At 42.5% G+C, this 57,671-nt stretch carries 52 protein-coding genes and 1 tRNA gene (2 of these 53 running past the window's edge); 16 read left to right on the top strand and 37 right to left on the bottom strand.

Annotated elements, in window-relative coordinates:
* Positions 1–2 carry a 2-nt sliver of a nuclear transport factor 2 family protein gene (locus tag AC07NA_RS02245; protein WP_494895998.1) on the top strand. The gene continues 253 nt to the left of window position 1, outside the view, so a 2-nt sliver of its 255-nt coding sequence is all that appears in the window; its start codon lies off the left edge, out of view; only part of the stop codon is in view: it crosses the left edge, with 2 bases visible at positions 1–2.
* Between the two features lie 124 nt (positions 3–126).
* Here AC07NA_RS02245 and AC07NA_RS02250 read toward each other — a convergent pair whose 3' ends face one another.
* The 4 genes from AC07NA_RS02250 to AC07NA_RS02265 all read right to left on the bottom strand — a co-directional run bounded on the left by AC07NA_RS02250 (position 127) and on the right by AC07NA_RS02265 (position 3,414).
* Positions 127–888 carry a LytR/AlgR family response regulator transcription factor gene (locus tag AC07NA_RS02250; protein WP_494895314.1) on the bottom strand — a complete coding sequence of 254 codons (762 nt, stop codon included), beginning with the start codon at positions 886–888 and terminating at the stop codon, positions 127–129.
* On the bottom strand, positions 869–1,888 hold the full coding sequence (locus AC07NA_RS02255; protein WP_494895316.1) for a sensor histidine kinase: 1,020 nt from the start codon (positions 1,886–1,888) through the stop codon (positions 869–871). The genes AC07NA_RS02250 and AC07NA_RS02255 overlap by 20 nt, the downstream gene beginning before the upstream one ends.
* 79 nt (positions 1,889–1,967) lie before the next feature.
* Entirely contained in the window at positions 1,968–2,429 is a 462-nt protein-coding gene (locus tag AC07NA_RS02260) for a hypothetical protein (RefSeq protein WP_494895317.1), read from the bottom strand.
* 22 nt (positions 2,430–2,451) lie between these two features.
* Entirely contained in the window at positions 2,452–3,414 is a 963-nt protein-coding gene (locus AC07NA_RS02265) for a heme-binding domain-containing protein (protein WP_494895319.1), read from the bottom strand.
* Positions 3,415–3,568: 154 nt separating this feature from the next.
* Here AC07NA_RS02265 and AC07NA_RS02270 point away from each other — a divergent pair, with 154 nt between their 5' ends.
* Positions 3,569–5,191 (top strand): ABC-F family ATP-binding cassette domain-containing protein, encoded by a 1,623-nt coding sequence (locus tag AC07NA_RS02270; protein ID WP_494895320.1) that lies wholly within the window; start codon positions 3,569–3,571, stop codon positions 5,189–5,191.
* 3 nt (positions 5,192–5,194) lie between these two features.
* Positions 5,195–5,782, top strand: a complete 588-nt coding sequence (locus tag AC07NA_RS02275; RefSeq protein ID WP_494895321.1) for a TetR/AcrR family transcriptional regulator — start codon at positions 5,195–5,197, stop codon at positions 5,780–5,782.
* 54 nt (positions 5,783–5,836) lie between these two features.
* On the opposite strand, the gene AC07NA_RS02280 is transcribed toward AC07NA_RS02275, so the two are convergent.
* From AC07NA_RS02280 to AC07NA_RS02300, 5 genes are all read right to left on the bottom strand, one after another.
* On the bottom strand, positions 5,837–6,295 hold the full coding sequence (locus AC07NA_RS02280; RefSeq protein ID WP_494895323.1) for an organic hydroperoxide resistance protein: 459 nt from the start codon (positions 6,293–6,295) through the stop codon (positions 5,837–5,839).
* Positions 6,296–6,334: 39 nt separating this feature from the next.
* Entirely contained in the window at positions 6,335–7,393 is a 1,059-nt protein-coding gene (locus AC07NA_RS02285; protein ID WP_494895325.1) for an alpha/beta fold hydrolase, read from the bottom strand.
* Between the two features lie 31 nt (positions 7,394–7,424).
* The gene (locus AC07NA_RS02290; protein WP_494895327.1) at positions 7,425–7,811 is read right to left on the bottom strand and encodes a DoxX family protein; all 387 of its coding nucleotides are present in this window, start codon (positions 7,809–7,811) and stop codon (positions 7,425–7,427) included.
* A gap of 180 nt (positions 7,812–7,991) precedes the next feature.
* The gene (locus tag AC07NA_RS02295; protein WP_494895329.1) at positions 7,992–8,171 is read right to left on the bottom strand and encodes a winged helix-turn-helix transcriptional regulator; all 180 of its coding nucleotides are present in this window, start codon (positions 8,169–8,171) and stop codon (positions 7,992–7,994) included.
* Between the two features lie 725 nt (positions 8,172–8,896).
* Positions 8,897–8,981: transfer RNA gene (locus AC07NA_RS02300), tRNA-Ser, on the bottom strand.
* Positions 8,982–9,312: 331 nt separating this feature from the next.
* Between AC07NA_RS02300 and AC07NA_RS02305 the strand changes: the two genes are divergently transcribed.
* Complete coding sequence (locus AC07NA_RS02305; protein ID WP_494895331.1) at positions 9,313–9,540, top strand: hypothetical protein; 228 nt, start codon at positions 9,313–9,315, stop codon at positions 9,538–9,540.
* Between the two features lie 45 nt (positions 9,541–9,585).
* The gene (locus tag AC07NA_RS02310; protein ID WP_494895333.1) at positions 9,586–9,951 is read left to right on the top strand and encodes an RNA recognition motif domain-containing protein; all 366 of its coding nucleotides are present in this window, start codon (positions 9,586–9,588) and stop codon (positions 9,949–9,951) included.
* A gap of 40 nt (positions 9,952–9,991) precedes the next feature.
* Here the strand turns inward: AC07NA_RS02310 and AC07NA_RS02315 are convergent, their stop codons facing one another.
* From AC07NA_RS02315 to AC07NA_RS02330, 4 genes are all read right to left on the bottom strand, one after another.
* Complete coding sequence (locus tag AC07NA_RS02315) at positions 9,992–12,262, bottom strand: response regulator (RefSeq protein WP_494895335.1); 2,271 nt, start codon at positions 12,260–12,262, stop codon at positions 9,992–9,994.
* A 6-nt stretch (positions 12,263–12,268) separates the two neighbouring features.
* Positions 12,269–12,883 (bottom strand): DUF6436 domain-containing protein, encoded by a 615-nt coding sequence (locus tag AC07NA_RS02320; protein WP_494895337.1) that lies wholly within the window; start codon positions 12,881–12,883, stop codon positions 12,269–12,271.
* A gap of 203 nt (positions 12,884–13,086) precedes the next feature.
* Entirely contained in the window at positions 13,087–13,875 is a 789-nt protein-coding gene (gene tam / locus AC07NA_RS02325) for a trans-aconitate 2-methyltransferase (RefSeq protein ID WP_494895339.1), read from the bottom strand.
* Positions 13,876–13,886: 11 nt separating this feature from the next.
* Complete coding sequence (locus AC07NA_RS02330) at positions 13,887–15,245, bottom strand: BamA/TamA family outer membrane protein (protein WP_494895341.1); 1,359 nt, start codon at positions 15,243–15,245, stop codon at positions 13,887–13,889.
* 171 nt (positions 15,246–15,416) lie between these two features.
* Between AC07NA_RS02330 and AC07NA_RS02335 the strand changes: the two genes are divergently transcribed.
* Together AC07NA_RS02335 and AC07NA_RS02340 are read left to right on the top strand one after the other, a co-directional pair.
* Positions 15,417–17,033 carry a Na+/H+ antiporter gene (locus AC07NA_RS02335; protein ID WP_494895343.1) on the top strand — a complete coding sequence of 539 codons (1,617 nt, stop codon included), beginning with the start codon at positions 15,417–15,419 and terminating at the stop codon, positions 17,031–17,033.
* Positions 17,034–17,307: 274 nt separating this feature from the next.
* On the top strand, positions 17,308–18,198 hold the full coding sequence (locus tag AC07NA_RS02340; protein ID WP_494895345.1) for a DMT family transporter: 891 nt from the start codon (positions 17,308–17,310) through the stop codon (positions 18,196–18,198).
* 63 nt (positions 18,199–18,261) lie between these two features.
* Here AC07NA_RS02340 and AC07NA_RS02345 read toward each other — a convergent pair whose 3' ends face one another.
* The 5 genes from AC07NA_RS02345 to AC07NA_RS02365 all read right to left on the bottom strand — a co-directional run bounded on the left by AC07NA_RS02345 (position 18,262) and on the right by AC07NA_RS02365 (position 22,856).
* Positions 18,262–18,630, bottom strand: coding sequence for a hypothetical protein (locus AC07NA_RS02345; protein WP_494895347.1), 369 nt, complete (start codon positions 18,628–18,630; stop codon positions 18,262–18,264).
* 286 nt (positions 18,631–18,916) lie between these two features.
* Positions 18,917–19,609, bottom strand: coding sequence for a hypothetical protein (locus AC07NA_RS02350; protein ID WP_494895349.1), 693 nt, complete (start codon positions 19,607–19,609; stop codon positions 18,917–18,919).
* 196 nt (positions 19,610–19,805) lie between these two features.
* Positions 19,806–20,453, bottom strand: a complete 648-nt coding sequence (locus tag AC07NA_RS02355) for a response regulator (RefSeq protein WP_494895351.1) — start codon at positions 20,451–20,453, stop codon at positions 19,806–19,808.
* A gap of 53 nt (positions 20,454–20,506) precedes the next feature.
* A complete protein-coding gene (locus AC07NA_RS02360) occupies positions 20,507–22,270 on the bottom strand; it encodes a tetratricopeptide repeat-containing sensor histidine kinase (protein ID WP_494895353.1) in 1,764 nt (587 codons plus the stop codon).
* Between the two features lie 55 nt (positions 22,271–22,325).
* Positions 22,326–22,856, bottom strand: a complete 531-nt coding sequence (locus AC07NA_RS02365) for a lipocalin family protein (protein ID WP_494895355.1) — start codon at positions 22,854–22,856, stop codon at positions 22,326–22,328.
* A gap of 427 nt (positions 22,857–23,283) precedes the next feature.
* Between AC07NA_RS02365 and AC07NA_RS02370 the strand changes: the two genes are divergently transcribed.
* Positions 23,284–23,643 (top strand): DUF4180 domain-containing protein, encoded by a 360-nt coding sequence (locus AC07NA_RS02370; protein WP_494895357.1) that lies wholly within the window; start codon positions 23,284–23,286, stop codon positions 23,641–23,643.
* A gap of 19 nt (positions 23,644–23,662) precedes the next feature.
* Here AC07NA_RS02370 and AC07NA_RS02375 read toward each other — a convergent pair whose 3' ends face one another.
* From AC07NA_RS02375 to AC07NA_RS02385, 3 genes are read right to left on the bottom strand one after another with little or no spacing between them, the layout of a single operon-like run.
* Complete coding sequence (locus AC07NA_RS02375; protein WP_494895359.1) at positions 23,663–24,166, bottom strand: GNAT family N-acetyltransferase; 504 nt, start codon at positions 24,164–24,166, stop codon at positions 23,663–23,665.
* A 24-nt stretch (positions 24,167–24,190) separates the two neighbouring features.
* A complete protein-coding gene (locus AC07NA_RS02380) occupies positions 24,191–24,553 on the bottom strand; it encodes a VOC family protein (RefSeq protein WP_494895361.1) in 363 nt (120 codons plus the stop codon).
* A 7-nt stretch (positions 24,554–24,560) separates the two neighbouring features.
* Entirely contained in the window at positions 24,561–25,061 is a 501-nt protein-coding gene (locus AC07NA_RS02385) for a 2'-5' RNA ligase family protein (RefSeq protein ID WP_494895363.1), read from the bottom strand.
* Positions 25,062–25,202: 141 nt separating this feature from the next.
* Between AC07NA_RS02385 and AC07NA_RS02390 the strand changes: the two genes are divergently transcribed.
* Positions 25,203–26,615 (top strand): DUF6055 domain-containing protein, encoded by a 1,413-nt coding sequence (locus tag AC07NA_RS02390; RefSeq protein ID WP_494895365.1) that lies wholly within the window; start codon positions 25,203–25,205, stop codon positions 26,613–26,615.
* Between the two features lie 31 nt (positions 26,616–26,646).
* On the opposite strand, the gene AC07NA_RS02395 is transcribed toward AC07NA_RS02390, so the two are convergent.
* Entirely contained in the window at positions 26,647–27,201 is a 555-nt protein-coding gene (locus AC07NA_RS02395; protein ID WP_494895367.1) for an RNA 2'-phosphotransferase, read from the bottom strand.
* Between the two features lie 78 nt (positions 27,202–27,279).
* Here AC07NA_RS02395 and AC07NA_RS02400 point away from each other — a divergent pair, with 78 nt between their 5' ends.
* Complete coding sequence (locus tag AC07NA_RS02400) at positions 27,280–28,839, top strand: M20/M25/M40 family metallo-hydrolase (protein WP_494895369.1); 1,560 nt, start codon at positions 27,280–27,282, stop codon at positions 28,837–28,839.
* A 12-nt stretch (positions 28,840–28,851) separates the two neighbouring features.
* Here AC07NA_RS02400 and AC07NA_RS02405 read toward each other — a convergent pair whose 3' ends face one another.
* From AC07NA_RS02405 to AC07NA_RS02415, 3 genes are all read right to left on the bottom strand, one after another.
* Positions 28,852–31,290, bottom strand: coding sequence for an outer membrane beta-barrel protein (locus AC07NA_RS02405; RefSeq protein ID WP_494895371.1), 2,439 nt, complete (start codon positions 31,288–31,290; stop codon positions 28,852–28,854).
* 113 nt (positions 31,291–31,403) lie between these two features.
* Positions 31,404–33,161: a M56 family metallopeptidase gene (locus AC07NA_RS02410; protein WP_494895373.1), complete on the bottom strand. Its 1,758-nt coding sequence runs from the start codon at positions 33,159–33,161 to the stop codon at positions 31,404–31,406.
* A 22-nt stretch (positions 33,162–33,183) separates the two neighbouring features.
* Positions 33,184–33,567: a BlaI/MecI/CopY family transcriptional regulator gene (locus tag AC07NA_RS02415; protein ID WP_494895375.1), complete on the bottom strand. Its 384-nt coding sequence runs from the start codon at positions 33,565–33,567 to the stop codon at positions 33,184–33,186.
* Positions 33,568–33,836: 269 nt separating this feature from the next.
* Between AC07NA_RS02415 and AC07NA_RS02420 the strand changes: the two genes are divergently transcribed.
* The 5 genes from AC07NA_RS02420 to AC07NA_RS02440 all read left to right on the top strand — a co-directional run bounded on the left by AC07NA_RS02420 (position 33,837) and on the right by AC07NA_RS02440 (position 38,448).
* The gene (locus AC07NA_RS02420; RefSeq protein WP_494895376.1) at positions 33,837–34,487 is read left to right on the top strand and encodes a FadR/GntR family transcriptional regulator; all 651 of its coding nucleotides are present in this window, start codon (positions 33,837–33,839) and stop codon (positions 34,485–34,487) included.
* A 4-nt stretch (positions 34,488–34,491) separates the two neighbouring features.
* Positions 34,492–35,325, top strand: coding sequence for a sulfite exporter TauE/SafE family protein (locus AC07NA_RS02425; RefSeq protein WP_494895378.1), 834 nt, complete (start codon positions 34,492–34,494; stop codon positions 35,323–35,325).
* A 4-nt stretch (positions 35,326–35,329) separates the two neighbouring features.
* Positions 35,330–35,734 (top strand): DUF1634 domain-containing protein, encoded by a 405-nt coding sequence (locus tag AC07NA_RS02430; RefSeq protein ID WP_494895379.1) that lies wholly within the window; start codon positions 35,330–35,332, stop codon positions 35,732–35,734.
* A gap of 11 nt (positions 35,735–35,745) precedes the next feature.
* Entirely contained in the window at positions 35,746–36,546 is an 801-nt protein-coding gene (locus AC07NA_RS02435) for an alpha/beta hydrolase (protein ID WP_494895380.1), read from the top strand.
* Positions 36,547–36,837: 291 nt separating this feature from the next.
* A complete protein-coding gene (locus tag AC07NA_RS02440; protein ID WP_494895382.1) occupies positions 36,838–38,448 on the top strand; it encodes a Na+/H+ antiporter in 1,611 nt (536 codons plus the stop codon).
* A 67-nt stretch (positions 38,449–38,515) separates the two neighbouring features.
* Here the strand turns inward: AC07NA_RS02440 and AC07NA_RS02445 are convergent, their stop codons facing one another.
* From AC07NA_RS02445 to AC07NA_RS02500, 12 genes are all read right to left on the bottom strand, one after another.
* Positions 38,516–40,459 carry a sigma 54-interacting transcriptional regulator gene (locus AC07NA_RS02445; RefSeq protein WP_494895383.1) on the bottom strand — a complete coding sequence of 648 codons (1,944 nt, stop codon included), beginning with the start codon at positions 40,457–40,459 and terminating at the stop codon, positions 38,516–38,518.
* Between the two features lie 21 nt (positions 40,460–40,480).
* The gene (locus tag AC07NA_RS02450; protein WP_494895384.1) at positions 40,481–42,730 is read right to left on the bottom strand and encodes a tetratricopeptide repeat-containing sensor histidine kinase; all 2,250 of its coding nucleotides are present in this window, start codon (positions 42,728–42,730) and stop codon (positions 40,481–40,483) included.
* 236 nt (positions 42,731–42,966) lie between these two features.
* Entirely contained in the window at positions 42,967–43,641 is a 675-nt protein-coding gene (locus AC07NA_RS02455) for a YoaK family protein (RefSeq protein WP_494895386.1), read from the bottom strand.
* A 5-nt stretch (positions 43,642–43,646) separates the two neighbouring features.
* On the bottom strand, positions 43,647–44,120 hold the full coding sequence (locus AC07NA_RS02460) for a Dps family protein (RefSeq protein WP_494895388.1): 474 nt from the start codon (positions 44,118–44,120) through the stop codon (positions 43,647–43,649).
* Positions 44,121–44,132: 12 nt separating this feature from the next.
* Positions 44,133–44,570, bottom strand: a complete 438-nt coding sequence (locus AC07NA_RS02465) for a DoxX family protein (RefSeq protein WP_494895390.1) — start codon at positions 44,568–44,570, stop codon at positions 44,133–44,135.
* Positions 44,571–44,582: 12 nt separating this feature from the next.
* Complete coding sequence (locus AC07NA_RS02470) at positions 44,583–46,499, bottom strand: amidohydrolase (protein WP_494895392.1); 1,917 nt, start codon at positions 46,497–46,499, stop codon at positions 44,583–44,585.
* A 22-nt stretch (positions 46,500–46,521) separates the two neighbouring features.
* A complete protein-coding gene (locus tag AC07NA_RS02475) occupies positions 46,522–47,253 on the bottom strand; it encodes a M17 family peptidase N-terminal domain-containing protein (protein ID WP_494895393.1) in 732 nt (243 codons plus the stop codon).
* 17 nt (positions 47,254–47,270) lie between these two features.
* On the bottom strand, positions 47,271–48,647 hold the full coding sequence (locus AC07NA_RS02480) for an alginate export family protein (RefSeq protein ID WP_494895394.1): 1,377 nt from the start codon (positions 48,645–48,647) through the stop codon (positions 47,271–47,273).
* A 19-nt stretch (positions 48,648–48,666) separates the two neighbouring features.
* The gene (locus tag AC07NA_RS02485) at positions 48,667–49,299 is read right to left on the bottom strand and encodes a hydrolase (protein WP_494895396.1); all 633 of its coding nucleotides are present in this window, start codon (positions 49,297–49,299) and stop codon (positions 48,667–48,669) included.
* Positions 49,300–49,522: 223 nt separating this feature from the next.
* Positions 49,523–51,457 carry a sigma 54-interacting transcriptional regulator gene (locus tag AC07NA_RS02490; protein WP_494895398.1) on the bottom strand — a complete coding sequence of 645 codons (1,935 nt, stop codon included), beginning with the start codon at positions 51,455–51,457 and terminating at the stop codon, positions 49,523–49,525.
* A gap of 2 nt (positions 51,458–51,459) precedes the next feature.
* The gene (locus tag AC07NA_RS02495) at positions 51,460–53,763 is read right to left on the bottom strand and encodes a tetratricopeptide repeat-containing sensor histidine kinase (protein WP_494895400.1); all 2,304 of its coding nucleotides are present in this window, start codon (positions 53,761–53,763) and stop codon (positions 51,460–51,462) included.
* A 5-nt stretch (positions 53,764–53,768) separates the two neighbouring features.
* Positions 53,769–55,928 carry a sigma-54 interaction domain-containing protein gene (locus AC07NA_RS02500; protein WP_494895401.1) on the bottom strand — a complete coding sequence of 720 codons (2,160 nt, stop codon included), beginning with the start codon at positions 55,926–55,928 and terminating at the stop codon, positions 53,769–53,771.
* A gap of 441 nt (positions 55,929–56,369) precedes the next feature.
* Here AC07NA_RS02500 and AC07NA_RS02505 point away from each other — a divergent pair, with 441 nt between their 5' ends.
* Positions 56,370–57,671: the 5' portion of a sigma-54-dependent Fis family transcriptional regulator gene (locus AC07NA_RS02505; RefSeq protein ID WP_494895402.1), read on the top strand. The gene runs 840 nt beyond the window's last position; only the first 1,302 of its 2,142 coding nucleotides appear in the window; the start codon lies at positions 56,370–56,372; its stop codon lies off the right edge, out of view.

Raw genomic sequence — 57,671 nt, forward strand, 5'->3', positions numbered from 1 at the left:
GAGTAAGCTCTAACCATTTATCGCCTATCATTTTGATAAAATGATAGGCGATAATAAAGTGTAACACCCGTAATTAAAAAAAGCTACATTAAGTATTGTATCATCAAATTTGCACTTTTAAAGTCATCAACGCTCTTCCATCCAATTCAGAAAGCTATGCGATTTTTCTTTGTTGATGAGCAGCTTTTCGGGGCTTTCTATCACCAGCTTTACATATAGTTTGCGCAAAAAGTAATGCTCTACTTCTTTAATGGCCTTAAAATTTACCAGATACTGCCTGTTAACCCTGAAGAACTGCTTAGCGGACACGGATGCTGCGACATTATCGAGCGATTGGCTAAGCGCGTACTCCTGCCTATCGAAACACATGAGTGAGGTAGCATCATTACGGATGTAGAAGAACGCGATATTGTCGGTTTGTACGGTAGTATATTTCTGATTCTTAAATACCAGAAAACTTGTTTTGCCACTGGGCGGGTTAAGCCGCGATAGCAAACTTTCCAGGTCGGGCGAGGTTTTCTGCTGAAAAAAGTTCTTTAGCTCGTCCACCTTTCGCAGGGCTTCTTTAATATCCTCTTTCGAGAAGGGTTTCAGCACATAATCAACCCCATTGCTCTTGAATGCCTCCAGCGAATATTCGTCAAAAGCGGTACAAAAAACCACCGGGCAAGTAATCTTTACCGATTTGAAGATCTCGAAAGATAAACCATCTGCCAGCTGAATATCCATAAAGATGAGGTCGGCCTGTACACCTCCCGAAAGCGCTTCAACCGAATCTTCCACACTCTGATACTGCCCGATGATTATCGCCCCGGGTTTAAGCTCTTTTATTATATTTTCGAGAGATTTGGCTGTTCTTAGTTCGTCTTCAATGATGATTATGTTCATAAATAAGCGGAAGTTTTACTGTAAAGGTTTTTTCGTTGCTAATGATCGTGATGTCTTTTTCTAGTAGATGCCCGTAGCGTAAGCCAATATTTTTGAGACCAACCCCTGTTGAACTAACTTCGCCTTTTTTTATTTGCAGTATATTCTCAACAACAATATGTTCATCTTCTTCATAAACACTGATGTGTAGCGGGCGTTGCAGCGAAACCACGTTGTGTTTAATACAATTTTCAATAAGCAACTGTAATGTAAACGGCGGCACCAACGTTTTTAGCGAAGCATCGCTAAGCTTACTTGTAAACGTAAAACCGCCGTCAAAACGTGCCTTTTGCAAAAATAGGTAAGCGTTTACAATTTCCATCTCTTCGTGTACATGTATCAGGTCGAGTTTGCGGCTTTCAAGTGTAAAGCGGTAAAAGTTTGAGAGTTTGAGGATGAAATCTACCGCTTCATTATCCTCGGTTTCAACCATGGCCTTTAATGTGTTAAGGCTATTGAATAAAAAATGCGGGTTCACCTGTTGTTTCAGCAATTCAAACTGCGCGGCCAGGTTATCGCTCTTGATGCGTTCCAGCTCCATACTTACATGCTGGTTCTCGTAATTTTGCTGCAGCAGGTTTAAAAACATGTAAAACACCAGGTTAATGAGTATACCCCGTACCTCTACCATCAGCATGGTGGGTCCAAAATTAATGTGCGAAAGAATCAACTGCTGTATCCAGGCCAAACCAAACATTACCACGAGGCCAAACAGTAACGAACTGAACAGTTTGGAGTAGGAGATACTTTGTTTGCGTTTTTTTTCGGGATTACGCTTTAGCATGTAGATGTTGAAATACCACATGAGTACGGCAAAAGAGGCGGTAAGCCCCGCGTTAACCGCGGCTTCGGCAGGGTTAAACTGGTGTGAAGCCAACTGCGGTACCGACGATATTAAACCCAGTATACCGGAGCTGATCCATATAGTGGTATGTGATATTTTGAACTGGGAGTTTTTCATTTTATGTAAGGGAACCATGCCTTAGCGGCTATAGGTTAGTGTACAAATTTATTTAATTAGCGCTACTAAACGTAAAGTGTTATGGAAATACCAGGGCCCGGCGCGATAATATACTGCCGATACGTTCATTCGTATCAAAAGCTTTCCCGGCACTATCAACCGGGGCATTACCACGTTCTAAAGTATAATCAATAGCCGCATTGCCGCCTTTGGATGCCGTACTGATGCTGATAGTTTCTACACATTTAACAGCCCCGTTGATATAACTGCCATACCAATAAGTATTGTTGGCCTGCTTAAAGGTAACCAGCTTGAATATTTCTCCTGCAACATGCTTATCTGAACCGGTAGCCGCGCTTTTAAAAGCCGGCGCGTTACCATACAGTACAGATATGGTTTGTTGCTTACGGTTGGCAAACGAGGTGATCACTTTAAGGCCCCGGGCATCAAACACTTCGCGGGAGTGCGCCTTATCGGGCATTGTATGGGTACAACTGCTGATAACAGTGCTTATGAGTAGGGTAAATGCTAAAATCTTCATGTTATAAATTTTGAGGTACTGATTATTTTAAATCTTTATTTTCGAGCGGAATACTGAATACATAGCCTGTTGCGTCGGCAATTTTATGGCAGTTGAAACAGGTAGTATTAAATAACGGGCTGTCGCCGTACGGTTTTAGTTCGGTACCGTTAAACTTGGCAAAGCCCCAGCCTTTGGTATCCGGAAAACGTTTATCGTCCTTGGTCATGATCTGTATATTATTGAACGAACTGGGATTAACATCGCCGTTATTTTCCTCAATAATGTTCCAAACTACCTTAACAATTGCGCTGCCGTTAGGGAATGGTTTGATCTGTCCGCTTTTAATGGCCTTTACAACAATATCATTCCCATAAATTACCCTCATGGTATGGTTATCAAACCGGTTGGTGGTGCTTATAACCTGCCAGTTTTTATATTCGGGTATAAATTTTACACCGTTGGGCGCAACGGGTACGTTTGCGGCAAATTTAGTTTTAGCTTTAAATGCATCGTACTCCTGCCGGGCTTTATTAATTTGAGCAGTATCATGATACTTTGCCGGGCTTACACTTACCACATACTTTTTAAGTACATCAACATCATGTGCCGAAAGTTGCGCTTCGGGGTGCAGGGTAGCATAACTGCTCAGCGGCATTTTGTTTGTGAGTACCATGTTCACTATTTCCCAAAGGCGCACCTGCTGGTCGGCAACACTCAGCGTATCCCAGGTAGAAAAATTAAATCGCGACCGGGCTACCTGCACATCCTTGTTTACCAGCCATGATACCGGCGCTACTTTATCGTACCATTTGAGCCGGGTTTCGTTCGAGTGGCAATCGTAACACGCTTTTCTGAATATTCTTGTTACTTCTTCAGGTGCTTTGATGGGGTGGGTGACAGCTGCATTTTGCACCGGCTGCTGTACAAACTGGATGGATATGGCAACAACTATTAAAGTTGCTGCTATTGGCCATGCTCTTTTTATTCTTTGGTTAGTGATCATCGTGGTTTTTTTAAGCCAAAGTAGCCTTCCGGATGCCTTCCGAACAGCTGTATTACCGTGAACCGGACATATCGTTTCCTGAGTTAGACAATAAACATTGCGAAAAACGCCAATTCAAATTATTTTATTTAAACAATTTTGTTGAACAAAAAAGATGAATATTTATCTTTGTATCGAAATGAGCGTTACCATTACTGCATTATCCTATCATCATCCCGATAAAGAACAGCTGTTTGACCAGCTTAATTTCACCGTAAATAAGGGCGACAAAGCAGCGCTGGTTGGAAATAATGGCGCAGGAAAGTCTACCTTGCTACAACTTGTTGCCGGAGTATTGCAGCCTTCGGCGGGTGAGATTGCCACTTCGTCGAAGCCGTGGTATGTGCCGCAACATTTGGGCAATTACAATCATCTTACCATTGCCGAAGCATTAGGTGTTGATAAAAAGTTAAAAGCCATACAGGCTATAACCAATGGCCATACCGATGTGCAATACTTTACCGACCTTGAAGATGATTGGGAAATTGAAGGCAAAGTTTATGCAGCCCTAAGTAAATGGCATTTGAGGCACCTTTTACCAACGCAACAATTGGCAGGCCTCAGCGGCGGCGAAAAAACAAAAGTATTTTTGGCGGGCATAGATATCTATTCTCCCGAAATAATTCTGTTAGACGAGCCATCCAACCATCTTGACACCACGGGCCGCCATCAGCTATACAACCTGATTGTTAATAGCAGGGCAACCATGCTTATTGTAAGCCATGACCGTGCCCTGCTCAACCTGCTTCCCCAAACTTACGAGTTAAGCCCGGCGGGTATTGAAGTTTACGGTGGCAATTTTGATTTTTATCTGCAACAAAAGGAGGGCAAGGTAAACGCCCTGCAAAACCAGCTCCACGAGCATTCTAAAACGCTGAAACAAACGCAGCAAAAAGCCCGCGATATCACCGAAAAACGACAAAGGATAGAAGCCCGTGGAAAAACCCGGGGGCAATCGGGCTCTTTACCACGCATTATTGCCGGCGGACTAAAAAGCAAGGCCGAAGGCAGCACCGCCAAAGTGCTGGATGCCCAGGATGAAAAACTGAGCGGGATAAGCGATAATATTAAAAATATACGCGGGCAGATACAACAATACCAGGTATTAAAGATCGATATTGGTTCATCGGCTTTGCACCAGGGTAAGGTTTTGGTTGATGCTGCCGGTATTACCTACGCTTTTACAGATCAGCTACTTTGGGAACCCCTTAGCTTTCAAATACGATCGGGCGAAAGGCTACACATTAAAGGTGACAACGGAGCCGGTAAATCCACACTGCTGAAATTAATAACCGGCGTTTTACCTCCGGGCAGCGGTTATATTAACCGCGCCGATTTTACTTACTTGTATCTCGATCAGGATTATACGATCATCAACCCAAATCGGAGCATTTTTGAGCAGGTACAGCATTACAATAGCCGTAACTTGCAGGAGCATGAACTTAAATCATTGCTCATATACTCGCAATTTGAGCGCCACCTATGGAACAAAAAATGCGGGGTATTAAGCGGAGGCGAAAAAATGAAGCTTTCGTTATGTTGCCTGGCAATAAGCAACCATACACCCGATATGCTGATACTTGATGAGCCCACCAACAACCTCGATGTGAAAAGTTTAGACGTACTTACTGCCGCTGTTAAGGATTTTAACGGAACCCTGCTGGTAATATCGCACGACGAATATTTTACCGGCAGCGTAGGAATTGATCAAACTATAGAAGTAAAAAGAAAACGATAATATATGCCAGCTAAAGATACCGGTACCGAACAGTTGATCAAATCAACCGCCAAACGAATTTTCTTCACCGAAGGAAAACTGCATGCCACCACACAGGACATTGCCAATGCCGCAGGTGTTAACCGAGCAGCGCTGCATTACTATTTCCGCACAAGGGACCAGCTTATTGCAGTGGTATTTAATGAATCGATGCAGGACTTGAGCGTGCGTTTAGGCGCGGTGATGGGTTCAAAAAAGCCGCTTAAAGAAAAGGTACAGGAGTTGATAGAAGTTTTTATGAGCGAAATGGCGGCATACCCTTACCAGGAAACTTTTTTGGTTACCGAGATCAATACAGCCGGACAAGAGTTGGTTAAGGGTATTGAGGATGGGCCGGTGACTGAGTTTTTAAAGGAAATTGGGGCAGAGATGCAAGCAGGAACCATTGAAGAGATGAACCCTAAACATTTTTTAATGAACCTCTTTTCCTTACTATCATATCCGCTTATTATGGCACCATTATACCGGCAGTTCTTCAGGATGGATAAACACGATTTTGATAAGCTGATTGCAGAACGAAAGCAATTGATTTACCGTATGCTATTTAAATAATAAAGCGGAAGCCGGCATTATCCGTACTTCCGCCCACATCAAACACAACTGCAATTAAACAGCAACATTGATGGTAACATTAATATTGCCGCTTGTAGCTTTTGAGTAAGGGCAGGTTTGATGAGCTGCCTCTACCACGGTTTTAGCCTGTTGAGGCGTTAAGCCGGGCAAGCTAACATTAAGGCGGGCTTGTAAATAAAAGCCTCCTTCGCCAGTACCTAAATCAACTTCGGTATCAACAGCCAAACCGGCAGGTAATGGTATTTGCAAGCTTGTCGCGTTGTGCTTCATGGCACCAATAAAACAAGCCGACCATCCGGCAGCGAACAATTGCTCGGGGTTAGTACCCGCGCCAGGTCCGCCGGGTGTTGAAAGGCTGATATTTAAGCAGCCATCGCTGCTGCTGGCATTGCCCTCGCGGCCGCCGGTAACGTGTACACTTCCGGTATATAATATTTTACTGATCTCTACTTTTGCAGCGTTTACGCTGTTAATTACATTTTGACTTTCCATTGCCTTAAATATTTATTGTTATTGATTTTTGTTTGTTGATCATTTAGCAAAACCCGCTGCCTCCAAAATGGCATCTGCAAAGGCCTGCGGCGCTTCCTGCGGTAAATTATGCCCAATACCGCCGGTAAGCGTATGGTGTGCATATTTACCCTTAAACCTGGCGGCATACATTGCGGCATCAGAGTGGGGTGCGCCGTTGGCATCGCCCTCAAGCGTTACCGCGGGTACGGTTATAGCCGGTGACGCGGCCAGTCTCTGTTCCAGTTCATCATACTGCGGTTCCCCTTTGGCAATACCAAGGCGCCAGCGGTAATTGTGTATCACTATGGCCACATGGTCGGGGTTGTTAAAGGCCACTGCCGATTGGTTAAATGTTTCATCACTAAATTTCCATTCGGGCGATGCGGTTTGCCATATCAGTTTGGCAAAATCGGTACGGTTGGCCTCATAGCCTGCCTGACCACGATCTGTTGCGAAATAAAACTGGTACCACCATGCCTGCTCGGCTTTAGGTGCAAGCGGCGCTATATTGCCTTGCTGGCTGCCGATGAGATAACCGCTTACCGACACCAATGCCTTAACTCGTTCGGGCCATAACGCGGCAACAATATCAGCCGTACGCGCTCCCCAATCAAAGCCACCAATAACGGCTTTATCAATTTTAAGCGCGTCCATCAGGGCTATCACATCTACCGCCAGCGCCGCTTGCTCGCCGTTGCGCACGGTTTGTGCCGATAGGAAACGGGTACTGCCATATCCCCGCAGGTAAGGTACAATAACCCGGTAACCCTTAGCGGCAAGTAGCGGTGCAACCTCCGCGTAGCTGTAAATATCATATGGCCAGCCATGCAGCAGTATTACTGGTTTGCCGTTCGCGGGGCCAACATCGGCATAGCCAATATCAAGCACACCGGCCTTTATCTGTTTAATTTGCCCTAATGCGGCAGCAGGTGCAGTTATTCCTTTATTATTTTGCAGGTTTGCAGCAGGTTGTGCTTCGAGCAGGTTTAAACTACTGACCAGCATTATAATGGCTATAATTAAGGCGGCCACTGTTAATAAAAAGCGACGACGGCCATGGTATGTGATCTGTTTCATGATGCAGTGTTTTTAGTGATGATGATTGGTATTATGCTTGAGTATAGGTAGCCTGATACAGCTTTCTGAACATGGTGTATGTAATAGAAATTGCCGTGAAAGCGATGATGGCATCGATAGTTGGGGCGAAACCTAATACCACCAGTTTTGAGAAGAAAGCGAATATGATATCGAAAAAGATACCTGCAAATACCCATTCTTTTAACCTGAGCAAACGGTTAGGTGTTAGTAACACTGCCACACCCAAAAGTTTGGCCACGCCCAGTATATAAATAAAGTGTGCAGGGTAACCCAGTTTTACGGTAATATCCCAAACTATCGGTTTTTTGGTAAGTTCGAAAAAGCCGCTTGCGCCAAACCATAAAGAAATAAATACGGCTCCGGCCCAGTAAATTGTTTTTGATGTTTTTAAATTCATGACGTTGTTTGTTTTGATTGTTGACACAAATTTGCGCCAAAACAAGCCCCGCCTTGAGTACATCTTAGCCGAAGTGGACACATAACACCTTCAGTCGGACATCTGCCTGCCCCGAATTAAAATTCACAAAAAAAGCCCCCCGTTTCCGGAAGGCTTCGGCCATGCTATTTCATCAGTTGGCTATTTTTCTTTCAGCTTTTGCCGATCGTCTTTATCCCATTTGATCATCTGTAATATGATATCGCCAAATAAGCGGCAGTAGTCGGTTGGCGAATACTCAACACCCACCGGGCTGGTTGGGGTTACGGTTCGCTTTAACAATTTATTAGCTTCCATTTTCTTTAGCTCGCGCAAGAGCATCCGTGTTGTTATGCCCGGTATGCTCCGTTCTATCTCGCGGAAACGCCTGTTACCATCACATCACATATCGAATTAATAATGGGCAGTTTTCATTTGCCGCCTATCACGTATATAGTGTCTTGCAGGGCCTGTATTTCTTCCTTCTCGTTACGGGGTTCTGATAGTACCTCTTTTAACAGCTGCTCATCCATGCGGGTGTACTCTGTTATACTGGTAAAATTATACCAAATATAACATGTGGAGTTTTTAAAAACCAGATCAGAAGAAAACATTGAAACAGAAATGGCCCTAAGTCGAAAGATGGTTATGGACAAAAAGAGAGAACTTGAAAAGAACAAGAAAAACTTACTTCCGCAGAAGAAAAATTTATGAGTGATCAGATTACCCGTGCAACCTACGATCGGTGGCATACGGTCTACAGCGCTAATATACTGGCTTTACGTAGTGCTATAGAACGGTTAAGCAGAAATTGTGGCAAGACTTTTACTATCCTGAAAAGACATATCGAGTTGCTTACAGGTATGAAATATGTTTATAATCAGGCAAATAAGTTACAGAAACGACAATTTATTGCTTTGGGGTTCGACTCGAACCTTTACTATGAAAATGGTATCTATCGAACCCCTTCCATGATGGAATTGTTCGTACATAACTCACTTAAAATGAAAGAAAAATGGTTGCTATATATGAAAAGAGTGGATGATTTTTCAATCATCCACTCAAAGCGGAGAGTTAGGGATTCGAACCCCAGGACCTGTTACAGTCAACAGTTTTCAAGACTGCCGCAATCGACCACTCTGCCAACTCTCCGGGGACAAAAGTACAAATCCGGGCGGAATTGGCAAATTTGATTTTTACTTCTTTGCTCAGGAAACGGCTTTTTACAATCACTTCGGCATTTAATTACAACAATATTAATGTGTTATAAAATATATTAATATTGAAAAATAATATAAAAACCTGCAAAAAGCCGTTTAAATAGGCATTTTCAGTACTGTATAATTAGATCTTGAAGGGGTAATTATTGAAAAAATATGCCTGTGATAGTCAATGTATAAGCGATTATCTACAAAAGTTATTTAAAAATATGTAATTATTGCATACCATAAACGTTAGAGAGAACACTATCTTTACCGCCGATATGGGACTGCCGCTTAGGATCACTTATAATAATAACGATATTAAATTTACCTTGTTAACCGAAAAACCATCTACAGGCGTAGGCGATCTCGAAATACTGATCGATGGCAATACGCACAGATTGCGCAGGCTTGGTAATGATTGGGCTGAGGCGGGGGAGACTACGCTATTAGATTCGGGGTTGGTAAAGGCGATTGGTAAAGCGATAGCTTTAAGATACCGACTATGATTTTCATCATATTTAATGTAAATTAGCAAGTATATAATTAAAAAAATGGCCAAGGTTTTTATAGGCGGCTTTCCGCTTGATGCTAACGAACTCCAAATTGTTCAACTGGTTAGCTTACATGGACAGGTTGATACCATTAAAATAGTACGCGATAAAAAGACGCGTATCTGCAAAGGCTATGCTTTCCTTGAAATGAAGGATAAGGCTGCCGCCGACGCGGTTATTGACGCGCTTGATGGTACCATGATGGGAGACAGGGTATTAAGCGTAGCTATTGCACCTGATGTTCCCCCTGCAAAACCTTCACGCCCGTCAAATAACGGCTCATTCCGGAAGCCCTTTAATAAATCTGCTACTCCGTACGGTAATAGTTCTTCAAGTGGTGACCGTCCGAGGCGCCCGCGTAAATAAGTATTATTTTTTATACTATTAATATCAGTTTGTTATACCCTTAAATATTAACCGGCGGTTTTAAAGCATACCAGTTTTCCAGCTTGTTTATCAATTCATCTATTCGTACCGGTTTACTTATATAATCGTTCATCCCGGCTTCAATACACTCTTCGCGATGGCCGGTTAATGTGTTTGCCGTTAAAGCGATAATTATAGGTTGTTTAATATGATCATACAACCTGATATGCTGTGTGGCTTCTAAACCATCCATTACCGGCATTTGCATATCCATCAACACGAGGTCGTAATCGTTTTCAATTACTTCTTTTATGGCCTGTGCACCGTCTTCTACCACAGCTGCTTCATATCCCATCTTCATCAGCATGTGCATAATCACCTTTTGATTGATCTTGTTATCTTCAGCAATCAAAATCTTCATCGGGCATTTAATACCCAAATCGGCAGGTATTTTAGGCTGGGTGGTACGTGTAGTATTAGACGTCTGTGGCTCAACTTGTAAGCTGCTTAATATATACTTGCTTAAAGCGTGCTGCTTGATAGGCTTGGTGAGTATATGGCTGAATAATTTAGAGTTTTCGCCCCGGCGTTCGTCGCCAATTGAACTGAGCAAAATGATAGGAATATGCGGCAACTTATTTTTGATGAGGCGTGCAAGTTCCATACCATCCATATTAGGCATTTGCGCATCGGTAATAATAAGGTCGAACCGCGCATCCGCATCCAGTAAATATAAAGCTTCCTGGCCCGATGATACGGTTATCGGCTCCAGTTTCCAGTTGCGTAACTGAATGTTTAGTATATTACGGTTGGTAAGATTATCATCCACTACTAATACCCGCTTACCTTCGTGCTCGCTCATATCATACTGCACGTAGGGCTGCAATTCTTTTGTGCCTGCACTTGTAATAATGGTGAAAGAAAATACCGAACCTGCGCCTGCCGTACTGCTCACACTTATCTGCCCATCCATTAGGTTAACCAGTTTTTCTGATATAACCAATCCTAAACCCGTACCGCCGTATTTACGGGTGGTTGATGAGTCAACCTGGCTGAATGCCTTAAATAAGCGTTCACGCTTCTCTTCAGGAATACCAATACCTGTATCACGTACTTCAAACTGAATCTTGAGTGCATCGTTATCAGTGGCATCCAACGTTTTTACCTGCACAATAACTTCACCCTGAAAAGTGAATTTTATCGCATTGCCCACCAGGTTGGTAAGCACCTGTTGCAGGCGTACTTTATCACCGATGATCTGCTGTGGCACATCCTCGTCAATAACATAGGCTATCTCAATGCCGCTGTTTGCCACCTTAGTGCTGAATATATCCAATACCTCTTCAATGCAACTGCGCAGGTGCAAATCTTCCTGCTCCAACTCCATACTACCGGCTTCAATCTTCGAAAAATCAAGGATGTTATTGATCACGGTAAGCAGGCTTTCACCACAATTGGTAATGGTTTCGGTATACATACGCTGCTGATCAGTAAGCGCTGTTTCGGCCAGAAGGGTAGACATGCCGATAACCCCGTTCATCGGCGTACGGATCTCATGGCTCATAGTAGCTAAAAACACGCTTTTGGCTTGATTGGCCTCTTCAGCTTCCCTGCGCGAATGATCGAGCTGCTGGTTAGATAGCATTAACTCGCGATTGAGTTTTTCCAGTTTCTCCTGGTTTTCTTTTCTTTCTTCGGCAAGAGCTACTTCTTGTTGCAGCTCCGTCATTTGGATAGTTTGTATTATCTGCCGTTCGCTTGCACGATTAAACTGGTAAGCCCATAAGCCGCAAACAAAAAATATAACCGTAGTTAATAATATGTGTATTATAAAGGTTTGAAAATCGAAATAATTGAGCTGGGTAAAGTAGATATCCTTAACACCTGAATTTTGCAGGTAGCTGAATAAAGCATGATGCAGGCCTACCACCAAAAGTATAGGCAATTGAAGTTTCCAGTTTTGATAAGTAATAAGGATGGCGCTACCTATAAATGCAAAAAAGTGCATTTCAAACATGCCATGCATCTGGTAAATAAATTGGGCCATAAAAACACCCATAACAGCACTCAATACATACTGATACAGAGTTGATTTCGGCAGCAAAAACTTTACGCCATAATAAGCTATTAAACACAATGTACTTATGCTGATGGCAATTGTCCAGGTATCGTAAAAGCCGGCAATTACAAGGCCTAATATAAAATAGCCCGCCAAAAAGTAATCCATCAGTGTGTCTGATCGTTTTTTTACTTCGGCTTTTAATAAATTACCGTACACACTATGCTCGGCAGTAGGGGTATGCTCTAACATATTTTTTTATTGACGACAATTTGGCAAACTACAGCCGTAAGCCGTAACCGCCAAAGGGTTGAATTTTACAGGTTGGGCATTATTTAATAAAGCGCTTAATGCCATACGCGCGTATTCTGTTTTGGTATCACTACAATAACGGCTGCTGTTGTAATTTCCCCGGTAATAAAGGTTATGCTTATTATCTAATATTGCTGCCTGGGGGGTTGAGTATACACCGCAAGCTACGGCTAATGCGGGATCTACAAAAACGGGAACATCCAGATCGAACTTCTTTTTTACTTCGGCAGGGGTGTAGTATTTATCAGTCATTAAAATCACGGCAAAGTTGGTTTGGTTACCATATTGCTTTACCAGTGTTTTAAAATGTTTGATATTGAATTTTGAGCAGGGGCAGTCGGGATTGAAAAAGTGCAGGAATAGCGGCTTATTATTATCAAAGCTAAGCGCGTTATTTACATTGATATGCTTACCAGTATTTACGTGAAGATAATTTGCAGGGATAGGAGTGGGCAAATTATACACATAATCGTTATACCAAAATATACCCGCTATGGCCCCCGATATTACTAAAAGTAATGAAACGGCTAATATTTTCCTTACACGGGTACTAATTGTCAACACTTAAATTATGAATAGGGGGTAATATGGGTGTATTACGTACAATCATATATATAAGTTTACAAACAAAGTATTATTTTGACTTATTACAACCTTTCTGTTTAAGATTATCTTGTCACTAAAATCATTTACAAATCAAGCTATGTATGTATAACTAATGGTTAATCACAACAATACAAAGAATTTGAAAACTTGACTTATATTTATTTGGTTGCAACAATGAATAAGCGTGGAAATGGCAATAATACGGCTCCGCTTTTTAACTGCGGATAGGCTTTGGCGATAGCGGTTTCGTAATCTGCTAAAAATACCTCTTGCTCTGCTTTATCGAAAGCATCAAGATAAGGCCTTAAGCCTGTCCCTTTAAACCACTCAACTATGGAGTGCGCTCCGCCTTCAAGCAAATGAAAGTAGGTGGTTCGCCATATATCAATATTTGATACCTGGTTATGTAATAGTTCATAATACCATTGGGGCGATTGCCTTGCTATACGGTTAGTGGCGTCAGTCAACTTCTCAACCCACGGACCAGCTGCAGCAACTTCGCGCATCAGGCGATGTGCGGGTTCATCAAAATTATCGGGCATTTGCACCGCCAGGCTACCGCTGGGTGCAAGTTTATTTAACAAGGATGGGAAAAGCAAATCATGATCGGGTACCCATTGCAAAGAAGCGTTCGCTAAAATAACATCAAAATGCTCGTTTGTTTCCCAATGGTTTATATCTGCTATTTCGAAATTTACGTCAGGCAAACGTTTACGGGCAGCGGCTATCATATCCGCCGAACTATCCATACCGATAACATTGGCATCCGGGTATTTCGATTTTAAGAGTGCAGTAGAATTTCCGGGGCCGCAACCAATATCCGCTGCTGTTTTAACTGTTGTATTTGGGATACGATTAAGCAGGTCGTAAATGGGGCGATTGCGTTCGGCCTCGAATTTGGTGTATTGCGTGGCCGACCATGTATCGGTAGCTGATCCGGTTTTCATTTTGGAAAATCTTAAAACGCCTCGTTCAACCCAAGGAATAACCCTTTTGAGCCATACTTACCAAAGGCGTAATCGATACAAAGGTTGGTACGTGTGGCTTTGTTAAACAATACACGCAAACCCGCGCCGCCGCCCGGCTGCCATTGGTTAAATATCTTTGTGCCCAAATCATCGTTAGCAGTTTGGATGTTAAAGAAAGTAACCCCGCTAATAAACTTATTTTTCATGATCGGGAAACGGTATTCCATCTCCGAATAAAAATATTGGGTGCCCTTAAAATAAGTTACCGTATAACCGCGACCGCTCCTGAAAGCCGGATCGCGACCGGTTCCCGGTAATTCCAGATAGGGTAGTGCGCCGCTTAACAAGTACGATCCCCAGTTCCAAAAGGCGATAACGTGTTCGGGGTTACGTTCCGATAAACTCCAGTATTTTCTAAAGTCGGTAGTTAGTTGTACCGCGTTCTTTGAGCTACCTATCCACGTTTGGTTAACGCGGATACCGGCATCGGCATAAATACCCTTGTAAGCACGGTTTTGGTTATCGCGTGTAGTGTATTGTGCGTTAAACAAGAAACCGTTCGACATATAATTATCCCTATCGAATCCGTTACGGTCGCTGTAAATATTGTATGGCGTTAATTGCCCCGCGGGTGTTTTACGATCTTCAATTTTCTGCCTTATATCAAATGATACACCGGCTCCCAGGAACACACTTTTATGCACCTGCTTATAAACCTTTTCGCGCAGGTTATAATACATGGAGTGTAATACATAGGGCTTTCTCGATGGATTACTTAACACCTGGTCTTCCTCGCTTCCGGTAGAGCCACGGCCAATACCGATACCAAAATCGGGTGTAAGCGTTTTAGCGGCTACCAAACTTCCCTGAAAGTTCCAGCGGTTACCCGGCGTATATACGTTATGGCTCAGGTAAAAATAGATAATACCTTTAGTGGTAATAGAAGCCGAGGTTGCCGCTACCGACATCAGCGTATTAGGCTCATTACCCAGTACGCGACCCGCTACTGCTTTAATACCTATCTGAAAACCGATACTTGGATTGGATGCCACATTTGGCATCACCGTAATACCTGATTTCTTTTTGAGCGTATCCGCCTCTTTACCCGGATGAAAAATATCACGGATAGCATCGGCAATATCATATTGCTTATTGATGTTGTCTGCCGGTTTTGCTATTTTTTTAGCATTGGCATCCAGCGAGTCGGCCTTTACTGAATCAACGGGTGATATCTGCGCGTAAGCGCTGCTGTATATCACCGTAAAAACAGTGATGATTGTGATCTTTAGCAGCAAGGCAAAACTTTTGCCGCCTTTAAAATAACCGGTATGTAAACGATAATGGCTCAAACCTGAAATATTTAATGTGTAAAGTAGCAACCTTAGCTACAAGTGTTTAAACTTCAAAAGCTCTGAAATGTTTTTGAACTATACGTGTTGCTCTTGCTGACATGAGTTTTGATGAACTATAATCGTTATTTGTTATGGTTTGATGTATTGCAAAATATTGTATTTTAGGGCATGCACCACATCCTCATCCAATACACCTGCCTGCTTATAATTATCCTGTTTTTGGTAATGCTGGCGCAAAAAATGAAGATCGCTTATCCTATTGTACTGGTGCTCGCGGGCTTGCCTTTAGGTTTTGTACCTTTTTTAAAAGGAATTGATATTAAACCGGAACTCATCTTTGTAATATTTCTGCCGCCGCTGCTGTACGAATCGGCATGGAATACCTCGTGGAAAGAGTTTTGGAAATGGCGGCGGGTAATATCCAGCTTCGCATTCCCGGTGGTTATTATTACCTCATGCGTGGTAGCTTTTGTATCCTGGGCGGTTATACCGGGCTTTACTTTGGCTACAGGTTTTCTTCTAGGTGGCATCGTGTCTCCGCCGGATGCGGTATCGGCCAGTGCTATACTCAAAAATGTGAAAGTGCCTAAACGCTTTGTAGCTATAGTAGAAGGGGAGAGCCTGTTAAATGATGCTTCGAGCTTGGTAGTATTTCGCTTTGCCTTGGCGGCTATTTTAACCGGTCATTTTGTTTTTGGCGAGGCTGCCTTGAGTTTTGTATTGGTGATAGTGATGGGCATTGCCTGCGGACTGGCAGTGGCCTTGATATTTTATGCCATACAACGCTGGCTGCCAACGTCGGCAAATATGGATGTAATATTGGGTTTAATTACACCTTATGCCATGTACATGGTGGCAGAAGAATTTCATTTTTCGGGCGTATTAGCGGTAGTTTCGGGTGGATTATTCCTATCTGCAAGGCGGCAAACGTATTTAAGTCACCGAAGCCGATTGCAGGGTATTAACGTGTGGGAAGCTGTGGCTTTTGTACTCAATGGATTTGTGTTTATACTGATAGGGTTGGAGTTTCCGGTGCTGATTAAAAACCTTGGTCCCGATGGTTTGCCTATCGCCATAAAATACAGTTTAATTATTACCGGTGTACTCATCTTTACACGCTTTGCCAGTACCTATGGCGCTATTGTGGTTACCATAATTATGGCGAATTTTATTACCGTTGCCGATCGCAATCCGGGCTGGCGCGCGCCTATTTTATTGGGGTGGACAGGTATGCGTGGCGTGGTTTCGTTAGCTGCCGCGTTGAGTATCCCGGTGGTTATTAAAACCGGCGAAGCCTTCCCTAACCGGGATATGATATTGTTTATCACCTTTGCCGTGATACTCATTACACTGGTTTTACAGGGCTTAACACTGCCGGCTTTGGTGAAATGGGTAAACATGCCCGATCCTGATTATACCGTTTCCTTTGGGCAGCAGCAACAAATGGTACGCAAAAAGTTATCGCATGTGGCACTGCAATTATTACAAAATGAATATGCCGATCAATTGGAACATAACGACTTGTTAGTCTCCCTGAAGATAAGACTGGAGGCCGACCGCGAGATACTCAAAGACTGGGAAAACGACAGCAACCAGGAACGGGTTGACAGCTTTTATAAAGATTATCGTTTAGTAATGGCAAGGGTAATGAGCGAACAACGCAAGCTTTTACTCACCCTCAACAAAAAAGAAAACATTAACGACGAAATAATCCATCAGCAGCTCGATCTGCTCGATTTGGAAGAGGAGAAACTTCGCCAGCATTTCAGTCATTTTGAAGATTAATTGTTTATTGCTCTATATCTGCTATATTTGAACCATAGCATATTTACATGAAGCTGTACCCAAACAAAAACATCGTTAATACCACCGCGCTACCTCCGCCAGTAGTAGTTTATAGCTCAATTTAGGGTTATAAATAAACTGGCATATACGGCTGCATTGGCTCCAAACCAGTGTGGTGATTGTTTATTTATATCCCTCTCCATTCAACAATTATTTATTTACATCCATTTGTGCACCTGCATAAGCATGTTGTGCAATTTCTAATTGCTATAAAATGAAAAAGGCATATATTAAACTTCATATCGCGTTATTGCTCGCCGGGTTTACCGGTATATTCGGAAGATTGATCACTTTAAACGAAGGACTATTAAGCTGGTACCGCCTGCTTATTTCGGCCATCGGCATGTTTTTGTTTCTAATTGTTACAGGGCGAATGTCTGCAGTCAACAATAAAGGTAAACTGCATATTGCCGTAGCCGGGGCACTGCTGGGCTTCCATTGGTTATTCTTTTATGGCAGTATTAAATATGCCAATATATCAGTTGGGGTAGTGTGTTTTGCGCTTACCAGCTTCTTTAACGCGGTAATGGCGCCGCTCATTAATAAAAAGAAGTTTTCGGTGGCCGAACTTTTATTAAGCAGCCTCACTCTTTTAGGTATCAGCCTCATTTTTGGGTTAGATGCAGGTTATCGCACCGGTATTATTCTCGGAATCATATCTTCAACATTTGGCGCCTTATATACCATATATAATGAGCGGCTTGTACAAAAGTTCACCAGTGAAATGATCATTCTGTACCAAATGTTTGGCGGACTGGCGGCACTTACACTGGTAATGCCCTTGTTTTTAACGATCTCACCTGCAAAATCGTTGTTACCCTCAATTACCGATTTTGGCTGGTTGCTGGTGCTCTCCCTGCTATGCACACTGTTATTGTATTTTCTAATTACAGGAGCTTTAAGGCATATATCATCCTTTACGGTGAGTTTAACTTTTAATCTCGAACCCTTGTATACCATATTGCTGGCCATACTGATCTATAAAGAGAACAAAGTTTTATCAATAGGTTTTTATGCAGGGCTAATGCTGATCGTAATTTCGGTGATATTGCAAATGTACCGAGTAGCATTCCGGCCCAAAGCGGTACCGACCACGGCTAATTAAACCGAATAAACCCAAAAGAGCCGGACAAACTGCCCGGCTCTTTTGGATTTTAATATTATGATATTAAAGCCTTGAATGGGTTAAACCCTTTACTTTATAAGCCGTTAGTAGCAATAATGATAGTGAAATAAAAGCTGAAATATATTGCCTTTCAAACAGATATGAAAAAAGCAATACTGCAAAAAACAATAACAGGCTGATCTGAAAAATAGAGCCTAAGTAATTCTTTTCACATTTTTTAAGGGCGGCTTCGGGTTGATTGTAACGCATGCTGATGATGGTGCCTTTGAGCATAACCAGCGCGGCAAGCAGTGTATATGAGAATATCTTTGGGAAGAAATGCCAGATGAGTAAATTATACAGAATTATATATATACCAATAAAAATATAGATCATTAACGCCACTGCCAGTATACTTTTCACTTTTTCCATGTCACTTTTATTGTTTGACAACTATTAGGGGATTTACCCCCACAACATAGTCATTCTTTTATCTTTTGCATAATAAAAACGTTGATATATATTACACCGCAACAGTGATGCCGTAAAAATATATCACCACGAAAATAGTTGCTTTGAACAACAAAAAGTGATACTTTAAATATGTGTATTTAAAAATTCCGCGGAAAGCTATCGGGGATAAAATATAAAAACTCCCTTTGCTACACCCTTTTAAGGTTTCGCAAAGTGGAGTTTTTCTATTAACTACCCCAGTTATTTATCGGCTTAGGCTTGATTTAAAATGTTTAATACTTAGTGTTTTTTGCTGATTACCAAAAGCAAATGCAGCCAGCTCATCATCTTCTTTGAATATGCGTGTGCCGCTCACGTTAATAAGTATATTAGTAGGGTCGGCATCCTTTTCGGTAATACGCAGGCAATCAGTCCAATTGGTTATGCCATCGGCGGTTTTGGTACCCGATATAATAGTTAACGATTTATAGTTTATTCCCCTTGCTATACCTTTGGTTACAAAAAACGCGCTGAACTTGTTGCCGCTGCCCGATATAAAAGAACCTACACCATTAGCCACATCTGTTCTTCCATCTATCTCATAATCAATATCAATGGTAAGATCCTCATTTTTTTGGTTATAGAATTTGTAAGTATAATTACCACGCCATTTGCCTATTTTAACAAAATTTGAGTTATCGAAAAAACAGTTACTATCATTTGTATAATATGAACCTTCAAGATTTGGCGGGGTTGTACCTTCGTTAATTACCATACCAAAGCTGCGCAAACTATCAATGGTATGCTTTGGTATAATGTTCAGAATTTCTTTTGTAAACTCTTCTGCCGGTTCATCGGGTTTAGGATCGGTTTTTTTGTCTTTTTTACATCCTGCCAACAGCATCGGGATAAGGCAAACAGCTATGGCTGTTTTAGTAAGTAAGTTTAAAATTCTCATGATGTTTTATTTAATAGCGTAATTGTTTATAGCTCAAATTTGAGCTTTTAAACAGCGCAGGTAAATAACCCATTGGGTGATTTTGTTGCCTTATTGTTAGGTGATTTAGCGTTTTCAGTTGTATAATACCTTACAACAAAGCATTCCACAATTAAATGCTAAAATTGAGTGACAAGTAAATAAGATAGTAGTTGTGTTAGATCAATCCCTGCTGGCGGGCTTTCAGTATAGCCTCGGAACGGCATACTACGTGTAGTTTTTTGTAGATGTGCTTAACATGTGTGCGCACGGTTTCGTAACTGATAAAGGCCTTATCGGCAATACCGCGATAGTTATAGCCTTCAATCATAAAGGAGAGGATCTCTTTTTCACGGTCGCTCAGGTCATAGTCGGCGGTTGTGGGTTCTACCAATATTACGTTTTGCCTTACAAAAAACTGAAATACCTTTTGCGCTATAGCTGCCGACATAGGGCCGCCGCCACTGTAAACCTCCTGTAAGGAACGTATAATTTTTTCAGGCGAATCGGTTTTTAGTATATAGCCTGATGCCCCGGCGCATAGCGCGTTGAATATCTTCTCGTTATCGTTAAAAACTGTTTGGATCAGTACCTTAATATGCGGAAAGCGTTCTTTGATGATTTTGGTAGCTTCGATACCCGTTCGGCCGGGCATTTCAATGTCCATCAGTACCACGTCGGGCCGGTTAAACTCAATATCGGCTTCAACCTGGTTCACGTTACTAAATGTGCCGGTGCAAATTAAATCGGTAGTAGCGTTTATAATAGTTTGTAAAGCCTCTCGAATAAGCTTGTTGTCTTCAAATATGGCAACCTTTATTTTCATTGTATGTGACACCTCCAAATATTATTTATTTGCCTACCGAACACAATACCCCATCAGGTGATTTTGCATTGCAGCCTTACCTTGGTACCATTACCAATTTCACTGTTTATCTTCAGATCCGCCTTTATTTCGTTTGCCCTGGCAGTCATATTATTTAAGCCATTTCCCTTGTTTACTAAAGCAGGTGCAAAGCCTTTACCATTGTCTTCAATAAATACACTTAAATTCCTGTTTACAACTGATATATCAATTCTAAGTAAAGTACATTCACTGTATTTAACAGCGTTGTTTATGGCTTCTTTGCAAATAAGATAAATGTTCTTGCGCTTTTCCATCGGCAACTTCAGCGTAGCTAAGGGGTTATTAGCTGTAAAGTCAAGCTTTATGCCTTTTACAGAAGTAAGCTGTGCTGCAAACTCTCTCAACCGTTCGGCTATGGTGTAGGCATTATCCTGCACCGGGTTTACGGCCCAAACAATATCGTTCAGTTTGGCCACCATTTCACCGGCATTATCTTTAATAATATCCAGCGAGTTATTAACCGATTCATGTTCCTGATTTTTGATCTGCTCCTTGGTAATATAACTATACATGGATATACCACTCAGGGTAGCGCCCACTTCATCGTGCAGATCCTGGCTTATTTTGCTGCGCATGTTGGCCAGTTTAAGGCGCTGTTTGGTATAATACCGATACGCTATGAAAGCGATAGCCAGCAGCAGGAACATCAGCAATAAAATGTATAACCGGGTATTGGCAAGGTTCTTTTTATTATCAGCTTCGGCAAGTTCCAGGTTGAAGATGGTTTTCTCATTCCGCAAACTTGTGAGCAATATGGTTTGTATCTGCGTGTTATTGCGGTCGTATACTGCCGTTTGTATGGCCGTTTTAAGTTCGAGGGTTTTTAATAGTAAAGCCTGCTCATTGTATCTGCGGTATATCTTGATAGCTATCTCCAAAAACATGGACGAATAAAAATCATTCAATTGCGGATATTCCTTCATCAGCGCGAAACCCGTGGCAAGATGTTTTAACGCGGCTGCTTTGTTTCCTGTACGTTCTGCACATTCGGCTAAACCACTGTAGCTGTTCAGTTCTACATCAAAATCATCGCTTTTAATGGATAACAGGCGGGTAAGCTCAAAATATTTAAGCGCGCTATCGGTTTTTTGCTTCAGCAGATAAGCACTGGCCAAATTAAGGTTTGATGTAGCAGTTCCTCTTTCCGATTTTATTTCTTCAGCTTTTCTTAAGGATAGTCGCGCATAGAAAATGGCACTATCAGGCATTTTTAGCTTTTCATAAGCTTCGGCCAGGTTGCCAAAAATATGGTGCGGTTTGGATAGCTCGATATAAGGCCGACTGTATGGCGGCTGACTGGTATAACGTAATCCCTTTTTGTAATATTTAACCGCTTCGGGCAAACGATTATTATTCATATAGAACAACCCGATGAAATTACAGGCATCTGATATCAGCAGACTATCCTTTAATACACCGGCTATATTTTCGGCTTTAAATGCTTCCTGTAAACCTAACTCGTGCAGGTTGTTATAATAATAGACTTCTGCTTGTCGCGAGGTGAGAAAATAAGAGAACAGTGAGGGCTTGCGGTAGCTTACCTTGGCATATATTTTATTTAACCATAGCTGTGCCGAATCGTAATGATCGGTGTTCATATATTCATCGGCACGGTTAAAAGCATTTAAAATGAAGATACTGTCCGCATTACCGGTCCTTTTAGCCGGGGTGCCCGTTTGCCAGCCCGATGCAATAAGCGGGATTAATAAAACAATAAAAAGCAGCCGTTGCATCATATACGCTAAAGATATATAATACAATTGATGATGTTAAATTTTGAACATCACAGCATTACATCCATTCCAATAAAGTTGTATTAAATCCTAAAGCGGCAGCTTTTTCCAGAAAACGTTCTTTAATCTCATCAGGAATAGTAGTTTCCCTGGATAGTATCCACAAATGATCCATACTGTTACCCGCTACCAATGCGTATTGATAACCGGCATCTACATCGATTATGTTATAATTGAGATAAATGGGTAAATGATAAGCTACTTTAAGGCGCCCTTTATTGTGAGCCCCGGCTAACTTCATTTTGCCTGTGGCTTCAACAGGTTTATTCTTTTCAAAGTTGTAGGCACGGGTAACTACATTTATGGTACCGTCGGTGTTTAATGTATAGTTTTCGGTAACGTCTTTTAAGTTTCTTTCAATACGATTGGGCAGGCGGGCTATTTCGTGCCATAAGCCAAGGTATTTGTTTTTATCAAAGGGTTGTACTATGGCTTTACCGGGGATTTTATTTTTCGGCCAAAGTGCATAAATAAGTCCTGCGGTGCTTGCCCCGGCTGCAAGCGCTATGAGCCATTTATCTTTCTTCATAAATTTAATAAGGTGCCGTGGTTTTGTTTGTTATAAAGATAACAGAATTAGCCTTTTGAGTTATACGCTACGTGCTTGAAATTATTGCAGACGAGAGAAATATTAGCAGAAGATTTAAAAATAGAAAGCCCCTTGCACTCGCTGCCGGGGCCTTCCAACCTAAACCTTATCACATAAGCAGGCAGGATGCCTGCGTTGATACAAATGTAATAACAGAAAGCATATACCGTATATATTTTAATAAATTCTAATGCTATTTTAATACGATAATGACAGGCCGAAAACAAAAGCCTCAAAATGTGATTTATGCGAGGGTTTATCTAAACATTTGAAGCTATATTCAGCCAATTGTATTACGGCATAAACAAATCAATTACCGATTTCAAGAGTTAATGATTAGCTGGCATCTATTAAAAACAAATATTAAATGGAAATTATAACCCACGAAATAAACAATACCAAAATAGCCGAAGTAACCTCAGTCGATATGCTCATTAAAACAACCGACGATGGTTTAGACTTACTCGGCAACTTATACTACCAGGGCTTCGATAAGATCATTGTTCATGAAAGAAATATCACTCCCGATTTTTTCGACCTGAAAACAGGCATTGCAGGCGAGATACTACAAAAGTTTTCGAACTACCGCGTTCGTTTATCCATAGTAGGCGATTTTGCCAAATACCCGGGCAAAAGCATAAGGGACTTTATTTTTGAGAGCAACAAAGGCACCCATATCAACTTTGTGCCTTCGGTTGCTGAAGCATTAAGTAAATTTTCAAAATAGAATGCTGCGTTAATATTGATCAAGGTAACACAACCCGGTATAAACGAAGATGATCTCCTTCAGTTGTCGTGATGTTTTCCTGGTATATAAAGCCGCATTTTTCCAATAGAGTCTGTGAACGGATGTTAGCATCGGTAGTAGTAGCGAAAATACTATCGAGCCCAAATTCTTTCCGCAACGTGCCAAGCACGGCTGTACAACTTTCATAAGCCAAACCCTTGCCTGCAAACTCGGGCAAAAAAGCAAAACCTATATCGGGCAGCTCAAGGTAATCGCGTTTGAAAAGACCGCACATGCCAATGGGTTTGTTCTCCTCTTTTAGCATTACCAGCCATGGCCCGTAACCATATTTTTCGTAATAATTGGCAAGTACGTTATTAATGTAATTTACAGCATCCTGCAAGGCATTAATGTTACGCTCGCCGATGAACTGTTTCCAGGTAGGGGTATTTAGCAATTCAAAAATAAAAGCGGCATCATCAACCGTGAAGCGGCGCAGTATCAGGTTGGGCGTTTCAAGCATTAGGCTAAACTAATAAACGGGGCATCAAAAAAACTCGCCGAAATGCCACAATATCCCCGATGGATCGTGTAAGAAACATTCCTTTCCCCACTGCTCGGTACGGATAGGGGATAACTTTACACCGGTGTATTTATCGGTTAGTTTTAATGCGGAAAGTTCAGCGAAATAACTGTCAACGCTATCTACCTCTAAAAATATCATGGTATTATCCACCCAATCCTGCACGTAAGCGTTTTGCAGGTAAAAAGCGATTTGCTCAGTTTTGAAAACAGATAATTGCGGCGACAAAACGACTTCCTGAAACCCGAGGTCGCGGTAAAAGCTCCGGGATAATTCAAAATCCTTTGCACCGATAAATGGTCTGATCGATTTAGTTTTATGTTCCATGGTGTTACTAATATAGGGCAAATTGTTCAAGTAGAGTCCATTTACCGCCATCCTTTTGTTCTATCAGGCTAATGGTATCAAAGTTAAGCTGCACAGGCAATTTATATTGAATTATCTGTGCAAAAATTTCATCAGTACAGCTCGAATTTCGGGGATGCATCAGCGTAATATGCGGGTGTTGCTGATAGGGATCGGCATCTATACCTTTTAAAACAGCTTTTCTTAAGCTATAAAATTCATCATTACGTTCTGTCGCGGGTATCAATACACCTTTACCATCGGCAAATCGTACAGGCGACTCAAACTTAATAATCAATGGCTTATGAATATTAACAGACCTGATATTCTGAATCACTTTGTCAAGCAAGCCTATCTCGTTTTCCCTGCACAGCGTAACATGAGCGGCAATAAGGTCATACTGTGCCGGGTTAAACTTTACCCTGACCGCCTCAATCGTTTCTTTTCCTTCGGTGATAAATAATGTCAGCTGCCTTCTTGTTTCGCTCATTATAGAAATGCTTTTCTGAAAGGTTAATATACAGGCCTATTTAGCTAATTTCCGGAAAATTAACCCATCTGCCAATAAGTAAATTTGAACATCATGGTTCGGCCAATAATGCTAAAGCAAGAGGCCAATTAAATTAATTTTATGAAAAAACAGAAAGTTGTATTATTTGCAGGTATTTCATTCGCAATATCCTTATTGGCATTTAAATATGACATGCTCGGCACTGCTAAAGATAAGCACTTTACACAGCTGATATCTACGGCCGATAGTGTTGCTGTAAAGCCCATCTATTATCCTGCAAAAGTATGGATGGTTGCCGACAACAACGATTATAACAATAACAACAGCGATTACAGTAATTTGCGAAAAGCCGAAGGCAATAACATCGCTATTTTTTGGAGTAAGAATTATGGTGATAATCCTGCCGTAAATCCGGACTCGATCAGGTTTGATCCAAAAGCCGCAATGCTTGAGCTGGACAGGTTTTATACCTGCTATCGTGATACCTTGAAGTTTGTGCAAAAAGGAAAATCCTTAACGGATAAGTATAAAATGCTTACCTACGTTATCCCGAATAGTCATGGCGGTACGGCATTCGGTGGTGGGGTAGAAGATAAGATAGGTATTCTGTGGACACCCTCTACCCGCATAGCATCCGCGCCTTATGGCGCTTTGGCTCATGAACTTGGTCACTCGTTTCAGTACATGGTACATGCGGATGGTCATTGGGGTTTTACATCGGCACCCAAGGGCAGCAGGGGACAAAGCATCTTTGAAATGACCTCGCAGTATATGCTGTTCCAGGTTTATCCAAGCTGGATGACGTTTGAGAACTATCACTTAAAAAGCTTTATGCGCCAAACTCACCTGGCTTTTCTGCATGAAGATAACCAATACCATTCGCCTTATGTGTTAGAGTACTGGTCGGGTAAACATGGGCGCGATTTTATAGGAAAACTATGGCGTGAAGCAATTAAAGGAGAAGACGCGGTAACTACTTATAAGAGGTTGACCGGTTTAAACCAGTCGAAATTTAATGATGAAATTTTTGATGCCGCCCGCAGGTTCATCACCTGGGATATGCCGCGTATTGAGCAAGCAGCTAAAATCTATGCGAATCAGCATATTGCTGCATTAAATGATATTGGCGATGGCTGGTATCGCATAGCGGAGAGTAACTGTCCGCAAAACTATGGTTACAATGGTATCAAGCTGGATGTACCCGCAGCCGGAACCAAAGTTAAACTTGATTTTAAGGGCATAGTCGGTGCGGAAGGCTTCAGGGCGATTAACACCGATAAAGTCGGTTGGCGGTATGGCTTTTTGGCAGTAAAACAAGATGGTTCGCGTGTTTATGGCAAAACATATTCTAAAACCAACGCTACTGAAAGCTTTACTATACCTAAAAACACCGCCTATTTATGGCTGGTGGTAAGCGGCGCGCCAACGGAGCATTGGGAACATTTAACAGATGGTAAAGCGCAGAACGACGAACAATGGCCTTATCAAATTAAGCTGACAGGTACCGTAATTGATAAAGCTTTTATAAAATAATAGAAACAGATTCCCGCTTCCAATACAGCTATCAATCCTCTTTCAGTCTCAGAAAATGAGCCGGCACGTTATCTGTTAACCAAACCTTATTTGCCGATAAATAAAACACATACCCCTGGTTGTGCATCTCGTCGGCAAGTACTTCAAACACCTTAGGTTTACCGTGCCTGCTTCCTACCTGAACGGCCGTTGTAATATCCATGCTCAAATGCACATGTTGCCTCTCACGCTTGATCAGCCCATCTTTTAAAATGGACTGAACCGATTGCATGCCCGTACCGTGAAACAAAATATCAGGAGGTATTTGACGCTCATAACCCAGTTCAACTTCAATTGAATGTCCCTGGCTGGCCCGTATCTTTTGACCGCTTTCGTCAAAAGCGAAACGTTTCTTGGCGTTGGTTTCTACAACGTGTTTTAGTATTTCAACGGTCAATTTATTTCCGTGAGCATTGGCTTTTGTTAATAGATCATCTACACTTACCCAGCCTTGTTCATCAAGTTCAATCCCTATCAGTTGCGGCTGGTGGCGCAATACCAGGCTTAAAAATTTGCTTATACCGGTAATCTCTTTATCGCTTATCATATTCAAATTAAAGCATTTGTTTAGCGCTTATGCTCAATAAGCTGATATTGTTTATATTTAGCTACCAAACATTCAAACATGGTCACACTGAAAACCACCACATTATGCGCGTTATGCTTATTGCTTGCTAAAATAAGCTTTTCGCAAGAACAACCGGATACCGCCGTTTTCGCTAAAATAAAAGCAGCCGAGCTAAGCAGCTCGCAAATTCCGCAAATAGCACATTACCTTACCGATGTTTCGGGACCAAGGCTGACCAACTCTGCGGGTTATCGCCGTGCGGCCGATTGGGCCATAGCTACATTTAAAAAATGGGGCTTAACAAATTCAAAGCTTGAACCATGGGGCGAGTTTGGCAAACAGTGGGATTTAGAAGATTTCAGCCTGGTGATGCGTTTACCCTACGCCACGCCGTTGAGGGCGTATGCTTGTCCGTGGAGTACTAATACCGATGGTGTATTAAAGGGTGGTGTGGTATTGATAGCGCCGCAACAGGCTATGGATACTACGTATTTAATAAGCCATGCAGCCGAATTTAAGGGCAAATTTATACTGATAACCGGCAGGCCACTGCAAACCCAGGATAACTTTACACCAAGCGCTACCCGCCTGGCCGATACCTCCCTGGCCAATTTGAAGGACAATTACGTGGTGAAGCGTTCGGAAATTGAGCAGGAGCTGGGACAATTGAAATTGATACAGCAGTTTGATTTGATCTTAAAACGATCAGGTGCTTTGGCGGTGCTCTCCGCAGGCAGGCGAAGCGCTAACGGATCTGTATTTGTACAGGCTGCATATGGTTATAAACTTACCGATGCACAAACCTTGCCGCAGGTAAATATGGCTTTGGAAGACGCGCAACGCATCAAACGATTGATACAATCGGGGCAAGCGGTTGAATTGTCGCTTAATATTCAAGGCAAGTTTTCTACCGCGGATACCAAAGGCTACAATGTTGTTGCCGAAATTCCGGGCAGCGACCCCAAGTTGAAATCGCAGGTGGTAATGCTTGGCGGGCACCTCGATTCGTGGCAGGCTGCTACCGGTGCTGCCGATAACGCGGCAGGTTGTATTGTAATGATGGAAGCCGTGCGCCTGCTCGATTCGCTTGGCCTAAAACCTAAACGAACCATTCGCATAGCGCTGTGGGGAGGTGAGGAGCAAGGGCTTTACGGCTCGTACGGCTATGTTAAAAATCATTTTATCGACGCCGTAAAAATGTCTCTTAAGCCTGACCAAGCCAAAATATCAGCCTATTTTAACCTTGATAATGGTTCGGGCAAGATCCGGGGGATTTATACCCAGGGAAATACCGCTTTGCAGCCCATTTTTACCGAATGGTTAAAACCATTTCATGATCTGGGCGCTTCCACGGTGACAACCAGTAGTACAGGATCTACCGATCATGTCTCTTTCGACTGGGCAGGTATCCCTGCTTTTCAATTTGTGCAAGACCCGCTTGATTATGAAACCCGTGTACACCATAGTAACCTGGACGATTATGACCACTTAATAATGGACGACCTGAAACAGGCCGCCATTATTGTAGCATCTTTCGTATACCAAACAAGTATCCGCCCCGAACTGCTTCCGCGAAAGTCATTCAAAAAAGAAGTTTTCGTTTTCGACGGCTTGTAGCAGAACGCCGGGTTAGTTTTTCACCCTGCTTTGTTCGCTTTCGGCACCGTTGGCATCATGCTGGCGCTGGCCCGAAATTGCTTTACCAAACCGATAACTAAGTGAAAGTACAAAGTTGCGTGTATCGCTCAGGTTTTGCCAATTGGCCGATGTGCGGTTAAGGTTATTGATAACGCCTGTATTTTTAAACGTGTAAAAGATATCGTTCACCGTAAATTTAACCGTAGTAGCTGTTGATAGCTTTTTAGACACACCGGTATTAACCCGCCCTCTGCTGCCAATAACAAATTGCCCGCTGGTGATTTTGCTTTGGTATCCGCCTTCGGCTTGCAGCTGCCAATCTTTCTTCAGCTTAAATGTAAGCGCGGTACGGGCGAAAAAATAAGTACCGCGGGTATCTAATAATCCGGTATAAAAATCGCTCACCGAATGGATGTTGGATACACGGCTATAGAAAAAGATATTCAGCCATTTGGCGGGATCAAAAGTAGCATCAAAAGAAAGCGTGATAACCGTGTATTTACCAATGTTACCCGGGCGACTGTAATAGATACCGTCAACAATTTCAATGGTTTCGTTCACATCATCGCGTGTTTTACTATAGCTTAAAGTAGTGTTAAATTTTTCTTTGTAAGAGTGTGTCAGCTCAATATTATCAGTAAAGGATGGCTTTAAAAAAGGGTTGCCGGTGTAGTAGGTAAACCTATCTAAAGGAGAAAGAAATGGGTTCAGATCCTGGTAATAGGGACGATTGATACGCCTGCCATAATTTAACCGCAACTGGTTAACATTACCTGTATCCAGTTTATACTGAATATATAAAGTGGGAAATAGATTGGTGTAATTGCGTTTAAAGGTGGAGTCCGGCTTTTGCACGTTGCCAAGCTGGTGTCCATCGGAGATCGTGTTTTCTAACCTTAAACCGACCTGGAACGACAAGCGCTTATAATCTTTTGTGGCATTTAAATAAGCCGCGTTGATATTTTCCCGGTAAATAAAATGATTGGTTTTGCCATAGTCGGGTTGCGTAATCTCGTTCTTCGTCAAAAAATAATCGGCTACATTATCGGTATGTGTATAGGCTGTTTTTAAACCGGCAGATAATTTAATACCATTTCTCAACGGATGATCATAATCTGCCTTGGCGGTGTAAATATTGATATGCGCAGGCAGCATCCCGGTTAACTGATCGATATTGGTAGCCATGCCACCCGGCAAATAAGTACTGTTGGCAAACAACTGATCTGTTTTAGTATAATAGTTCAGGTAATCGATATCGGCAGTGAACTCGCGCCCGGTTTGACCGTATTTATGACGATAGTTAAGGTTGATGCCGCCATTTTTAAATACATCGCGTTCGGTATTTTGGGCGATAATGGTAGAATCGGGCCTGTTCTGTACATCAGAGAAGTTACTTGTAACTGGCGAAGTTGTGCGATGCGGATTGTATATACCATTCACGTTAACGCCCAACGTACTTTTATCTGATAAGTAGTAATCAACACCCAGCCTAACCGTATAATTGTTACCCGTGTTCCGCAGAAAAGAGTTTTGTAAAAAGTTGGTAGTTACTACACCATTACCATCCTCAAAATGACGGTTAATATCAAGATCATTAAAAGTATTAGCATGGTTATAACCCAGGTTCCCGGTAATGTTTAACTTATTGTTCCGGTAATTAAAGTTGAGGCTATTGTTTGTACGGGCATATTTTCCCTGAGTGTACGCGAGGTTAACGCCGCCGTTAAATCCTCTTACTTTATTTTTCTTTGTTTTAATATTGATAACACCACCGCTGCCTGCCGCATCGTACTTGGCCGGTGGATTAGGCATTAATTCGAGTTGATCAATAGCGGCCGCACTCAATGAGCGAAGATAATTTTCCAGGTCCGCGCCCGAAAGGTAAGTCGGCTTATCATCAATAAAAATAGTTACACCTTTGCCTTTCAAGCTTATCGCGCCATTTTGATCAACTATTACTCCCGGCGCTTTCTCAAGTACATCTAATGCGGTACCGCCCGCGTTGCTTATCATAGCCTCGGGGTTAACAAGGGTACGGTCTATCTTTTGTTGTACAAAAGGCCGGGTGGCGCTAATACTAACTTGCTGTAGCGTGTTGCTGTTTATTATTAAGCTGACCGGCTCTAAAATCTTATTAACGCTCAGTTCAAAGCTCGTGCCCCTATAATTTTGATAACCCACCATGCTTGCCGATAAACGGTAGCTTGCTTTTTTCAGATTGAGAAAAGTGTAAATACCAGTGATATCGGTAAAAGTTGTTTTAATGAGTGTGGAGTCTTTACCGTTGAGCAGGTATACCGTAACGCCCTCAAGAGAATGCCCGTTCGCGTCAGTCACTTTGCCAGAAAGTTTCAGTGTATCTTGCGCGAAAGCGAAAGTTGAGGCAATAGTTATCCAGGCGGCTATTAAAGCCGCTATTTTTAGTTTCATGATGTTTGGGTGATTAAAGGTTAAATGTCTGTTTAGCGTTTATCGGGCAATAATTGTCCCGTTCTCGTTTTTTAACGTGAATTAATTTGTTATTTGATGCTTTTGGTTTGTACTTACAGCGTGGTGGTTGTAGTTACCATAGTGCTGGTATCGTAGTTGTAGTAAACAATGCTGCGTTTTTCGAACGATTTTATATAATCATTTTTAAAGCGCTTAAATGTTTCATCCGGTAATTTCTCGCCGTTAATAACCAAATCGTATTCTGTTAATTTATAGGATTGTACCTTGGCGACTAAACCTTCGCTTATAATAGCTTTGAGTATTTGCCTGGTTATATCAGATTCCTGCTCATCGTTATTCTTCATTAAAACCGGGACAGCATTGGTTGAAGGGTTTTCTGCCGACAATGTTCTGTCATAACCCGTCTTGCGCGGCTTGTAACTGCTGGTATAAGGTTGATAGTGCTTTGCCGAATCTAAACTATATAAGGCATGCTGATTTTGGTAAGAGAGTTTGGTGCTTACAGGGCCTAACTTTTGCTTTACACTGCTTAACGGCGATAAACCACCTTGCAAGCGTTTAAGTGAATCGGCCAGCGCGGTTTGGGCGGCTAAATTATTTAATGGTAGTGGATCACCTGTTTCATCCGGCTTATTATTTACGCGGTTTTGTGTAGTGTCCTTAACTTTACTTGTTACGGTTTTAGTAACCGACATTGTCGATTCAGTAATTATCGTTACCGTCTTTTTCACGGCAGTATCAATATCCTTTTTTTGTAAGATTGCCCGGCTTACACGAGCCACCGTTTTAGATGTTTTGGTAACGAAATGTTCAATGTTATCCTTTTGGGTAAAAGCAGTCGTTAGCAAAACAGCGGTTACCAAACAACCGGCCAGCAACGATCTTTCCATCATATTGAGCGACGGATTTCGGCTACTAAGCAAACGCTGAACCCGGCCTTTAAGGTGCTGCTTATTCCCGTTGAGCGCCATAGCGAAAGCCGGGGCCGAAAGCTGATATTCCTGACTGGCCACTAAAGCTTTAATATAATTTACTTTGTTACCGGTGTACTCAACGGCGATATCGTCGCAGCAATTTTCGCGTTCGGCCTTTATCAGTGCCGCTATCCATAATACGGCCGGGTTAAAAAAGAAGAGCAACTCTACAATACTCAATAACACATTGGTTAAATAATCGCGGCGGCGGATATGGGCCAGTTCATGCACCAATATAGCCTCAATATCGGCAGGGGACAGGGCAGTCATCAAGCCCACCGGTATTAATATCAACGGTTTCAGGTGACCAATAACCATCGGCACACGTGCAATTCCGGATTCGGCAATGGTAATAATCTGTCTTATGCCCATTTGCCTGGCCAGTTCCGTTACCCGGTGCTGCCAGCTATTGTCTATAGAAAATATTTGCCGCCTGCGTAAATGGTAGATCACCTGCAAGCCGGTTAACAATTGCAAGCTTCGCGCCAACACGATCAGAAACCATATAAGCACAATGATGTTGGAGTAGCTACTCAAAAAACTTAAAATATTCCGGTACTCATTCGATTCAGTAATTACAGGAGGGTAGGATGGAAGGGCGTTATGAATAACTAACGAATTTTTACCGATTATCGCCGGCGAAGATTGCGCCGCCCTGAGCTCCTGTGCAAACGTAACAGCTACGGCGATAGTGAACAGCAACAACGCGGTAATCAGCAGGCTATATCGTTTCGAGGCACTTGTCTTACGGGTGCCTATCACAATTAATCCTGTTACTACGGCAAGCAGCATGCCCTGCCATAAAGAATGGATCAGCGTATTACCCAATGCTTTGATCAGGTAATCGGGCAGTATATTTACCAATGAAAACGCCATAACCGGTTAGTTTTAAATGTAATTATTCTTCAAACTTTTTAAGCATATCTTTTATCTCATCCAGCTCAGCCTGCGATGTTTTTTTATTACCAAGCAACTGCATCACCAATTTACTTGCAGATCCTTTATACATCGAGTCGACAAACTTATCCAGCAAGTGCGATTTGGTTTCCTGTTCTTCCTGCACCACACTATATATATGTTTCATTTGGCTTTCGTCACGTTTCAGGATTCCCTTATCGGCCATGATCTGCATTAGTTTCAGGGTTGTGGTGTAATTAACATCCTTTTGTTTAACCAACTCATCATTCACCGCGCGAACTGTTGATGGCCCGTGTTCCCACAATACCTGTAATATTTCCAGTTCTGATTTTGTGGGTTCTATCGGTTTATTTTGTGCTTCCATAATTATCTCAAACCAAAGGTAGGAAAACTTTCGTACCAAACAAATAAAAGGTAATAAATTTTTCGTAGGTTGAATAAAAATATATGATCCGATCATAAACCCAATGTGATAAACTACCAAACAGGCTCAATTTCAATACAATAAACCAACTGCAACTTATCACATATCGTCATCGCCCCGTAAAAAGCGTTTGTACGTTCATTTTTCTCTCAATTAAACATCAGATGTTTAATTACACATCGTATGTTTGTATTGTAATTGATTGCAACATGGCAAAAGTGAAATTATCAGAAATGGTGGCCGAAAAAATAAAGAAGGATATTGCCGCCAAAAAATATAAAGCGGGAGAGAAGATCCCCGCCGAGCCCGAGCTGATGGAGGCATACCAGGTTGGGCGTTCATCAGTTCGCGAAGCTATCAAAAGTTTGGCTATGGCGGGGGTACTGCATGTACAGCAGGGCAACGGAACCTTCGTAAATGAACAATCCACTGCTCAACCATTAGATCAGCGCCTGCGTAATGCCGATTTTGATGAAATTAACGCCGTACGTATGCTACTGGAAACAGAGCTTGTAAAATTGGCGGTTGACCATCATACACAAGCCGATCTGGATGCCATGCACCAACACCTTACCGACCGCAGACATGCTATTGAAACAGAAAATAAACAGGCCTGCACCAATGCCGATATCGCTTTCCATACAGCTATAGCGGCTGCCTCACGCAACAAAGTCCTTGCCGATCTGTACGATTACTTTACACTGAGCATCAGGTCTTTCTTTTCAAAAAGGGAGCAGCAGGGTATCGCGCATTTTGCTATGAGCCATTATTTACACGATGCCCTTTTTGATGCCATTCGTGATAAAAAGAAGAAAGAGGCATTAAAGATCATCCAACAAATTTTATCCAACAACTATTAATTATATGAGTATTTTAGTTTTCACCCTCCTGTTAATTCTTGGCGCTTACCTGGCCGGGCTGGTGGGTTCACTTACCGGTTTGGGCGGGGGAGTAGTTATCATTCCGTTATTAACTTTAGTTTTCAATGTAGATATCCGTTATGCCATTGGCGCAGCTTTGCTGGCATCCATAGCTAATTCATCGGGCGCGGCAAGTGCTTATGTAAAAGAGGGCATCACCAATGTACGCCTCGGTATGTTTTTAGAGATCGCTACTACAGTAGGCGCGGTTGTAGGCGCTTTACTTGCCGTTTATACGCCAACCAATACCATCGCCATACTTTTCGGTGTTATCCTGTTGTTCTCCGCAGCCATGACGATCCGCAAAAAGAATCAGGACGCGCTAACCGAGGGCAGCCACGCGGCCGAAGTATTAAAGCTGAACAATACTTATCCAACCAAAGATGGCGAGGTTGCCTATAAGCTAAAAAACGTTGGCGCCGGTTTTTCTATCATGACCGTCGCCGGGGTATTTTCAGGTTTGCTGGGGATAGGTTCGGGCGCGTTAAAGGTACTGGCAATGGATTCTACCATGCACATTCCCTTTAAAGTGAGTACAACTACCAGTAACTTTATGATAGGCGTAACCGCTGCCGCGAGCGCCGTAGTATACCTGCAACGTGGTTATATGGATGCCGGTATCGCTTTCCCTGTTGTACTGGGCGTACTGGGCGGGGCATTTACAGGTGCAAAATTGCTTAGCCGCATTAATGTACAGGTGTTAAAATACATTTTTTGCGTAGCCATATGTTTTGTAGCGGCAGAGATGATTTACAATGGCTATAACCATAAATTTTAAGCAGATGAAAAAGAATACGATATTTCAGAATAAACTGGCAGACCACGACATAGAACGGTTTATTGGTTTGCAGTTACGTGTAGGTGTGTTATTATCCAGCTTTATTGTGCTGATGGGCGGCTTGTTATACTTGTACCAGTTAGGCGCTGTACCCATGCCATCTTACCACACCTTTGCAGGGGAGAAGACAGGCATCACATCTTTCACCTCCGTACTTCATGGAGTAGTCGGTTTGGATGCCCGTGCCATTATACAATTAGGCGTGGTGATCCTGGTGGCTACGCCGGTGTTCCGTATAGCGCTTTCGCTGGTAGGGTTTCTGCTGGAAGGCGACAAAATGTATACCCTCATCACGCTGCTTGTTTTGGCTATTATGCTGTTCAGCGTATTTGGTGGGTTAAAAATTTAATTATCATCATTATGAAAACAATAATCAACAGCATAGCAAGGCTCCTCAGTGTGGCAGCCCTATGCTTAATCTTCTTACTAAGCAGTACCCGGCCGGCTTCGGCACAGGCCCCCATTAAAAACATTGTGCTGGTACACGGTGCCTTTGTTGATGGCTCAGGCTGGAAACCGGTTTACGATATCCTTGTTAAAAAAGGCTACAATGTGCGTATAGTACAGCATCCACTAACATCTTTCGATGGCGATGTAGAGGCCGTTAAACGAGTGATAGCAATGATGGATGGTCCGGTTATTTTGGTAGGCCACAGCTATGGTGGCGCGGTAATTACTGCCGCCGGTAATGATCCGCAGGTTAAAGGTTTGGTTTATATTGCCGCCCATGCGCCTGATAAAGGCGAAAATGAAGCTGCCAATGGCAAGCTATATCCACCAGCCTACAAATCCCTTCAAAAAACAGCAGACGGATATGACTATATAGCACCTGATAGTTTTCATGCTGATTTCGCGGCCGATCTGCCAAAAAATATAGCTGATTTTACAGGCCGCGCCCAGGTATTAACCAAAGATGAAGTTTTTCACGCGGTAATTACCGAAGCCGCCTGGCGAACAAAACCAAGCTGGTATATGGTAGCCCAGGCCGATCGCATTATTAACCCCGACTTGGAACGCATGTACGCTAAACGGGCGGCAAGTTATACAGTAGAAATTCCGGGTGGCAGCCACTCTATATATACATCACGGCCAAAAGAAGTAGCCACGTTAATTATAAAGGCTGCTGAAGGGGCAGCATCTGGCACTCCAAATAAAAATTAATATATACAATAAGTAAAAACGTCTGCTATGTTTTCCATAGCGGGCGTTTTTATGCTTATCCGAGGGTGATCATTGTAATAACGGGTCACCACTGATATTCCTACAAAACGTAAATTCACGATATATCAACAGCTATTTTAAAGCATATTTATGTTAATATTTTGAATGCCAGTATAGTTTGCAGGTGGTCTTGTATTTGATGTGTGGTATGGCTTATAGTGTTGTTTTTGAATTTTCGCACTATAGGCTTATATTACAAAGTAATTGGTACCATTTATCAAACTGATACAAATGCACTATATTTTATTACAATTTCTGATCCTGCTTTCTGCAACCTTTTTATTGATCATGCTGGCCAAAAAGCTAAAAATAGCCTATCCGCTGTTTTTGGTGATCGCCGGTTTGGTGGTAAGTTATATTCCGGGCATGCCGGTTATCGCCATGGATCCCGACCTGATCTTCCTTATATTTTTGCCTCCCTTATTGTATGAGGCCGCGTGGTATACCTCATGGAACGATTTCTGGAAATGGAAACGCCCTATCAGTTTGCTGGCATTTGGCTTGGTTATTTTTACTTCAACCATAGTGGCCTTTGTATCATCGGCGGTAATACCGGGCTTTACGCTATCAATGGGCTTTTTATTGGGCGGTATCATTTCTCCACCCGATGCTATTGCCGCTACTTCGGTTTTAAAGTATGTGAAGATCCCTAAACGTATCTCCATTATTTTAGAGGGCGAAAGCCTGGTGAACGATGCATCCAGCTTAATTGTATTCAGGTTTGCACTAACCGCGGTGTTAACGGGTAGCTTTTCTGTAAACGAAGCCGCTACCAATTTTTTTACGGTTACGCTAATGGGCATTGTTATAGGCCTTGCCATAGCTCATATCGTTTACCTGATCCATCGCTTTTTACCTACTACTTCAAATATTGATGCCGCGTTTACGCTGGTATCACCTTATTTTATGTACCTGGTTGCCGAGCATTTCCATTTTTCGGGTGTAATGGCGGTGGTGAGCGGCGGTTTGTTTTTATCATATCGTTCGCACGAGGTATTTCAGGATGGGCAGAGTCGGTTGCAAACCATAAACGTATGGTCGACCGTTATCGTTATTTTAAACGGACTGGTGTTTATTTTGATAGGGTTGGAGTTGCCCGTAATTGTTAAAGGGCTCGATGGTTATTCAATAGGCGAAGCCTGGCAGTATGGCCTCATCATCAGCGTGGTAATTATCATTATCCGCATGTTGTGGATCTACCCAAGTACGTTCATTCCCCGCTGGTTGTTTAAAAGCATACGCGCCTCCGAGCCAAATCCGGGCTGGAAAGGATCATTCGTTATTGGCTGGGCCGGTATGCGCGGTGTAGTATCGCTGGCGGCGGCTTTATCATTGCCTATGCTGGCAGATGATGGTAAGGCATTTCCGCACCGTAACCTCATCATCTTTATCACTTTTGTGGTGATACTGGTTACGCTTGTTTTTCAGGGTTTAACTTTGCCGTTTATTGTTAAGGCCTTAAAAATAAAAGAAATTGATCCCGTTGTACCGGCAGATCAGCAGGACCTGGGTATCCGGTTAAGACTGGTGAATCAATCAGTAAAACGTTTGGAGGAGCACTATCCGAAAGAAATAGCAAATAGCGAGTTGCTGCAAAACCTGAAGGAAGAATTACAGAACAATGTTACCATTATTACACAACGTTTGGAGTCGTTAGATTGTGATCAATCGCAACTGAGTGAAGTAAAAATGTATAACAGGGTTCTGAAAGACCTGTACCACATACAGCGCCGCGAATTATATCATATCCGCAAGGAAAAGGCATTTAGCGACGAAGCAATACGCAAACAGGAAATGCAGATAGACCTTGCCGAAGTGAAGGTCAGCTCGCAAGGCGACTAAACTAAAATCGTTATAAAAGTAAAAGGCCAGCAACAATTGCGGGCCTTTTTTAGTATGAGCGGGGAACTTATTTAGAGTATTCGTATTTGATACCCAGTTTTTTAATTTTTGAATTTAAAGTGGTTGAAGGCATATTCAAGATCTCCGCCGCGCCGCCAGGACCAAATATCTTGCCTTTACACATTTTCAAAATGCTCAAGATGTGGTCGCGTTCCATTTCTTCCATGGTTTTTATCCTGAAATTCTCATCGGTTGCGGGGTGCTGGTTTGATGAAAACACCGGAATGTCTATCTGGCTGATCTCTTCTTCCTGTGATAATACCACGCTTCGTTCTATCAAATGCTCCAATTCGCGGATATTGCCGGGCCAGTCGTAGGCCATCAGTTCTTCCATCACTGCTTCGGATATGCTATAAATATTCTTCTTTGATTTTTTAGCGTATTTATTTAAAAAGTAGTTAGCCAATAGGCTGATGTCTTCTTTGCGCTGCCTTAAAGCGGGTAACTCTATCGGGAATACATTAAGGCGATAGTAAAGATCTAAACGGAAACGACCTTCAGCAACTTCTTTTTCGAGGTTGCGATTGGTGGCGGTTATAATACGAACGTTTATTTTTTTGATGTAATTACCGCCCAGGCGTTCAATCTCCCGTTCCTGCAAAACCCTTAGTAGCTTTACCTGTGCTTCGAGTGGGAGTTCGCCAATTTCATCCAGAAATATAGAGCCTCCGTCGGCTTGCTCAAATTTGCCTATGCGCTTATCATTCGCGCCGGTAAAAGCACCCTTCTCATGCCCGAACAATTCAGATTCGATGAGGTTGATTGGCAGGGCAGCGCAATTAACCGTAACCATTGGTTTTGATTTACGGGGCGATAATTTATGAATTGTATGCGCGATACGCTCTTTACCGGTACCGCTTTCGCCCAATATTAAAATAGAGGTATCATCGGGAGCTACCATCTCAATTTTATTAAAAACATCCAGCAGCAAAGGGCTGCGGCCAATAATGCCATGGTAATCTTCGGTATAGGTTTTGGCAGGCTCAGTAACTGCTTTAAAGCGGGGTTCAACAATAGGAGCAGTGTGCTGCGACGGTTTTAAAATAATGTCTTTAATAATCAGAGACAGCGTTTTTTGTTCATTATTTAAAAGATCGACATGGATCTGCGTATAAACATCAGCCGCTTTATTCAGGAATGAGAACTGATAGCGGTATCCGTCAATAGCTTCGCTCTCGATCATCAGGCCCGATTCGTAATGGTAATGATCGCTCAGTGCCTTAAGCCAGCGGTTTTCCATGCGCAACTGGCGGAATTTATAGTTGTTGTATAACGATTCGCCCAACAGGTTCTTATCGCTTACCTTCCACGATCTGAACTCACGCTGGCTTACCGAAACTTCTTCCAGCAGTTCATCATGGCTCAGCAGTTGAAAACTGTTTGCTTTGGTTTTGACCAATACAATGTCTTCCGAAAAATCAGTTTTATCAACTTTGCTGATGTTCAGGTAATCAAAAGGCACAACGGTTTGTAATGACAGGGCTACTTGCTTTAATTTATCCTGCCGGGAATTTTTTTCGTCGACAGCCAGTTGTATCTGTTTTTCAAATGCCGAATCGTTATTAAGGTTATATTTCAGGCTTTGATCGTGCCGGTAACGGGCAATATCAAGCATGATCAGCAAATCTTTCTCGCGGAATGGTTTTACCAGGAAACCGTAAGGCTGCGTTGCCTTTGCTGCTTCCAGTATGCCTTGGTTGGTATTTGCCGAAATGTATATGAACGGAATTTTAACCTCGTTTAAGTAGCCCGCCAGGTCTATCCCTGTTTTATCGCCCTGCAAAAAAATATCCAGCAACACCCAGGTGGGCTGTTTAGTCTTTATCAATGCCATAGCCTTAGCTACCGATGGCGCTATGCCGCAAATAGTATAACCCGCCTTTTGCAGCATTATCCGCAGATCATTCGCTACAATAAATTCATCCTCAACAATCAGTATATTCTGGTCCATTTTCTAATTTTCACCCCTCTGTTATGCAGGTATAAAATCTGTAGTAATATTTTCCGGTTTAAATATAATACAAACATTCAACCCATTTTTTGTAGTTAATTTTAAGTCGCCCTCCAGCTGCACAGCCAGGCCCTGCATCAAACTCATACCCAGCGAGCTGCTTTGCTCCGGGTCGAAATCTGTAGGTAAGCCTTTGCCGTTATCGGCTATGTTTAATTCATAACGCCCGTCGGCACACTGTTTTAAAGTAATAGTTATTTTTCCTTTTTGCCCGGGAGCAAAAGCGTATTTCATGGCGTTACTGATGGATTCGTTCATGATGAGACCCAGCGGCACGGCCTGCGCCACATCAATAGTTAACGGCGCTATATCCAAAGTGTAGGTAACCCGTTTTTCAGTATCAAAGCATTCCTGCAAGTAATCTACCAGCTCATGAATATAAACCGACATATCTATAGCCGCTAAATTTTCACTCTGATACAGCTTTTGATGGATAAGAGATATAGCATGCATACGGTGCTGACTGTTGCGTATGGCAAACAAGGCGTCTTCATTATCCAGATACGCGCTTTGCGTATTTAACAGGCTGATCACAATTTGCAGGTTGTTTTTAACCCGGTGATGGATCTCCTTTATCAACCATTCTTTCTCGTTCAAAAGCTTGCGCAGCAATTCATTCTGATTATTGATCTCTGTTTGTTTTACCGTAAGTAATTTATTGCTTCGATTTTTTATGTTGTAACGGCTATATACCAACCCCAGAAATATCATCAGGATCACCAATCCGGCTATTACAACTTTACGGATAACCGTTTCATTATCTATGCGGTTTTGCTGTAGCTGCCCGCGCTGTTTCAGCACCAGTATATCCTGGTCTTTATTATCAAGATCTGCCTGGTATTGTAAACGGGCTATTTCCTTCTTTTGGTCGATGCTTTTCAGGGAGTCGCTCACCGTTTTGTATTCCTGGTAATGTTGCAATGCCGAAAGTAGCTTCCCGGTGGCCGAATCTGTTCTGGCCCAGTTCAATTCATTTAACGCGATAGTGGTTAAGTTGTGCCGCACGCGGGCAAGGCTATCGTTAACCTTTAAATAAGGATATGACCTGGCAAATTGCCTGTTTAAGAAATAGTAACGTATAATGGGCTGATTTACAAAAGGGGCGTATCCAAATTCCTTCCCAAAATCTTTGTAATAATACAGCAACGAATCGACATACCGTTTGGCATTGGGCATCTGATTCATATCCATATATATGGTTGCAAATAAGGATAGCGCTGTAATATTGAGTCTGGTATTACCATTTGGCGGGTATCTTTTAACCACATCAATCAGCGTAGCTAACGATTGCTGTGGCTTGTGAATCCCCATTAATAAGATGATCTGGTTAAATTTAATTTGCTGAATGGCATCCGTTTCGTTGTATCGTAAGGCCACTTTTAAAGCTTCCTGGTAATAATGATAAGCATGGTCGCTTTTTTTGAGGCCATTATAGGTAATGGCCAAACGATTATAAATGGTGCATAATTGCATGCTCGAATCCTGCACCTGTTTTGCTGTTTTAACCGCCAGCAAACCATATTTTAAAGCCAGTACATCATTACCTGTTCGCGCGTATAAATACCCCAGCAAATCGTACACACCCTGTATCTCTTTATAATGGATAGATTGATAGATGCTCAAAGCACGCTCCAGCAATTTTACCGCTTTAGGGTTATCGGCCTGCAAATGATAATAATCGCCCAGGGTTTTCAGGGCATTGGCTTCTTCCTGCTTGTAGCCTCCTTTTTGAAACAGCGGCAGGGCCTTTTCTGTATATTTTATGCGTTCTGCAAGGTCGCTTTCCTCAATACCGTAAAAATCGCAAAACGCTAAATAGGCATCGGCTGTTTCTTTTAATAAATGGTGTTGTGTGGCAAAGGCTAATGCGTTTTTGGTTAATGCCATTGCTTTATCTTTTTCGCCTTTTTCGCGATAAACCTGGCTTTCCAGCAAAATACTTTTACCAATACCTGCATTATATTTCAGAGTTGAACTTAAGCGCCTCGCCTGCGCATTTAAAAACAGGGCGCTATCAAGATCGTTTTTGGTTTCGCCGGGTTTGTTGAGGTAATACCTGCCATAATCAATAAGCGCGTTAGCCCTTGATGTATCTTGCTTACCAGCATCAAGTACCTTGCGGATAGATTTTACCGATGCAACCGACTGCGCATAGCTGTAACCAACAGCAATAATGCACAATATGAAAAGTAAATAAACCCGTAGTTGCATGGTATGGAAATGTTGTGGTATATGCCTGATAAGGATTGTGGTTGCTATTAATTATTGATACCTATTGCCAATTAAAATGCCATTTATTAACTAATTGATAATAAGATTTTTATATACAATCGAGCATTTTAAAAACTTATGATATATCGTCAATTTGCGACAGTGATTTTATGATTAATAACAAAGGCCTCCAAAACGAAGGCCCCTGTTATGTTTTTATTGATTGCGATAGCTAATTAATTTACGGCTGCGCTTTTATTGGTGGTAATATAGCAAATGATAATACCTATACCGGGCAGTACAATAACGCTTAGGCCAAAGCTTTTGGCCATTAGCGCACCTGCCAGGCAACCCAGCAAAAAGCCTCCTATGGTAATACTTTGTTTTTTAAGGCTTTCTAACGATACCAAATCTTTAAAAGCCGAACCAATGGCGTTACCAAGATCAAGCGATGCCTGGGTTACGTTACCGGTCATCATGGTAGTGGGGCCAAAGGTTTCTTTGGCGTACAGTTTACCAAAGGCATTTTGCAGCCCCATGGCAAATACTACCATCATCACTACAATGTATGTTTCCCAAATAAGGCCGGGCACACGAATAAATACAACTGAAATGATACCGCTCACTACCAGCAGTAAACCCTCAATCAGCAATATTTTGTAACGATTTACAGATCTCGCCGCTATTGCCCCGCCAATGATTACCGACACGATGAATACCGGGAAGGTGAGCAGCTTTATCCAGGCCTGTGTATCGCTGCCTTTTAAAATTTGATAGGCAAATATGATAAAGTTACCGGTTACGTGTGCCGAGAATATAGAACCCGCCGATACAAATGTTACGGTATCGCAATAGCCTGCTACCGCGGATAGCATTAAGGTGATGAACCAGATGTTCTTTTGATTTTCCATAGTCGTTATCTTAAATGCGAGCGTAGCATCCAGGCCATTTTTTCGTGAGTTTCCATTAGCCCGGTTACGTAATCGCTTGTACCGAGGTCTTTAAAATCATTAGCGAAAATATTGATGTTCTCACGCAGTTTGATAATTAAGCTTTCGTGGTCGTTAAGCAGCTCGATGATAAAGCCTACGCCATCGTTCTTCTCGTGAAGTATTTCAGAAAAGTGAGTAAGCGCAAGAAAAGCTTTTAAGGTTGCCGGCGCGTAATGCCCTAACGATCTGATGCGTTCTGCCACGCTATCCATAATTTCGTCCAGTTGCTCGTATTGCGCTTCAAAAAACAAATGCTTGCTATGAAAATCAGCGCCTTCAACGTTCCAGTGCGCGTTACGGGTTTTGGTGTACAGAACGTATTCGTCTGCCAGTATCTTGTTTAAAGCATGTGCTACATTGCTTAGGTTGTCTGCTGTTATTCCAATTTTTGGTTCCATGTTGATTTATTGTTATTGGTTTATGAAGTGGGTAAATAAATAATGATCTGCCGATATGGTGCCGGGGCCTGTTAGCAATAACAGTAAAAAGCATACTGTATAAATATAAGGCACATCGCGTATGGCAATAGGGTCGTTACGGTGAACAATGAAATAGCCTATGGCGGTAACGCCCAATGTGGGCAAAATAGCCACTCTTGTTGCCAGCCCAAGTATTACAAAAACAGGCACAACGGTATCTGATAGTGTTGCTACCATATTATTCAACTTTTGGGGGAGATGTAGTGGGTTTGGCACGTTTTCGGGTTCCCCGCCATCGCCCCTGAATTTTTTCATACCATGTACCCTGAACAATTCGATAGCCAGTAAGATCCTGAAGCCGAATAAAGCCCAGTTATTAACGGCATTGCCCGCATCGGTATAAAGTATGGTGGTAATTAGATCTTTCATAAATATAATAAATTAAAATGCAAAGCACGAGCAGCCCAGGGTGCCCCAAAATGCTGTGTAATTATCTACCGGAATATTGCTTAAACGCGCCGCGTTATGGTTGTGCGCGTGTACATTACAGCTACCTATACACTGGTGAACGGCATTGGCTATCTGCGCCTGTGTTAAGGCATCATTATGCTTGCGTGCTATGGCTTTGGCTTGTTTTGATTGCGCGTTAACCAGGTGGTTACTCCCCGGGTAGTAGCCGTTATATATCGCTGTGGGCGACCAATCGGGTAGTATTGGCACGGGTGGGGGAGAGAACGACGAAAAATCGCCCCTGGCATACACTATCTTCCCGCCAACTATGGTAAGATCAGCCTCTATGGATTTGATCTCTTCTTCCTGAACCTTAAAGTAGTCTTTGTTCAGCACCGTTATATCGGCCAGCTGACCAACCTTGATACTGCCTTTTTTATGTTGTTCATTAGAAAACCATGAGCTGCCTCGGGTATATAGTTCAAGTGCCGTTTCGCGCGATAGCCTATGCTGCTCATCGTAAATTTGCAAACCGCCTACCGTTTTACCCGATGATAGCCAGTACAAGGCCAGCCATGGGTTATAACTGGATACACGTGTAGCATCGGTACCGCCGCCAACGGGTATGTCCATTTCCAGCATTTTTTTAACAGGAGGAGTTTGTTGTGTGGCGGTAGCGCCATAACGGTCTGCAAAGTGTTCTCCCTGAAAAGCCATCCTGTCCTGTATGGCAATGCCGCCACCCAGTGCTTTCACGCGCTCCATATTCTTTTCGTCGATGGTTTCGGCATGATCGAATATCCAGGGCAGCCCGTTGAAAGGCATATCGCGGTTCACTTTTTCAAATACATCTAAAAAGCGGGTGATGCTTTCGTTATAAGTAGCATGCATCCTGAACGGCCAGCGGTTTTCTACCAGATGCCTTATAACCCGTTCCAGCTCTGCCTCCATATTTTCATGCAGATCGGGGCGTGGCTGTATAAAATCTTCAAAATCAGCTGCCGAGAATACCAGCATTTCACCCGCGCCATTGTGGCGGTACATATCATCGCCCTGGTAAAGTTTTACTGTTTTGGTCCAATTGTCAAAATCTTCCAGTTCATGCTTAGGATGCTGTGTAAACAGGTTGTACGCTATGCGAACGGTTAGCTCACCATTGTTATTCAGTTCTTCAACAACCTTGTAATCATCCGGGAAATTCTGGGCACCGCCTCCTGCATCTATTACACTGGTAATACCAAAGCGGTTCATCTCCGTCATGTAATGCCTGGTGGAGTTTAACTGGTGTTCGTATGATAGTTTAGGCCCTTTGCCTAAAGTAGCATACAAGATCATCGCGCTGGGTGTAGCCATGATCATACCTGTAGGTTCGCCGTTAGCGTCCTTCTCTATCATTCCACCCGGAGGCGCAGGTGTATCTTTAGTGTAACCTACCGCCTTTAAAGCCGCGCGATTTAAAAAAGCGCGATCATATAGGTGCATAATAAAAACCGGCGTATCGGGCGATAACGCGTTAATTTCGGCCAGGGTGGGCATGCGGCGTTCGGCAAACTGAAACTCGTTCCATCCACCAATCACCCTTACCCATTGCGGGTTAGGGGTGCGGTCAACCTGTTCTTTCAACATCCGCAGTGCATCGGCTAATGAAGGTACACCATCCCAGCGCAGTTCCAAATTGTAGTTTAGTCCGCCACGTATCAGGTGGGTATGCGAGTCGTTTATTCCGGGTATCACGGTTTTCTTTTTCAGGTCGATAAGTCTGGTTTCCGCTGAAGCCATTTGCATGATCTCCTGATCGGTACCTACCGCGATAAACTTACCATCGGCTATGGCTACAGCCGTGGCCGATGGGTTTTCTTTATCCACCGTGTGTATCTTACCATTATATAAAATTGTTTCTGCTTTCATAGTGTGTAGGGTTAGGCTTCAACTATTTGTTAAGTATTGCAATGGTTTCGGTAAGGGCTTTGCCCGATGCGGTATAAAATGCCGGACCTGCCAGCAGCGTAATTTTGGTAAGCGGCTTAAGGCTGGTCATCTTTTTGCCTTTCAAAAAAAGCTCGGTATTGTAAGCATCGAAAGCCCCCTTAAGTACATTTCCTGCTACCAATTCGGTAGGTGAATCAAGGCCGCCATCTTTTAAATCGCTGGCGTGCGCATAGCTGGTTACGCCTAAACGCAGCGCCTCGCGCATACCTATACGGCCAACATTGGTCATTACATCAGGCGTGAATTTTGTACGATCGCCTAAGCCTATGATCAGTAAATGCTGCGCCGGGATCATGCCTTTTGGTGGCGTTAGTAAAATGGTTTCCAAGGCATGGCCTGCAAATTTTCCACTTTTTCTTAACTCGGTTATCAGGCCGTTCAATTGGTGGTCAACATGTACCATACCGTTTAAAGCAGCCGGCAATGCAGGCGGCGAGTTAAAGATATCGCCCTCGGTGTATTCAAATACGCATACCACCTGTAAAGGCGTGGCCTCGTTTGAGGGGCTTTGTACTTTCGCTTCCACAGCTACGCCGCTTACTTTACCTAAAATGGAACTGGTACCCACTGCAGGTAATTGATCCTGAGCTTGCAATACCCGCGGCCCCATGGCGATGAACAATACCATGATTAACCTGCTGATATATCCTATTGCTGTTTGGTGCTTTTTCATATTTGGGTTTTTAGTGTTTAAAATTTATATGCTATTTGTGTGTTAAAAAAAATAGAGTTTGAAGTGCTGCCAACAATGTCGTTGATAAAGCCCCCGGTTTTAAAGTACTGTCCGCCGCAACTGATGCTAAGGTGCGCGTTGTACCTGTAGTCGGCGCTTAAGAGGTAGGTAGTGCCTATATATCGTTTGACCGATGATGAGCCGGCCGTGTTGAAATTACCGCTCGGCCGGTAAATACCATCGCTTAATGAATAGCGCCAGTTGTATACTATATCGGCCTGCACGCTAAGCTGATCAGATAGGGTTAGCACACCATAAGGGTGCAGATCGATCAGGTTTGATGGCCCTATGAGCGGATTAAATCCGAAGTAGCCTCCTTTAGGATAAAGCGGATTAAAGGTTTGTAACCTGCCATCCCCGGCTTTACTATCGCCGGATATATAATCGTTACGCAGGTTGATAGAGGGTTTAAACTTTACGTGCTCAAACATGTAGCCTATATCTATGGCGGTTGTCCACGCACTTATGTCTCCCTGCCCGAATTTGCCAAACTGGTAAGCCGCTTCGAGGTTGTAAATAAAGCCGCCGCCATATTTCCAGTAACGGGTAGCTATAGTGTGGCGCAGTTCTTTATTAACGCCTTCTTCAAATTCGGCATCGTCCCGGCGGATACCTAAATAGTAAAAATCAAAATTGCCTCCCTTGGCTATATTTAAGCTGGCATACGAACCCCACAGGTTAGCCTGATGGCTTGGCTCGTTATCAAATACACCGCGATTCACCTTATCGGCCATCATTACAAAACCATCAATACTGAAGTTTTTGGCAGCGTACATTACCTTACCGCCTGTAAAATACTGGCGTGCCGTGGTACCTTCACGTACCGATATCAACCTGCCCGAGCCGTAATTCAGCTCTTGCCTGCCCAGTCTTATCACAAGGCTTTTTCCTTTATTTTGCCAGGCTTTAAAATCGGCAAACAGGTTCTGTACTTCCAGCGCGTCCTCATCAACAGGCGAGGGACCATACTTACTGCCGTTTTCGAGCGCGCTGTTTAATTGTGCGAAAAAGCGCAGCCTGTCGCCCGTATGCAGGTCGGCATATAAAATATAGCGTTGAAAATGCGAATGGTTATATCCTTCGTTCTTTATCCAGCTTTCGTTTTCTTTACCCGCATATTCATAGCGCACCTCGCCGCCAAAGGTGAGGTATGTTTTATTATTGGCGCTAAGGGGTAAAAACTTCAGGCGGTTATAAAAATTACGGCTCGAATCTTTCAAGTTGCTGTAATCTTCATCATACCGCATAAGTTTGATGGATTGTGCCTGAAGTTTCTGCCCGCACAGGCAGCATAACAGCAGCAGTGCGGACAGAAAATATCGCTGATTTTTCATTATACAGGTAGCTGGCAAATTAATGCGACACCATTTTATGCGCGTAATGGATACCTAAGCCGTAAGAGCCGCCGTATTTTTTCATCAGATTGGTAACCGGTACATAAGTTTCCTGGCGTGCCCAGTCGCGTTGCAGCTCAAGCAGGTATTGTATTGATGTAATTGGTTTTGCACCCGCCTGTATCATACGCTGAATGGCCATTTCATGAGCTTCAACACTTACATCGCCGCAGGCATCGGCCACAAAATAAATATCGTAACCTTCGGCAATGGCCGATAGTGCAGGGCCAACAATACATACGCCTGTCCACAAACCGGCCAGTACAATTTTCTTTTTGTTTAAGCCGGTAATGGCTTTATAAGCCGCTTCGTCTTCCCAGGTATTCATTGAGGTGCGGTCAATATATCCCGATGTGGCACGTGGGTAAACCTCTTCAATTTCCGGGAATACGGGGCCGCTGAAAGTATCTTCGGCTACAGTAGTTACAATGGTAGCAACATTAAAAATTTTAGAAGCGCCGGTAATAACCGCTGTATTAGTGCGCAGTTCCGTCATGGTGATGCTTTTAGTAGCAAATGACATTTGTCCTTCAAAATCAATTAAAACCAAGGCATGGTTTGTTGGCGTTAATAAGTCTGGTGATGGTTTCATAATTTATTTGTTTTGCCATCCTATATCCCATTAAAGTGCCATTAATTAATTATTTGATAATCAATTATTTGAATAATTTTGTGCGGATTTTATATTAATGATATAACGTTAATTTACGAGCAGGTAACCAATATTATCTACAGTTAACGGATTATCGTAAAAAAGAAAGCCTCTGTGAAGAGGCCTGTAATTTTTTGCTTGTATACCGGGTAATGCAGTACCATTACCTTTTAATATGGAGCTTTTTTATTTTAGAATTAAGGGTAGTGGCAGGTATACCCAATAGTTCGGCAGCGCCCCCTTCGCCGGATATTTTACCGTTGCATTTGCGCAGCACGGCTAATATATGTTCGCGCTCGTTTTCGGCAATTGTTTTTACAGCGGATGTCTCATTGGGTTCTTCATCAATTACCGGCAAACTGATGTCCAGGTAATTCTCGTCTATAATAGTGCCATTGCAAAGCAAAACGCTGCGCTCCATCAAATGCTCCAATTCCCTGACGTTACCGGGCCAGTCGTAGACCATTAAGCCATTCATAATAGCTTTAGATACACCTTTTATAGGCTTACGCATCTTTTTGGCGTGCTTATCTACAAAGTGATTTACCAGCAGAGGGATATCTTCTTTACGTTCCTTTAAGCCGGGCACAGTTATCGGGAATACATTCAAACGGTAATACAGGTCAACCCGGAAACGTCCCAGGGCTATCTCTTTTTCGAGGTTACGGTTGGTGGCGGCAATAATCCTTAGATTAACGGGAATAGCGCCGGTGCCGCCAATTCTTTCTATTTCCTTTTCCTGCAATACCCTCAATAGTTTCGATTGCAGCTCAAAAGGCATTTCGCCTATCTCATCTAAAAAGATGGTACTGCCGCTGGCCTCTTCAAATTTACCTATGCGCCTTTCGTTCGCGCCGGTAAAGGAGCCTTTTTCATGGCCAAATAAAATAGACTCTATCAGTTCGGCAGGTAAGGCAGCGCAGTTAACAGTGATCATGGGTTGCCCGCGTCTTGGCGAAAGCTTGTGCAGGTTAATGGCTACCAGCTCTTTTCCGGTGCCGCTTTCGCCGGTTATCAATACCGAGGTATCGGTGGGTGCTACAATTTTAATTTGGTCTAACACCTTTAACAGGGCGGTACTACTGCCCACAATCCCAGCAAATTGCAGATCGCTATCAGGTTTGTATAGAAGGGGCGAAGATCTTTGATAGCTTTTAGCCTGTACAGCATCCGACATTCCCGGTGCTATTAGACCAGTCAGATTAGTTTTCAGTGTATTTTGAAGATGCATCAGCAGGTTTAAATGATATTGCTTGTATATATCTTTTATCTTGCTGTAAAAAGAAAACACTAACTGTTCGCCATTTGCCAAGCTAATACATTTTACAATATTGGCCTTAAACGAAAAGGTTTGGGCAATACTCCGCTTAAGTGCCGATATTTTTAAGATGTCGTCAAAATCATCACCCACATAAACGCCGTCTTTTATGGTTTCGGATACAACGATGGGCATGCTCCGGTATTCATCGGGTGTTAAACCCGATAACTTCAGAAATTCGGGCTGGGATAGTACCTGGTACTCATCAAAGCGGGTTCGGGATATGGTTAGTTCGCTATACTTATCCATGTCTTTGGTTAGCCCTATTATCGCCACATAATCAAAAGGAATATAAGGTTGAAAGGCGCTTACTATGCGCATCAGTTTTTGTTCCCAGCTGATATTGTCACCTGCTATATCTTTAATTACGCTTTGCAGGTATAGCTCTCCACTCGATTTAAGATCGATACTATGCCGGTAACGATACCGTGCAATATCTATGCTTAAAAGTACATCATTATTGCGGTAGGGTTTTACCAAAAAGCCATAAGGCTGTGTCACCTTGGCCGCTTCCATCACCTTTTCGTTTGAGTTGGCCGATATATAAATGAATGGAATCCCCTGCAAGGTAAGCTGATTAGCCAGATCAATCCCGGTGAGTTTGCCTTTCAAAAAAATATCAAGCAGTACAATATCTGTTTTACGTACCGATAAAATATCGAGCGCCTGCTTTACCGATGCCGCAATACCATTAACCTGGTAACCGGCTTTTTCGAGTATCTGTTGCAGATCATGCGCTACAATAAATTCATCCTCAACAATTAAAATACTTTCTTTCATTATTAAATCAATGTATCATCGGAGTTGGTAAATATGGGATCTGCGATGAAATCCATATAAACACTTACGCCGTTATCATTTTTGATGTTGATCTCTCCGCCTAATTGTGTACTGAGACCTTTCATGAGAATATGCCCCAGCGAGTTGCTTGCATCAATGTCAAACCCATCGGGCAGGCCAATGCCATTATCTTTTATAATGAGGGTGTATTGCGTTTCATTGCGCCGTATCAACTGTATTTGTACAAGTCCTGTTTTTTGCACAGGGAAGGCGTGCTTGAAAATATTAGTAACTACTTCGTTGATAAACAAGCCCAGCGAAACGGTTTGCCCTGCATCCAGCTCAGCCTCGTCAATTTTTAATTCAAAGTGTACCCGCTGGCCAATGTTGAAACTTTCGCGCAGGTAGGCTATTACTTCGTAGATGTAGGTCTTAACGTCTATACGTCCCACATTATCGTTCTGATATAGCTTTTGATGAACCAGCGAAATAGATTTCACCCGGTGCTGGCTCTCCCTTATGGCTTTTATGGCCATTTCATCATCCAGGTAGTTGCTTTGCGAATTAAGCAGACTCATGGTGAGCTGCAAATTGTTCTTTACCCGGTGATGGATCTCTTTCAGCAGAAACTCCTTTTCGCCTATCAGTTTGTTCTTTTCACCGATAATGGTTCCCAGTTCTTCGTTGGCGGTACGTATTTCTTCCTTCTGTTCTTCCAGTTCGGCATTAGCTTTTTGTTTGATACGATACCTGCTGAAAAGGAGCGAGATGAGCAATAACAATACGATACAGCCCGCTATAATTATATTCTTTATCAGCCTGTCGTGCTGTAAAGCCCTATCCTGTAAAATAGCCTTGTCGCGTAATAGCTGGTTATCTTTATCCTTGCCCGCCACATCAAACCTTACCTGTAATTCTTCGGCCAGTGTCAGTTTCTCTTTGGTGAATATGGAGTCATTCAGTCTATTGTAGTCTTGCAGATGAGCAATAGCGGCCGATAAATTTCCGGCTGCCGAATCAACCTTAAAGTGGAACATGCTCACATCGCGAAGGCGCGAAACCGACAAGCCTTCATTATTATACTTCGCAATCTTTTTTAAGTAAAAAGCTGCTTTGCTATAGTTTTTTTGATTGATGTAAAACCCGGTGATCTTAATAAAAGCACCATAGTAGTCATCACCGTTACCTATTATATCGGCGTACTGAGTGTAGTATTTTTCGGCCTTTGCATACTGCTTCAATGCCACGTAACAATCTGCGGTAGCAAAAGCAAGCGCTATCTTATCATGTATATCGGTTGGCGGGTTGAGTTTATGTACCAGCATTATTTTATCAAGCGCTTCTGATGTTTTGTTAAGCTTAATAAGCTGATCGGTAAGCTGCTCCAATACGTGGTACAACAAGGGGCCGGGGTAACGCATCAAAATATCAAGCGATTTATCAAGATAATAAGCGCTTTTACTGGTATTCCCTACATCCTGGTAAGCCTCGCCAAGCCGCCAGTAAAACGTTTGCAACACCACGGTGTCTTTAGTTTCTTCGGCACTTTCAACCGCGGTTATGGCGTAATAAAGCGCCTTATCAATGGTGCCACGGCGGCGGTTTAGTGCCGATAGCAGATCATAAGTAAAGCAAAGCTTTTTATACCCAATGGCCTTATACATTTTTAAAACCTGATTAAGTTCTTTCTCTGCCAGGTCAAATTTGTTCAGGTTGAGGTGCGCGTCGGCTATATCTTTAAGTGTGTTGATCTCTTCTTCTTTATTATTAGCCTGGCGGTAAAGTAATTGTGCCTTTAGTAAAAGAGGTAGTTTGCTGGTATTTTCAATTGTTCTTGAAGCCAATTGTTTCCAGAGATAGGCCTCAAAACTTTTATCGCCCAGTTGGCGGGTAATTTCAATGGCTTTCAGATAATAACTTTTTCCCTTTTCATACTCATCATTCCCGAGGTAAACCAAGCCCAAATGTTGAATTACTTCGGCCTTTTGCCGCAGTAAATTATGCTCATTGGCAATAATTTCGGCTTGTTTCAGGTAATAAACAGCGCTATCTACATCTGCTTTAAAGCTACCCGGTTTTGATTCGATATTACTGGCCAGCGCCGACAGCAATTTTAACTTAACGGTATCTTGCTGCGGTTTATTAAGTAATGCAAGCAGTTTGCTGTTCGGAAAATCCCATAGCTGGTCCACGCGCATTTTATCAATATTTTGCGCTAATGCCCCGGTACAGCACAGGCAAACTATTGCTAAAAAGTAACTTATGCAGCAGCCCACATTTTTTATGATAATTAACAGTGCTTTCATGGGCATTATTTAAGTATATGCTCGCGTTTTATATTGAATTTTTTGATCTTGGAGTTCAGCGTAGTTGCCGGTATGCCCAGTAACTCGGCAGCGCCCCCTGCACCGGATATTTTGCCATTACAAAGCTTTAGTATGGCCCAGATATGGTCGCGCTCGTTATCATAAATGCTTTTAACCTGGGTGCCTGAAGTTGCTTGCGTTGCTGCCTCTTTAAAATCGACTTTAGGTAGATGTACCTCGCTTACCATATTGCCGTTGGCAAGCAAAACACTCCGTTCTATCAGGTGCTCCAGCTCGCGGATGTTACCGGGCCAGTTATAGCCCTGCAAACTTTTTAACACTCCATGAGATAAACCCTTTATCCGCTTACCGGCTTTTTTACTGTACCGTTCAATAAAGTGCTGTGCAAGCAACTCAATGTCCTCTTTACGTTCCCGCAATGGCGCAAGTGTTATCGGGAAAACATGGAGACGGTAATACAAGTCGCTGCGGAAATTGCCTGCCTGTACCTCTTTTAATAAATTACGGTTGGTGGCCGCTATAATGCGCACATTAGTTTTAATAATTCCTTTTCCGCCAATGCGTTCTATCTCTTTCTCCTGTAATGCCCTTAACAATTTAACCTGTAGCTCAAGCGATAGCTCACCAATTTCATCCAAAAATAAAGAACTGTTATTGGCCAGTTCAAACTTGCCGATGCGCCGTTCAGTAGCCCCGGTAAAGCTTCCCTTTTCGTGACCAAACAGTTCGCTTTCTATTAAATTGGGGGGTAGGGTAGCACAGTTAAGTTTTATCATTAAGTTATCCCTGCGTGGTGAACTGTTATGTATTTCCCTTGCAATCAATTCCTTACCTGTACCTGTTTCACCAAGTATCAAAACCGTACTATCTGAAAAAGCCACCTGGTTTACCAAATGGAATACCTTTTTCATAGCCGGGCTGGTGCCTATAATTTCGCCGTGATTGTAGCCGGTTTCAATTTGCTCGCGCAGGTAAAGCTTTTCGTCTTCTAACTGTTGCTTATAAGCGTTGATCTCCTGTAGCTGCTGTTCTATTTTTTCGTTAGCCTTGATATTGGTAACCGCTACCGATATTTGTAAACCTATATTGGTTAATATATTATAATATTCGTTTGATATAGCGTTAGGCTGTTTGGCATACAGGTAAAAGAACCCGATACATTCGCGGCGATCATAAATAGCAAAAGCGACTATTTCCTGTATGCCGAGGTTATACCAGAATGGGAGCCAATCCGGATATTTTTTCCGGCCGAGCACCTCTGTTACGTTTAACACAATGGGCGAGTTGGCGGCCATGATCAATTCGCAAAGCCCATCGTTAAGTGTATATTGTTTGGATGATTTGGGCGCAATACCGGGATTGCTTTGAAAGGCTTCGTTCTCGTTATATAAGTACGCGCTGTGCGTTTTCTTATCCTCGTTGATCAGGCAAAGTACAAAATTATCAAACGGGAATATGCTTTTCAAGTTCTTGTCTATCACCTCAAAAAGATCTGATTTTGAACGGGTAACGGCTATGGCATTACTTAACGACAATAAAACCGCCGTTTCTTTTTCTTTACGGATGATAGCCTCGTTTGCCAATATATTGGCTATAGCGGTTGAAAGCTGACCGGCCAAACCCTTAATGAGGTTATACTTATGGCCGTTGTATATATTCAATTGTTCGGCAAGCATATAAACCTGCCCTAAAATGGTATCACCCACACGTAAGGGAACAGCCACAAATTCTTTTATCCCGGTTTGTTTGTAAAACTGAGCGCATTCGGATACCGGGTTTTCGTTAACCAGCGCTTCAATATCAAATACGATAGGGTCGGCCGATGCATTTGTTTTTATAATATTATTTATAAATATAAGTCCCGAATCATATACTTCATTAAAATGAGGATGTAACCTGCGTGGGTCTTCACATATCGATAAAAAAGTGCTGTAGCTTTCGTTCTCGCGGTTGTATAACGTAATAATAATGTCGTTAAACCCGAACAGCTTTCGGAATGGAATATTAAGCACATCAACCAGGTCCTGCTTGTTGCGGATGGCGGCCATTTCGTGACTTATGGAAAGCAGAACGGCATTTTCTGTTTCTAATTGCCTGTGCCTGCTGAACTGCTCCGCACTTATGAAATCATCAGCTGAGATCATATTGCTTACCAAGCCTTTTTTAATAGTATTTGTACCGGGCCTTTCCATGCGTAAAAGTAAGCATATAATTTAGTAATGTCGCCAAATGTGGCTGTGTGTTTGACGATATTTAGTGAGATTGTGTTTTGCGACTGATTTATTTCTATTTGATAATTAGTATTTTATGTGATAATCATTATGTAGTAATGATGAATATCAGGATTGCTTACGTGACTTTATTTCGCTTACTAAAATCGCTGATTGACGATATTTAGTGAGTTACTAAATGCTATCTTTTTAGCTAATATGTTGGTGTTTAAACAATTGAATATTTTGGCATAAGCTTTGAATTCCGCCCGGAACAATACCCTACAAAATTTAATAAAAGCAGGCTTTATCTATACCTGTTACTTTGGCTATGTAATAGTTGATTATTGGTTTTAAAAGTGAATGGATGCTACTATGAACGACACAAGCAATTCTACTTATTTTCCCGGAAAAATATCTGATAGCTTTAATATGCATGATCTGTCGGAATACATGCAACCGGGTAACGGCAGCAATGATAGTATCCAACTTTTGGCATTGTTTGAGGTGATATTTAATAAGTTAAATCAACTATATAATATTGATTGTGCCGCTTTAATATTATATAATGACGAATTGAGCCATATTCGTATCGCTTATATCACAGAGGCGGACCACGAGAGCGGTGGGTTAAATACAAAAATTATTACCGATGTGCCAAGTTTGGACGCCATTGCCGGGGAAATTGCCATTTTTCAATTCCCGATGCTTAGAACAAGGCAGGAATGGGAGCAGGAGTTTCAAATTAACCATTGTTTACTCAACAATAATTCCGATTATAATTTCCATTGCTATATACCGCTCGAAAATAATAACCGCATATTAGGCACCCTCGAGCTACACAACAATAAAAAAGGCTTAAGTGCCGATGGCTTGAACTTTTGCAGTTCAATTGCCGATCTGCTGGCCGATATTATAGCTCGCTTAACAAAAACAATTGCAAATGTTTCTGTCAATGTTTCATCAACAAATCCGGATACCGACCAGAAACAATATTTTCAAACACTCGTATCTTTTAGTAATGCCATTGCCGGTATAAAGCATCAGAGTGATCTTATCGGGGTAGTAACTGAGCAGTTTAGTTTGCATCATTTACTGAATAGTGCGCTTGTTGCCACTATCAATCCTGATGGTGAAACATACTGTATACTGATACCTGATAATATTTCCGCAAAATCAATTACAGAACAATACCTTATTGAAAACAGCTTATTCGCCAACGTAACGTTGGCTACCGAACCAATTGTTTTTCAGTTAGAAAACCTTATTGATACCGCTTATGCGCAATACTGGCAAAAGATTAGTGCTGTGCAGATTATTGGCATTGCTTTAAAAAGCGGAACAGAATTAGTGGGTGTGCTTTATATCCCTGTAAAGGAAAAAGGAATGATCCCAACAAACCAATTAAACCTGATCAAAGCGATAGCATCACAATTGTCAGTTGGGTTAAGCAATGTGTTATACGCGGAAAAAATTCGTGAGCAATCGGCAGAGATAAAGGATTGCAGGCAGCAGTTGGATAAAGAGATACCATATCTTCCGGAAGATACACAAACCGACCATCACTACGCTGAAATTATAGGCCAGGGCAGTGAAATGCAACGAGTATTTAGCCTGTTAACCCAGGTTTCGGGTACAGATTCTACCGTTTTGATATTGGGCGAAACCGGTACCGGC

Source organism: Mucilaginibacter sp. GW821-FHT07G05, assembly GCF_059418565.1.

Bases quoted from the DNA above. Each gene is read 5' to 3' on its own strand.
- AC07NA_RS02345 (WP_494895347.1), bottom strand. From the start codon at position 18,630: ATGGAAAAAGTGAAAAGTATACTGGCAGTGGCGTTAATGATCTATATT.
- AC07NA_RS02315 (WP_494895335.1), bottom strand. From the start codon at position 12,262: ATGTTAGAGCATACCCCTACTGCCGAGCATAGTGTGTACGGTAATTTA.
- AC07NA_RS02445 (WP_494895383.1), bottom strand. From the start codon at position 40,459: ATGGACCAGAATATACTGATTGTTGAGGATGAATTTATTGTAGCGAAT.
- AC07NA_RS02295 (WP_494895329.1), bottom strand. From the start codon at position 8,171: ATGCTCTTGCGCGAGCTAAAGAAAATGGAAGCTAATAAATTGTTAAAG.
- AC07NA_RS02385 (WP_494895363.1), bottom strand. From the start codon at position 25,061: ATGAGCGAAACAAGAAGGCAGCTGACATTATTTATCACCGAAGGAAAA.
- AC07NA_RS02405 (WP_494895371.1), bottom strand. From the start codon at position 31,290: ATGAAACTAAAAATAGCGGCTTTAATAGCCGCCTGGATAACTATTGCC.
- AC07NA_RS02290 (WP_494895327.1), bottom strand. From the start codon at position 7,811: ATGAATTTAAAAACATCAAAAACAATTTACTGGGCCGGAGCCGTATTT.
- AC07NA_RS02410 (WP_494895373.1), bottom strand. From the start codon at position 33,161: ATGGCGTTTTCATTGGTAAATATACTGCCCGATTACCTGATCAAAGCA.
- AC07NA_RS02475 (WP_494895393.1), bottom strand. From the start codon at position 47,253: ATGAAAAAGCACCAAACAGCAATAGGATATATCAGCAGGTTAATCATG.
- AC07NA_RS02495 (WP_494895400.1), bottom strand. From the start codon at position 53,763: ATGAAAGCACTGTTAATTATCATAAAAAATGTGGGCTGCTGCATAAGT.
- AC07NA_RS02380 (WP_494895361.1), bottom strand. From the start codon at position 24,553: ATGGAACATAAAACTAAATCGATCAGACCATTTATCGGTGCAAAGGAT.
- AC07NA_RS02285 (WP_494895325.1), bottom strand. From the start codon at position 7,393: ATGAAACAGATCACATACCATGGCCGTCGTCGCTTTTTATTAACAGTG.
- AC07NA_RS02375 (WP_494895359.1), bottom strand. From the start codon at position 24,166: ATGCTTGAAACGCCCAACCTGATACTGCGCCGCTTCACGGTTGATGAT.
- AC07NA_RS02340 (WP_494895345.1), top strand. From the start codon at position 17,308: ATGAAAAAGGCATATATTAAACTTCATATCGCGTTATTGCTCGCCGGG.
- AC07NA_RS02275 (WP_494895321.1), top strand. From the start codon at position 5,195: ATGCCAGCTAAAGATACCGGTACCGAACAGTTGATCAAATCAACCGCC.
- AC07NA_RS02355 (WP_494895351.1), bottom strand. From the start codon at position 20,453: ATGAAAATAAAGGTTGCCATATTTGAAGACAACAAGCTTATTCGAGAG.
- AC07NA_RS02425 (WP_494895378.1), top strand. From the start codon at position 34,492: ATGAGTATTTTAGTTTTCACCCTCCTGTTAATTCTTGGCGCTTACCTG.
- AC07NA_RS02450 (WP_494895384.1), bottom strand. From the start codon at position 42,730: ATGCAACTACGGGTTTATTTACTTTTCATATTGTGCATTATTGCTGTT.
- AC07NA_RS02400 (WP_494895369.1), top strand. From the start codon at position 27,280: ATGGTCACACTGAAAACCACCACATTATGCGCGTTATGCTTATTGCTT.
- AC07NA_RS02310 (WP_494895333.1), top strand. From the start codon at position 9,586: ATGGCCAAGGTTTTTATAGGCGGCTTTCCGCTTGATGCTAACGAACTC.
- AC07NA_RS02420 (WP_494895376.1), top strand. From the start codon at position 33,837: ATGGCAAAAGTGAAATTATCAGAAATGGTGGCCGAAAAAATAAAGAAG.
- AC07NA_RS02390 (WP_494895365.1), top strand. From the start codon at position 25,203: ATGAAAAAACAGAAAGTTGTATTATTTGCAGGTATTTCATTCGCAATA.
- AC07NA_RS02460 (WP_494895388.1), bottom strand. From the start codon at position 44,120: ATGGAACCAAAAATTGGAATAACAGCAGACAACCTAAGCAATGTAGCA.
- AC07NA_RS02490 (WP_494895398.1), bottom strand. From the start codon at position 51,457: ATGAAAGAAAGTATTTTAATTGTTGAGGATGAATTTATTGTAGCGCAT.
- AC07NA_RS02365 (WP_494895355.1), bottom strand. From the start codon at position 22,856: ATGAAGAAAGATAAATGGCTCATAGCGCTTGCAGCCGGGGCAAGCACC.
- AC07NA_RS02485 (WP_494895396.1), bottom strand. From the start codon at position 49,299: ATGAAACCATCACCAGACTTATTAACGCCAACAAACCATGCCTTGGTT.
- AC07NA_RS02280 (WP_494895323.1), bottom strand. From the start codon at position 6,295: ATGGAAAGTCAAAATGTAATTAACAGCGTAAACGCTGCAAAAGTAGAG.
- AC07NA_RS02455 (WP_494895386.1), bottom strand. From the start codon at position 43,641: ATGGAAAATCAAAAGAACATCTGGTTCATCACCTTAATGCTATCCGCG.
- AC07NA_RS02270 (WP_494895320.1), top strand. From the start codon at position 3,569: ATGAATATTTATCTTTGTATCGAAATGAGCGTTACCATTACTGCATTA.
- AC07NA_RS02255 (WP_494895316.1), bottom strand. From the start codon at position 1,888: ATGAAAAACTCCCAGTTCAAAATATCACATACCACTATATGGATCAGC.
- tam (WP_494895339.1), bottom strand. From the start codon at position 13,875: ATGAAAACCGGATCAGCTACCGATACATGGTCGGCCACGCAATACACC.
- AC07NA_RS02370 (WP_494895357.1), top strand. From the start codon at position 23,284: ATGGAAATTATAACCCACGAAATAAACAATACCAAAATAGCCGAAGTA.
- AC07NA_RS02350 (WP_494895349.1), bottom strand. From the start codon at position 19,609: ATGAGAATTTTAAACTTACTTACTAAAACAGCCATAGCTGTTTGCCTT.
- AC07NA_RS02470 (WP_494895392.1), bottom strand. From the start codon at position 46,499: ATGAAAGCAGAAACAATTTTATATAATGGTAAGATACACACGGTGGAT.
- AC07NA_RS02335 (WP_494895343.1), top strand. From the start codon at position 15,417: ATGCACCACATCCTCATCCAATACACCTGCCTGCTTATAATTATCCTG.
- AC07NA_RS02360 (WP_494895353.1), bottom strand. From the start codon at position 22,270: ATGATGCAACGGCTGCTTTTTATTGTTTTATTAATCCCGCTTATTGCA.
- AC07NA_RS02430 (WP_494895379.1), top strand. From the start codon at position 35,330: ATGAAAAAGAATACGATATTTCAGAATAAACTGGCAGACCACGACATA.
- AC07NA_RS02395 (WP_494895367.1), bottom strand. From the start codon at position 27,201: ATGATAAGCGATAAAGAGATTACCGGTATAAGCAAATTTTTAAGCCTG.
- AC07NA_RS02480 (WP_494895394.1), bottom strand. From the start codon at position 48,647: ATGAAAAATCAGCGATATTTTCTGTCCGCACTGCTGCTGTTATGCTGC.
- AC07NA_RS02435 (WP_494895380.1), top strand. From the start codon at position 35,746: ATGAAAACAATAATCAACAGCATAGCAAGGCTCCTCAGTGTGGCAGCC.
- AC07NA_RS02260 (WP_494895317.1), bottom strand. From the start codon at position 2,429: ATGAAGATTTTAGCATTTACCCTACTCATAAGCACTGTTATCAGCAGT.
- AC07NA_RS02465 (WP_494895390.1), bottom strand. From the start codon at position 44,570: ATGAAAGATCTAATTACCACCATACTTTATACCGATGCGGGCAATGCC.
- AC07NA_RS02250 (WP_494895314.1), bottom strand. From the start codon at position 888: ATGAACATAATCATCATTGAAGACGAACTAAGAACAGCCAAATCTCTC.
- AC07NA_RS02440 (WP_494895382.1), top strand. From the start codon at position 36,838: ATGCACTATATTTTATTACAATTTCTGATCCTGCTTTCTGCAACCTTT.
- AC07NA_RS02500 (WP_494895401.1), bottom strand. From the start codon at position 55,928: ATGATCTCAGCTGATGATTTCATAAGTGCGGAGCAGTTCAGCAGGCAC.
- AC07NA_RS02415 (WP_494895375.1), bottom strand. From the start codon at position 33,567: ATGGAAGCACAAAATAAACCGATAGAACCCACAAAATCAGAACTGGAA.
- AC07NA_RS02305 (WP_494895331.1), top strand. From the start codon at position 9,313: ATGGGACTGCCGCTTAGGATCACTTATAATAATAACGATATTAAATTT.
- AC07NA_RS02265 (WP_494895319.1), bottom strand. From the start codon at position 3,414: ATGATCACTAACCAAAGAATAAAAAGAGCATGGCCAATAGCAGCAACT.